Below are 57,258 nucleotides of genomic sequence, written 5' to 3' on the forward strand. Positions count from 1 at the left end.
GTCCATGGGTCGAGTGAAAGAGCATGATGTTCATGAGGCCATGGTGCCAGCCGGGTGTGACAACCCGAGATCACGGCACTACCCATGACGCCGCAGAAGTCACATGTTCATGCACCCCCCGAGCCGGTTAGGTTCGGGGGCATGGAGAACCTGCTACGACCGCTGATCGTGGTCGGTGGCTCGGTCGTGCTCACGCTGGTGATCGGCTGGGCGACCGACTTCCTGCTGCGCAAGGCCGACGAACGGCACCACGAGACCCCCTTGTGGGGTCTGCTCCGCCGTGGCCGCATTCCCTACATGCTCGTGCTGTGCGCGGCCCTGCTGAGAGGGTCGTACGACGAGGCACAACTGCTTCCGAGCCGCGACGAGGGCGTCGGCCGGGTGCTGACCCTGGTGCTGATCGGGTCGGCCGCCTGGCTGGTGATCCGGATCGCGGCGGCGATCGTCGAGACGTCGTACAGCCGGTACGCCAACGCCCGGGCCCACCGCGACCCGGCCAGGGTCCGCCGGGTGCGCACCCAGGTGACGCTGATCATGCGGGTGGTGTCCGCGATCGTCGGGGTGGTGGCCGCGGCGAGCATGCTGCTGACGTTCCCGGCGTTCCGCGCTGCGGGCGCCTCGCTGCTGGCCTCGGCCGGAATCCTCGGCATCGTCGCCGGTGTCGCCGCGCAGTCCACCCTGAGCAACATGTTCGCGGGGTTCCAGATCGCCTTCGGCGACATGGTGCGCATCGGGGACACCGTGGTCGTGGACGGCGAGTGGGGCACCGTCGAGGAGATCACCCTGACGTTCCTGACCGTCCACACCTGGGACGAGCGCCGGATCACCATGCCGGTGTCGTACTTCACGTCCAAGCCGTTCGAGAACTGGTCGCGCGGCACCCCGCAGATGACCGGCATCGTCTTCTGGCACGTCGATCACTCGGCGCCCGTGGAGGCCATGCGCGACAAGCTCCGCGACATCCTGCGCGAGTGCCCGGCCTGGGACGGCCGCGCCTACAACCTGTCCGTCACGGACACCACCCCGAACACCATGCAGGTGCGGGCCCTGGTGACGGCCAAGGACGCGGACGACCTCTGGACGGTGCGGGTCGCGGTCCGCGAGCAGATGATCGGCTGGCTGTCCGACGAGCACCCGTACGCCCTGCCCCGGGTCAACACGGCCGACGCGATCCGCCCGCCGTCCCAAAACGGCAATGGCCACCACCCCTCCTCGGACGGCGTACCGGCCCAGCAGCGCCGCTACCACGGCAACGGCTCGGGCCGGTCAGAGCGCTGACGGCACGGGCCGACGCCCGCACGGACGACAGGAGGGCTGCCCGCGGCGCGGGCAGCCCTCCTGTCGTCTCCCGGGTCAGTGGCCGCGCTCGGCGCCGCCGTTGACCTGGATGATCTGCGAGGTGATGTGCCCGGCGCCCGGGGAGGCCAGCCAGTGCAGGGTCTCGGCGACGTCCCCCGGGGTCCCGGCCCGGCCGTTCGACGTCTCGCCGATGAGCCGCGCCCGCCGCTCCTCGGCCATCGCGTCCCCGAAGAACTCGGTGTCCTCGATGTACCCGGGCGCGACCACGTTCACGGTGATGCCGCGCGGCCCCAGCTCCCGGGCCAGATCATGGGCGTACGGATGCAGCCCCGCCTTGGCCGCCGCGTACGCCCCGCTCCCGGACCCCCGGTAGGCGGCGATGGAGCTGAGGAACAGCACCCGTCCGCCGGGCTCGGCGAGCCGCGGCTTCAGCGCCTCGGTGAGCAGGACGGCGGTCAGGGTGTTGAGCCGGAAGTTCACGCTCCAGGTGTGCGCGACGGCCGCGAGCGGATCGCCACCCGGGGCATCCGGTTCGAGCAGCCCGCTGCCCCCGGCGCTGTGCACGAGCACGTCCACAGCCCCCAACTCCCGCTCCACGAAGGCGGCGACACCGCGCACGTCCTCCGGCTCGGCGAGATCGGCCGCGTACGTCAGCGCGCCGGGCACCTCGGCCTTCTCCAGCACCTCGGCCCGCCGCCCGAGCAGCAACACCCGATCGCCGCCGGCGGCGAACACCCGGGCCGCCGCGAGCCCAATTCCCGTTCCTCCACCACTGATCACTACATTCCGTGCCATACCGACGACCCTACGACGCCCCGGCCGTCCGCCGTCAAACCGGCAGCCGCAGCCACCCGCTCACCGCAGGCTACGGACGTCGAGGTGCCGCAGAACCCGGTCCACCACCTCGGGATCCGCCCCCGGCTCACTGCGCGCCGCCAGCACCTCGTGCCGTGCCGCACTCAGCATCTCCTGGTGGATCCGCCGCACCCGCTTCACCCGCCGGGCCCCCTCCCGGTACGCCTCCCGCCGCTCGTCCTCGGCCAGTTCGGGACTGATCCGCACCCCGATGTCGTAGGCCCGCCGCAGCATCTGCTCGGACAGTTCCTCCGGCAGTTCCTCGTCCCCCTCGAGCTCCCGCAGCCTGCGTTTGGCGGCCTTGGCCGCCCGGATGGCCAGCGCCTTCGCGAACTCCTTCTCCCGGTCCGTGTCGGCCTTGACCCCGAGCCGCCGCACCAGCCACGGCAACGTCAGCCCCTGCAGCACCAGCGTCGCCATGATCACCCCGAACGCGATGAAGATGATCTCGTCCCGGCTGGGGAACGGCGCGCCCGCATCGGTCTCCAGCGGAATCGCCAGCACCAGCGCGACCGAGGCCACCCCGCGCATCCCCGACCACCACATCACCACGGTCTCGCGCCAGCTCACCGGGATGTCCTCGTCGTAGTCCCGCCGCGCGTGCAGCCGTTTGGTCAGCCAGGTCGCCGGCAGCAGCCACAGCAGCCGGGCGAACACGACGACGCCCACCACGACCGCCGCCCACCAGAGCAGTTCGCCCCACCGCCCGGACGCCGTGCGGATCGCGTTGTGCAACTCCAGCCCGACCAGCCCGAATGCGACGCCGGTGACGAGCGTGTCGACGATGTTCCAGAACGTGTGCCCGGCCAGCCGCGTCATGACGTCGTCGGCGTCGGAGCCGTACTCCGCGAGGAACAGCGCGGTGGTGAGCACGGCGAGCACGCCGGAGCCGTGCAGTTCCTCGGCCATGACGTACGAGGCGTACGGCACCAGCAGGGTCAGCCCGATCTGCAGGGTCGCGTCGCCGAGCACTTCCATCAACTTGTTCGCGCCCCAGCCCAGCGCGAGGCCCACGGCCACCGCCACGACGGCCGACAGCACCAGATCGAACCCGGCCTTCCAGGGCGAGAACGTCCCGCTGACGGCGGCGGCGATCGCCACGTGGTAGAGGACGATGGCCGTCACGTCGTTGAACAGCCCCTCGCCCTCCAGGATCGACACCAGCCGGCGCGGCAGGCCCAGCTGACCGGCCACGGCCGTCGCCGCGACCGGGTCCGGCGGCGCCACCAGCGCGCCCAGCGCGAACGCCGCGGCGAGCGGCAGCCCCGGCACGATCGCTTCGGCCACGGTGGCCACGGCGGCCATGGTGACGAACACCAGCGCCACGGCCAGCAGGAAGATCGGTCGCTTGTTCGCCGCGAACTGCCGCCAGGACGTGCGCCGCACGGCGGCGTACAGCAGGGGCGGCAGCAGCAGCGGCAGGATCAGGTCCGGCGGGATCTCGACATTCGGCACGAACGGGAGCAGCGCGAGGACTATCCCCAGGAGCGTCATCAGCACCGGCGCGGGCACCGCGAGCCGGTCGCCCACCGGGACACTGATCACGGCCCCGAGCAGCAGCACGAACAGCAGGGCCAACTGATCCACGGTCAGCGCTCCGGGAGGTCAAATGTTCACACGACTGACCTCAAGCCTGCCACGCAACTCCCGGGACAAACCGTTTCGGCACCCGCCATGAAGGGCTAAAGGGAACGCCGCATCCCCTGGTGCGGAATGCCCGCCTCCAAGTACTCGGGCCCGTACGGCTCATAGCCGAGCCGCTGGTAGAAGCCGAGCGCGTGCGTCTGCGCGTGCAGGTCGACGACCGCGAGCCCGCGCGCCCGTGCCGCGTCCTCGATGACCCGCACCAGGGCGGCACCGACACCGAGCCCGCGCGCGGGACCCGTCACGGCGAGCCGGCCGAGGGAACCCACGGACGGGTCGGCGCCGGTCTGCGCCACGGCCGCCTCCCCGTGCAGCAGCCGCCCGGTCCCGAGCGGCACACCGTCGTCCCGGACCGCCAGCACATGGACCGCGTCGGCGTCGTACGCGTCGTACTCGAGGTCCTCGGGCACGCCCTGCTCGCCGACGAAGACCTCCTTGCGCACCGCGAAGCACGCCTCACGATCGGCCGGGTCCCCGGCGACGCGCACCGCGTACGGGGTGCTCACGCGTACGTCTCCTCGCGGACCTGGTCCAGGGCCTTCTGCAGGTCCTCCGGGTAGTCGCAGGAGAACTCCGCCCACTGCCCGTCCCCGGGGTGCTCGAAGCCGAGCCGCACCGCGTGCAGCCACTGCCGGGTCAGGCCGAGACGCTTGGCGAGCGTCGGGTCGGCGCCATAGGTGAGGTCGCCGACGCAGGGGTGCCGGTGGGCGGCCATGTGGACGCGGATCTGGTGCGTGCGGCCGGTCTCCAGCTTCACGTCGAGCAGCGAGGCCGCGCGGAACGCCTCGATGAGGTCGTAGTGCGTGACGGACGGCTTGCCCTCGGCGGTGACGGCCCACTTGTAGTCGTGCTGCGGGTGCCGGCCGATGGGCGCGTCGATGGTGCCGCTGGTCGGGTCGGGGTGCCCCTGGACGAGGGTGTGGTAGCGCTTGTCGACCGTGCGCTCCTTGAACTGGCGCTTGAGCGAGGTGTAGGCGCGCTCCGACTTGGCGACCACCATCAGTCCCGAGGTGCCGACGTCGAGCCGGTGCACGATGCCCTGGCGCTCGGCGGCACCGGAGGTGGAGATCCGGTACCCGGCGGCGGCCAGGCCCCCGATGACGGTCGGCCCGGTCCAGCCCGGCGACGGGTGCGCGGCCACGCCGACCGGCTTGACGATCACGACCACGTCATCGTCGTCGTGCACGATCTCCATGCCCTCGACCGGCTCGGCCACCACCTGCACGGGCGCGGGCGCCTGCGGCATCTCGACCTCCAGCCAGGCGCCGCCGTGCACGCGCTCCGACTTTCCGACCACCGACCCGTCGACCGTGACCTTCCCCGAGGCGGCGAGCTCGGCCGCCTTGGTCCGGGAGAAGCCGAACATGCGGGAGATGGCGGCGTCGACGCGCTCGCCCTCCAGGCCGTCGGGCACGGGCAGGGTACGGATCTCGGGAATCGTGCTCACCCGTCGAGTATGCCGGACGGCACCGGCGGGGCTTTACGCGCGCTCAGTCCTTGTGGACGGTCCCGTCCGGGTCGAGGCCCCTGAAGGACAGCAGCACGATCAGGATGCCGCCGCACACGATCGCCGAGTCGGCCAGGTTGAAGACGGCGAAATGCTTGGGCGCGATGAAGTCCACGACCGCACCCTCGAAGACGCCCGGCGCCCGGAAGATCCGGTCGGTGAGGTTACCCAGCGCACCGCCGAGCAGCAGGCCGAGCGCGATCGCCCAGGGCAGGCTGTAGAGCTTGCGGGCGAGGCGGACGATCACCACGATCACCGCCGCCGCGATCATGGTGAAGATCACGGTGAAGGCCTCACCGAAGCCGAAGGCCGCGCCCGCGTTGCGGATCGCCTCGAACTTCAGCCAGTCCCCGATGATCTCGATGGGCGGGTGGTGCTCCAGCTTGGCCACCACGAGCATCTTGCTGATCAGGTCGAGGGCGTACGCGATCGAGGCGACGGCGAACAGCACCGCGATCCGGCGCCGGCCGCGGGGCTGCCCAGCGGCGTCCTCCGGCTCGCCGGTACCGGACGCTCCTGCCGCGGCCGCCGGTCCACTGCCGGACTCGCCGGCCGGGGTGCCCTCGGAGTCGGGCCGCTCCTTGCCGCCCCCGGCCGCGTCCGGTGTGTCCGGCGTACCGATGATGCGCTCCGCCTCTGCCACGTGAGTCCCTCAACCTAGGTGCCTGACTGAGGACGAGGGTACGGCACACCCCGTACGTCGCACGTGCTCAGGAGGCATTCGGCGGCCGGTCAGTACCGGCGCTCCTGCTTCTGCTTGCACTCCACGCAGAGCGTCGCCCGGGGGAAGGCCTGCATGCGTGCCTTGCCGATGGGGTTGCCGCAGTTCTCGCACAGGCCGTAGGTGCCCGCGTGCAGGCGTTCCAGGGCGCGCTCGGTCTGGAGGAGCATCTCGCGCGCGTTGGCGGCCAGGGCCAGCTCGTGCTCGCGGGTGATGTTCTTGGTGCCGGTGTCCGCCTGGTCGTCGCCCGCGCCGTCCCCGGAGTCCCGCATCAGACCGGCGAGCGACCGCTCCGACGACGTGATCTCCTCGCGCAGCCGCGTCTCCTCGGACGTCAGCTCGGATCGCGCCTCCTCGACCTCCTCCGCCGTCCAGGGGTCCTCGCCCGGGCGTACCGCGAGCTCATCGGGCTCCGCCGCGGCTACCCGTGCCTTCGGAACGGCTGTCTTCGCCGCCGTGGCCGTGCCAGGAGTCTTCTTCGCAACCACCGTCGTCGCTCCCGTCTGCTGCGCGGCCTCGGCCGCACCCGCCTTTGTGGCCGTGCTGCTCGCGGCCGTGTCCTGTGTGACCGCGCCGGTCCGGGCAGCGCCCTTCCCGGCCGCGCTCTTCGTGGTGGTGCTCTTGCCTCCGGCGACCTTCTCGGCCGGGGCCTTCTTGGCGGCGGTCTTCTTGACGGCCGCCTTCCTGCCCGCCGTCTTCCTGACGGTGGCCCCCGGGACGGTCTTCTTGGCCGCCGTCTTCTTCCCTGCCGCCTCGTCGGCCGGTGCCTTCTCCGCCGATGCCTTCCCCGTCGGCGCCTCGGGCGATGCCTTCCCCGTCGGCGCCTCGGCCGTGGCCTTTCCGGCCGCTGTCGCTCCGGCCGCTGCCGCCTCGGTCGGCGCCTTCCCGGCCACGGATGCCTTGACCTCGGCTTTCTTGACCTCGGCCTTCCTGGTCGCTGCTTCCCTGACCACGGCCTTCTTGGCCGTCGCCTTCTTCTCGGCGGCCTTCGTCCCCTCGGCCGCCGTCCCCCCGCCCTCCTTCGCCGCCCGCCCCGCCGAGCCCCCCTGCGCGGACTTCTTCCCGCCCACGTCCTTGGCCGCACCGCCGGAGGCCTCCGCGGACCTGCCGGACGCCGGCTGCTGTACGGCGGTCTTCTTCGCCACCATGGCCGCGGCCCCTTCACATATTGTGATCTTGCTCGCGAATCGTGCTGGGACGATAAATCGACTTGAGTCCCGCGGCAACGGGGCACACCGCCCGATTCGCCCGCCTCGCGCACGCCGCGCGGCGAACATGCATCCGTTGTGCCCAGCTCCCCGTCCGGTAATCCGCCGAGCCGGACGTCCCAGGATCCGAACACCTATACCGCGCCATTCGGGTCATCAAACCCATTTCGCACCCCACCCGGCACCCCACCCCCGGCAGCCCCGAAATCCGGTCGGCCGCCGTCCGCCCGGCGCCGTACACTGGGCGGAGCGAAAAGCATGGATGGGGACGAGTAGCGGCGTACGCAGCCCAGAGCGACCCGGGGACGGTGGAAGCCCGGGGGCGAGCGCGACGTGAAGATCACCCCGGAGCCGCCGGAAGAAAGCCCAGGAGGGCCGTAGAACCGGCATCGCGACCTCAATGAGGGGGCTCACCGGCGCACACCCCGCACCGGAGGGCCAAGGAGGGTGGTACCGCGGGAGCGCGCCGAAGGCGGCGCAGGCAGACGTAGCTCTCGTCCCTCCGGACGGAAGGCAGCAAGTCCGCCGGAGGAAGCCCGCTGATGACATCGCCGACGTACCGCCAGGTGCCCGCCCAGGTCGACCTGCCCGCCCTCGAGCACGCCGTGCTCGACTTCTGGCGCGAGCAGAAGATCTTCGCCAAGAGCCTGGAGCAGTCCGAGGGCCGCCCCGAGTGGGTGTTCTACGAGGGCCCGCCCACCGCCAACGGCATGCCCGGTGCCCACCACATCGAGGCGCGCGTCTTCAAGGACGTCTTCCCCCGTTTCCGCACCATGCGCGGCTACCACGTGGCCCGCAAGGCCGGCTGGGACTGCCACGGCCTCCCGGTGGAGCTCGCCGTCGAGAAGGAGCTCGGCTTCTCCGGCAAGCAGGACATCGAGGCGTACGGCATCGCGGAGTTCAACGAGAAGTGCCGCGAGTCGGTGACCCGGCACACGGACGCCTTCGAAGAGCTCACGACTCGCATGGGCTACTGGACCGACCTGAACGACCCGTACCGCACGATGGACCCCCAGTACATCGAGTCGGTCTGGTGGTCGCTGAAGGAGATCTTCAACAAGGGCCTGCTGGTCCAGGACCACCGCGTCGCCCCCTGGTGCCCCCGCTGCGGCACGGGCCTGTCGGACCACGAGCTGGCGCAGGGCTACGAGACGGTCGTCGACCCGTCGGTCTTCGTCCGCTTCCCGCTCACCTCCGGCCCGCTGGCCGGCGAGGCCGCGCTCCTGGTGTGGACGACCACCCCTTGGACCCTGGTCTCCAACACGGCGGTCGCCGCGCACCCCGAGGTCAGGTACGTCGTGGCGACGAACGGCGAGGAGAACCTCGTCGTCGCCGAGCCGCTTCTCGCCAAGGCCCTCGGCGAGGGCTGGGAGACCACCGGCCAGACCTTCACGGGCGCCGAGATGGAGCGCTGGACGTACCAGCGCCCCTTCGAGCTGGTGGAGTTCCCGGCCGAGGCACACTTCGTCGTCAACGCCGAGTACGTCACCACCGAGGACGGCACGGGTCTGGTCCACCAGTCCCCCGCCTTCGGTGAGGACGACCTCAAGGTCTGCCGTTCCTACGGCCTGCCGGTCGTGAACCCGGTCCGCCCGGACGGCACCTTCGAGGCGGACGTCCCCCTCGTCGGCGGCATCTTCTTCAAGAAGGCCGACGAGAAGCTCACCGCCGACCTCGACGCCCGCGGCCTGCTCTTCAAGCACATCCCGTACGAGCACAGCTACCCGCACTGCTGGCGCTGCCACACCGCGCTCCTCTACTACGCACAGCCCTCCTGGTACATCCGCACCACGGCGCTCAAGGACCGCCTCCTCGCGGAGAACGAGGGCACCAACTGGTTCCCGGACACGGTCAAGAACGGCCGGTACGGCGACTGGCTGAACAACAACATCGACTGGGCGCTGTCCCGCAACCGCTACTGGGGCACCCCGCTGCCCATCTGGCGCTGCGAGGACGACCACCTCACCTGCGCCGGATCCCTCGCGGAACTGACCGAGCTGACCGGCACGGACCAGTCGGGCCTCGACCCGCACCGCCCGTTCATCGACGAGGTCACCTTCGCCTGCCCGCAGGGCGGCTGCGGGAAGACCGCCACGCGCGTGCCCGAGGTGATCGACGCCTGGTACGACTCGGGTTCGATGCCGTTCGCGCAGTGGGGCTACCCGTACAAGAACAAGGAGCTGTTCGAGGCCCGCTACCCGGCGCAGTTCATCTGCGAGGCCATCGACCAGACCCGCGGCTGGTTCTACACGCTGATGGCCGTCGGCACGCTCGTCTTCGACAAGTCGTCGTACGAGAACGTGGTCTGCCTCGGTCACATCCTCGCCGAGGACGGCCGCAAGATGTCCAAGCACCTGGGCAACACCCTAGAGCCGATCCCGCTCATGGACCGGCACGGTGCCGACGCGGTCCGCTGGTTCATGGCCGCCGGTGGCTCCCCGTGGGCGGCCCGCCGCGTGGGCCACGGCACGATCCAGGAGGTCGTCCGCAAGACGCTCCTGACGTACTGGAACACGGTCGCCTTCCAGGCCCTCTACGCCCGTACGTCGAACTGGGCGCCGTCCGAGGCCGACCCGGCCCCGGCCGACCGCCCGGTCCTGGACCGCTGGCTGCTGTCCGAACTGCACGCGCTCACCGACCAGGTCACCCAGGCCTTGGACGCCTACGACACCCAGCGCGCCGGCAAGCTGCTGTCCGCGTTCGTCGACGACCTGTCCAACTGGTACGTGCGCCGCTCCCGTCGCCGCTTCTGGCAGGGCGACAAGGCGGCCCTGCGCACGCTGCACGAGGTCGTCGAGACGGTCACGCAGCTGATGGCCCCGCTGACCCCGTTCATCACCGAGCGGGTCTGGCAGGACCTGATCGTCCCGGTCACCCCGGGCGCTCCGGAGTCGGTCCATCTGTCGTCCTGGCCGAAGGCGGACCTCACGGCCATCGACCCGGAGCTCTCGAAGCAGATGGTGCTGGTGCGCCGCCTGGTGGAGCTGGGCCGGGCCACGCGCGCGGAGTCGGGCGTCAAGACGCGTCAGCCGCTGTCCCGCGCCCTGATCGCGGCGACGGGCTTCGAGACGCTGGACTCCGAACTGCGCACGCAGATCACGGAGGAGCTGAACGTCGAGTCCCTGGCGACGCTGAGCGAGGTCGGCGGCAGCCTGGTCGACACCACGGCGAAGGCCAACTTCCGAGCGCTGGGCAAGCGGTTCGGCAAGCGCGTCCAGGACGTGGCCAAGGCCGTCGCGAACGCGGACGCCGCCGCCCTGTCCCTGGCCCTGCGCGAGGGCACGGCGTCGGTCGAGGTCGACGGCGAGACCATCACGCTGGCTCCCGACGAGGTCATCATCACGGAGACTCCGCGCGAGGGCTGGTCGGTGGCGTCCGACTCGGGCGCGACGGTCGCCCTGGACCTGGAGATCACGGAGGAGCTCCGCCGAGCGGGCCTGGCCCGTGACGCGATCCGTCTGATCCAGGAGGCCCGCAAGAACAGCGGCCTCGACGTGGCCGACCGCATCGCGCTGCGCTGGACGGCCACGGACGAGGCGACGGTCGCCGCCCTGACCGACCACGCCGGCCTGATCGCCGACGAGGTCCTGGCGACGGACTTCGCGGAGGGTGACGCGGACGACAGCTACGGGAACCCGTTCACGGACGAGGGCCTGACGCTGACGTTCCGCCTGCGCAAGGCGTAACCCTCAGGCCGAAGGCCCGGACCCGCCAAAGATCTTGGTGGGTCCGGGCCTTCGGCGTTGCGTACGCACGAACACGGTTGCGCAGGCACGAACGCGCCAGCAAAAGGGCGAGGCCCCGGGTGGGAACCCGGGGCCTCGCCCTGAACGCTGCCGACGTCTATGCCGTACTACTGGCCATCAGGCCGTCAGTTGTCATCCTCGTCGATCAGGAAGCCCCGCATCGGCGAGGGCGCCTGACCCATCTGGGACGGGCCCTGCGGACGGACCGGCGCCATCGGCTGGGTCATCGCCGGCGACATCTGCTGCTGACCGCCGTAGGACGGACCGGACGGCGAGGGGCCGCCGCCCATCGTCTGGTTGCCACCGCCGTAGGACGGGGCACTCGCGCCGGCCGGAGCCATGGAAGGCGCCGGGGACGGCGGGAGGGACGCGGTCGCCGGAGTGCGCGGCGGGGCCAGCGAGTCGTCGGCCTGGGTCTCCAGCTGACGCAGCTGCGACTCCAGGTACGACTTCAGGCGCGTGCGGTACTCGCGCTCGAAGCCGCGCAGGTCCTCGACCTTGCGCTCCAGCGTGGCGCGGGCGGACTCCAGGGAGCCCATCGCGACGCGGTGCTTCTCCTGCGCGTCCCGCTCCAGGGCGTCGGCCTTGGCACGGGCGTCACGCTCCAGACCCTCGGCACGCGAACGCGCCTCGCCGACGATCTTGTTGGCCTCGGAACGAGCCTCGGCGATCGCCTGGTCGGCGGTCTGCTGGGCCAGCGAGAGGACACGGGCGGCGCTGTCGCCACCGGGGCCTTGCTGACCGGGGCCGCCCATCGGACCGCCCATGGGGCCGGGGCCGCCCATCGGGCCGCCCATCTGCTGCTGCATCGGGGGCTGGCCCATCGGACCCGGACCCTGGCCCATCGGGCCGGGACCCTGAGGTCCACCCTGACCGCCGGGACCGGCGGGCAGCTGCGGGGCACCGCTCGGCAGCTGGGGCGGGCCACCCATGGGGCCACCCATCTGCTGCTGCGGCGGGCCCGATATGCCGGCGGGGACGGGACCACCAGGACCGCGCATGCCCTGCTGCTGCTGTTGCTGCTGATCCTGCTGCGGCTCCGGAGGCTTGCGCATGTTCTGCTGGTTCTGCGCAGCAGCGCGCGTGGCCGCGGCCAGTTTGGCGCGCAGGTCCTCGTTCTCGCGGAGCAGGCGGGTCAGTTCGGCTTCGACCTCATCGAGGAAGGCATCGACCTCGTCCTCGTCATAGCCTTCTCGGAGGCGGACGGTCGTGAACTGCTTGTTCCGCACGTCCTCGGGGGTCAACGGCATCTCTTCACCTCAACGTAGTCGTCGGCATTCGGCAAGACGGTAGGTCACATCGCTCATCACAGCCGGCTCACGATCGAGATCAGGATGTAGACGATGATCATCAGTACGAAGAAGGACAGGTCGAGCGCCACGCCCCCGAGACGCAGCGGCGGAATGACCCGCCGCAGAAGCTTGAGCGGTGGATCAGTGACAGTGTAGGTGGCCTCCAGAACGACCACCATCGCCTTGCCGGGTTGCCATGAGCGGGCGAACTGGAAGACATAGTCCATGACCAACCGGAAGATGAGCACGATGAGGAAGCACATCAGCGCGATGTAGACGACATCCAAGACCACGCTCATGACCTCTTGCTTCCCTCTCCCCTGTGCCTTACTCGGTACTGCTGTTCCGGTGGTGCGTCTCAGCTCTGGTTGAAGAACCCGCCCTCTGCGATGCGGGCCTTGTCCTCCGCCGTGACATCGACGTTAGCAGGCGACAACAGGAACACCTTCTGCGTCACCCGCTCGATACTGCCGTGAAGACCAAACACCAAACCGGCCGCAAAGTCGACAAGTCGCTTCGCATCTGTGTCATCCATCTCAGTCAGATTCATGATCACCGGGGTGCCTTCACGGAAGTGTTCCCCGATGGTACGGGCCTCGTTGTAGGTCCGCGGGTGAAGCGTGGTGATCCGGTAAGGCTCTCGTTCGGACACGACCTTGGGCATGATCACCGGTGCGTTCTTCTCCAGACTTGCGCGTTCTTGTGTGATGGACGCCACGGGCGCGATGCGCGCCGGGCGGCTGGATTCCGCGGGTAGCGAAGCGGAGCGGGGGGCCGGTTCGCGAGGCGCGGGCGGCTGTACGACTCGTACCTCTTCGTCCCTTTGGGGCTGATGTGAGACGTGCGGCTGGTGGGACGGCTCGTGCCGTCGGTGGTCCCGCTCGGGCTCCGGGTCCAGTTCGGGTTCGAAGTCGTCGTCGGGGTCGAATCCGCGGCCGTCGTACCCATCGTCCTCCACGAGGCCGAGGTAGACCGCCATCTTGCGCATCGCGCCGGCCATGCTCTGAGTCCTCCGCTCTGTGGTGGATCGGCTGACGACTGCCAAGTGCCCGCGATCCACGAGGTCCTTGAATCCGCCTATCGGCGGCAATGACCATATTTTCTGCTGTGGTCCGACTTCTTGGCGACGTTACCCGAGCCTGGGGCGGACTCCGAGTACCGCGCTGCCGACGCGCACATGTGTCGCTCCGGCCGTCACGGCCTGTTCGAGGTCCGTACTCATCCCTGCCGAGACCATGGTGGCAGCCGGATGACTGCGGCGCAGGTCAGTCGACAAATCCATCATCCGCTCGAAGGCCGCCCGTTCGCGTCCCGCGTACTCCCCGGTGAGCGGCGCGACGGTCATCAGTCCGTCGAGCCGGAGCCCCGGGGCGCCGGCCACGAGATCGGCCAACTCCCCGATTCCGCCGGGCCCGACACCTCCCCGCTCGCCCCGGCCGCTCTCACCGGCGTCGAGTGCGACCTGCAGAAGGCATCCCAGTTCGCGCCCGGCCCGGACGGCCTCCTTCGACAGAGCGGTGACGAGCTTGGAACGATCGACGGACTGCACGAAGTCCGCGTAACCGACCACCGATCGCACCTTGTTGGTCTGCAGTTGACCCACGAAGTGCCATGTGAGGGGCAGATCCGAGCAGGCCTCGGCCTTGGGGGCCGCGTCCTGGTCGCGGTTCTCGGCGACGTGCCGCACGCCGAGTTCCGCGAGGATCCGCACATCGCTCGCGGGGTAGGTCTTGGTGACCACGATCAGGGTCACCTCCTCGCGTGCCCGCCCCGCGGCCGCGCACGCGTCGGCGATGCGCCGTTCCACTTTCGCCAGATTCGCGGCGAGTTCGTCCTTACGGTCCGTCATGTCCTGTCAGTCCAGCCACACATAACCCGCGAGCCGACCGGTGGTGCGGTCGCGGCGGTACGAGAAGTGATCGCGCGACTCCAGCGTGCACACCGGCGACTGCTCCCGGTCGCGCACCCCGAGCCGTTCCAGCTGAGCGTGCACTCCGGCGCTCACGTCCACCGCCGGTGTGCCCCAACTCGTCTCGGCGTACGCCGCCGGCTCGACGGCGGACACCTCGGCGCGCATCGCCTCGGGCACTTCGTAACACCGGCCGCAGACGGTGGGCCCCGTGCGGGCGATGATCCGCGAGGGCTCGGCGCCCAGTTCCGTCATCGCGCGTAGCGCGGCCGGTACGACTCCGGCGATCATGCCGGGGCGGCCCGCGTGAGCCGCGGCGGCGATCCCGGCGACGGGATCGGCGAGCAGCACCGGCACGCAGTCGGCGGTGAGCACGGCGAGGGCGAGCCCCCGGCGCGTGGTGACGATGGCGTCGACCGACGGGATCTCGGTCGAAGATCCCCACGGCCCGTCGACCACCGCCACGTCGGCCCCGTGCACCTGGTTCATCCACACGACCCGGTCCGGTTCGACGCCCAGGGACTTGGCGGCCAGGTCCCTGTTGTTGCGTACGGCGTCGGGATCGTCACCGACCGCTCCGCCGAGGTTGAGCTCCTCATACGGAGCGGCGCTCACCCCGCCCCACCGGTCGGTGAAGCCGAAGTGCGCGCCGCTCGCGCTTTCGCGCTGTCCTATCACGACTGAAGGATCACTTGAGGAAGTCCGGTACGTCCAGTTCCTCGGCCGCGCTGTCCGAGTAGGTCCGCGGCGCCGGCGGGACCGGCGGGGCGACCGGGATGTCCTTGACCGGCTCCGGCGCGGGCTCCGGGTCCTCCTTCGGCGTCACGCTGCCGAGTGATCCGAAGGACGGGCGGCTCTCGGTCTGCCGTACCGGGGTCGGCTCCTCGCGCTTGGCCGAGGACGAGCCGAGGACGTTGTCCCGCTTGGCGGGCGGCTGGCCGCCGTCGAAGCCGGCCGCGATCACGGTGACCCTGACCTCGTCACCGAGGGCGTCGTCGATCACCGCGCCGAAGATGATGTTGGCCTCGGGGTGGGCGGCCTCGCTCACCAGCTGGGCCGCCTCGTTGATCTCGAACAGACCGAGGTCGGAGCCGCCGGAGATGGAGAGCAGGACACCGCGGGCGCCGTCGATGGACGCCTCCAGCAGTGGCGAGGAGATCGCCATCTCGGCCGCGGCCACCGCGCGGTCGTCGCCGCGGGCCGAGCCGATGCCCATCAGGGCCGAGCCGGCCTCGGACATGACCGACTTGACGTCGGCGAAGTCGAGGTTGATGAGGCCCGGGGTGGTGATGAGGTCGGTGATGCCCTGGACACCGGAGAGCAGGACCTGGTCGGCCGACTTGAAGGCGTCCAGCACCGAGACCTGGCGGTCCGAGATGGACAGCAGCCGGTCGTTCGGGATGACGATGAGGGTGTCGACCTCTTCGCGGAGTTCGGCGATGCCGTCCTCGGCCTGGTTCGCGCGGCGCCGTCCCTCGAAGGTGAACGGGCGCGTGACCACGCCGATGGTGAGGGCACCGAGCGAGCGGGCGATGTTGGCCACGACGGGCGCGCCGCCGGTGCCGGTGCCGCCGCCTTCACCGGCTGTCACGAAGACCATGTCGGCCCCCTTGAGGACCTCCTCGATCTCCTCGCGGTGGTCCTCGGCGGCCTTGCGGCCCACGGCCGGGTTGGCTCCGGCGCCGAGTCCGCGGGTGAGTTCACGGCCGACGTCCAGCTTGACGTCGGCGTCGCTCATCAACAGAGCTTGCGCGTCGGTGTTGATGGCGATGAACTCGACGCCCTTGAGACCGACCTCGATCATCCGGTTGATGGCATTGACACCACCGCCGCCGACACCGATGACTTTGATGACTGCGAGGTAGTTCTGCGGTGCTGCCACGTCGAAGGCCTCTCGCCTCGAGTTACGTGTCGCCGAATCACCGTGACGCCCTGCGCCCCGCGACCCGACGACTGATGCCGAATGGGACGGTCCGTATCGCCGACCCGAACCCTAACCCTGAAGTTTAGGGTTACCAGTGTGTCTGTTCCTTGGAGTCTTCTGAACAGGACACTAAGTCGACAAGTGGCGCACGTTCAACGAACACGCCGAACCTCCCGTTTTTCTTTTCACCCTATGTGATCAGCCGTAGCACTGCCCAACCAGGGTGCTGGCCTGCGCGGATGTGCGTCAACTCCCTGATGACGCGGGCGCGGTGGGGACGCTCACGTCGAAGTACTGCGCACCGGGCGAGGCTTTCATCAGAGCGGTGAGCGTACGGGCCTTCGCGGCACCCTTCTCACTGCTTCCCCAGAGGACGGTGCGACCGTCCGTCAACTCCAGTGAGATGTCGTCGTAGGAACGGACCTTGACGGTCCGTGTCCCGCGCGCGACGGCGGCCGGAACCGCACGGGCGACGCCGACCGCCTCGCGCACCAGCCTGGGCTCGCCGAAGCGACGCAGGCTCGCCGCGGCGGAGCTGGACCGGGAGAGCGTCAATTCCAGTGCGGGGACGCCTTTCGGGGCTTCAGAAACCGTGGCGAAGCGGACACCTTCATCGTCCACTTCGACGAACTTTCCGCCCTTTTGGACAATCAGAACCGGAGTCCGCTCGACCACTTTCAGGTCGATTCCGTGGGGCCAGGAACGGACCACGTCAACCGCGTCAATTCGGGGCAATTTCCGGCGCAGTCGCGTCTCGATCGCATCGGTGTCGACGGAAATCAGTGGCTTCCCGAGCGGAACCTCGGCGGCCGCCTCGACCTGAGCCGGCGTCAGGACCCGGGTGCCGGAGACGGAGACGTGCTCGGCGCGCAGCCAGTCGGAGCCGTAGAACAGCCAGACCGTCGGGATACCGAGGAAGACCACGGCGAGGCCCAGGAGGACGATCGCGCGGAGCCGGGCCCGCCGCGACCGCAGGCGGGGCGGCGGGCCGGACGACTCCTGCTGGCGTTCACCGCGCTCGGCGGTGGTCGATCCGGCCACGCTCCCTGCCTTCCGTCATACAGTCCTATCGGTGTGCACGGCTGGCGGCGATCGCCTCGTACACCATGCCGACGAGCAGCTCGTCGGCGTCCCGGCGGCCGAACTCGGCGGCGCTGCGGGACATCTGGTACAGCCGGTGCGGGTCGGCGAGCACGGGCAGGACGTTCTGCTGGACCCACTCGGGGGTCAGCTCCGCGTCGTCGACCAGCAGTCCGCCGCCGGCCTTGACCACCGGCTGGGCGTTGAGCCGCTGTTCGCCGTTGCCGATGGGCAGCGGGACGTAGGCGGCCGGGAGCCCGACGGCGGAGAGTTCGGCGACGGTCATCGCGCCGGCGCGGCAGAGCATCATGTCGGCAGCGGCATACGCGAGGTCCATCCGGTCCAGGTAACTTACCGGGATGTAGGGGGGCATTCCCGGCATCTGGTGGACCTGCGGCAGTTCGTTCTTCGGGCCGACCGCGTGCAGGATCTGGATTCCGGCCTGCTGGAGCCAGGGCGCGACCTGCTGGACGACCTCGTTCAGCCGGCGGGCGCCCTGGGAGCCGCCGGTGACCAGCAGCGTGGGCAGGTTCGGGTCGAGACCGAACGCGGCCCGGGCCTCGGGGCGTACGGCGGCCCGGTCGAGGGTGGCGATGGAGCGGCGCAGCGGGATGCCGATGTAGCGGGCACCCCGCAGCTTGCTGTCGGGCGTGGAGACGGCGACCTGACTGGCGTACCGCGAGCCGATCTTGTTGGCCAGACCCGGGCGGGCGTTGGCCTCGTGGATCACGATCGGCACGCCCAGGCGCTTGGCCGCGAGGTAGCCGGGCAGGGCGACGTAGCCGCCGAAGCCGACCACGGCGTCCGCCTTGGTGCGCTCCAGGATCTGCTCGGTCGCCTTGATGGTGCCGCGCAGCCGGCCCGGGACGGTGATCAGCTCGGGGGTGGGCTTGCGCGGCAGCGGAACGGCGGGGATCAGCGCGAGTTCGTACCCGCGCTCTGGTACGAGACGGGTCTCGAGGCCGCGCTCCGTGCCCAGGGCCGTGATGCCCACGCTCGGGTCCTGCCTGCGCAGGGCGTCCGCGAGGGCGAGCGCGGGCTCGATGTGGCCCGCGGTTCCTCCGCCGGCGAGTACGACATGCACCGAAATTCACCGCTCTCCGGACGAGCGCGCCGCCGAGGCGCGCCGTCGCATCGTGTTCCATCTCCGGGGGCTCCGGCCGGAACCGGTGCCCCCCGCCCCCCGCTTTCTACCAAAGCGGGGTTGCCGCATCGCAAGCGCCATCCGCGCAGCGGGGTCCTCACGCGCGAAGGCGATCAGCAACCCGATGGCGAACATGGTCGGCAGCAGGGCGGATCCTCCGTAGGAGAACAGCGGGAGGGGGACGCCGGCGATCGGCAGCAGACCGAGCACCGCACCGATGTTGATCACGGCCTGGGCCGTGATCCAGGTGGTCACGCCTCCCGCGGCATACCTCACGAACGGGTCCTCCGTGCGTCCGGCCACGCGGATACCCGCATAGCCTAGAGCCGCGAAGAGGGCGAGTACCGACAGCGTCCCCGCCAGGCCCAGTTCCTCACCGGTGACGGCGAAGATGAAGTCGGTGTGGGCTTCGGGGAGTTGGCCCCATTTCTCCACACTCGCGCCCAGCCCGGAACCAAAGATTCCGCCCGACGCGAGGGCGTAGATCCCGTGCACGGCCTGCCAGCAGTCGACGGGCCCCGACTGGGGTTCGGTGGCGCCCAGGCACTGAAGACGGGCCATGCGGTTGGCGCTGGTCTTGATGAGGATCAGGCCGAGGACGGCGGCGATCGACAGCACTCCGGCGAACAGCCGCGTGGGGGCGCCGGCCAGCCAGAGCAGGCCGAAGAGGATGGCCGTGAGGATGATCGCGGTGCCCATGTCGCCGCCGATCATGATCAGACCGAGCAGCATGAAGGCGGCCGGAACCAGCGGCACCAGCATGTGTTTCCACTGGTTCAGCAGCCTCTTGTCCTGCTTGCGGGTGAGCAGGTCCGCGCCCCACAGCACGAGGGCGAGCTTGCCGAACTCGCTGGGCTGGATCTGGAAGGAGCCGCCGACGGCGATCCAGTTCTGGTTGCCGTTGACCGACACTCCTATCCCGGGGACCTGCACCAGGGCCATGAGGAAGACGGCGCCCGCGAGGATGGGGTAGGCGAGCGCCCGGTGCAGTTTCACCGGCATCCGCGAGGCCGCGAGCAGCAGACCGGTGCCGATGCCCGCCGCGAGCAACTGCTTGCGGAAGAAGTACGAACCCGGCAGCGACATCTGCAGCGCGGTGATCTGGGAGGCCGAGTAGACCATCACCAGGCCCAGCACGGTGATCAGCAGACTGCCGCCGAGGATCAGGTAGTAGGCGGTCAGCGGCCGGTCCCAGCCCCTGCGCGCGCGGGTGTAGAGGCCCAGGACGCCGTTCTCACGCGCGAGCCGGGGCGCGACGGGGCGCTTGGGGGCGCGTGGGGTCGGAGGCCGTCCGGTGCGGCTGGTGGGCATCGCCGCTCACCCTGCCGTGCCGGAGGGCAGCGCTGCGCGGTGAACGCCCCCAGGCCGCTCTGGCACCAGCCACATCCGTGTCACGCGTCCCTCCCAGGTACGCCCGGCACCCCCGCCGGGCGAGGCGGACCCGGGTCAGCCGTCGACGGAGCCGAGCTCGCGAACGGCGTCCGCGAAAGCGTCCCCGCGCTTGTTGTAGTTGGCGAACATGTCCATGGAGGCACAGGCCGGGGCCAGCAGCACCGTGTCGCCGGGCTGTGCGAGCCGACGCGCCTCCTGGACCGCCGCGCGCATCGCCCCAGTGTCGGTCCGGTCGAGGTCGACGACCGGTACCTGCGGGGCGTGTCGCGCGAGGGCTTCCCGGATGAGCGCGCGGTCCGCGCCGATCAGCACGGCACCCCGCAGCCGCTTCGCCGACTTGGCGACCAGTTCGTCGAAGGTCGCGCCCTTGGCGAGCCCGCCCGCGATCCACACGATCGGCTCGTACGCCGCCAACGAGGCTTCCGCCGCATGCGTGTTGGTGGCCTTGGAGTCGTCGACCCAGGCGACCCCGTCCACGTCCGCCACGTGCGCGATGCGGTGCGCGTCCGGGGTGAACGCCCGCAGGCCGTCGCGTACGGCCTTGGCGGGCACACCGTAGGCCCGGGCGAGGGCCGCCGCCGCCAGGGCGTTGGCGATGTTGTGCGGGGCCGGCGGGTTGACGTCGGCGACCTCGGCGAGCTCCTGGGCGTTCTTCTCCCGGTTCTCGACGAAGGCGCGGTCGACCAGGATGCCCTCCACGACGCCGAGTTGGGACGGCGCCGGGGTGCCCAGCGTGAAGCCGACGGCCCGGCAGCCCTCCTCGACGTCGGCCGCGCGGACCAGGTCCTCGGTGGCCTTGTCGGCGGCGTTGTAGACGCAGGCGACGCGATTGCCCTCGTAGATGCGGCCCTTGTCGGCGGCGTACGCCTCCATGGAGCCGTGCCAGTCGAGGTGGTCGGGGGCGAGGTTCAGCACGGTGGCCGAGTGGGCGCGCAGGGACGGCGCCCAGTGCAGCTGGTAGCTGGAGAGCTCCACGGCCAGGACGTCGTACTGCTCTTCGCCGAGCACCGCGTCCAGCAGGGAGACTCCGATGTTGCCCACGGCGGCCGTGCGCAGGCCGGCCGCCTTCAGGATCGAAGCGAGCATCTGGACGGTGGTGGTCTTGCCGTTGGTGCCGGTGACGGCGAGCCAGGGGGCGGCGTCGGGGCCGCGCAGGCGCCAGGCCAGTTCGACATCGCCCCAGACCGGAACGCCCGCCTGTGCCGCCGCCGCGAACAGCGGCTTGTCCGGCTTCCAGCCGGGCGCGGTGACGATCAGCTCGGTGCCCTCCGGCAGGGTGTCGCCGTCCCCGAGGCGCACGGTGACGCCGAGCGCCTCCAGGTCGGCCGCCTGCGCCCGCGCGCGCTCGTCGGCGCCGTCGTTGACGACCGTGACGATCGCGCCGAGTCCGTGCAGCACCTTGGCCGCCGGGACGCCGGAGACGCCGAGCCCGGCGACGGTGACGTGCTTGCCCTGGAAGTCGAAGGGCTCCGGGGAGGTCACTTGTCCGCTGCCCATCCTGCGTAGAAGAGGCCAAGTCCGACGATCACACAGATGCCCTGGATGATCCAGAAGCGGACCACCACGAGCACTTCGGACCAGCCCTTGAGTTCGAAGTGGTGCTGGAGTGGCGCCATCCGGAAGACGCGCTTGCCCGTGAGCTTGAAGGAGCCGACCTGGATGACCACCGACATGGTGATCAGGACGAACAGGCCGCCGAGGAGGGCGATCAGCAGCTCGGTGCGGGAGCAGATCGCGAGGCCGGCGAGCACACCGCCGAGCGCGAGCGAACCGGTGTCACCCATGAAGATCTTGGCCGGCGAGGTGTTCCACCACAGGAAGCCGAGGCAGGCACCCATCAGCGCGGAGGCCACCACCGCGAGGTCGAGGGGGTCCCGCACCTCGAAGCAGGCGCCCGGGTTGGTCAGCGTCTGCGCGTTGGCGCAGGACTCCTGGAACTGCCAGACGCCGATGAAGGTGTAGGCGCCGAAGACGAGCACCGAGGCGCCGGTGGCCAGACCGTCCAGACCGTCGGTCAGGTTCACGCCGTTCGACATGGCCAGAATCATGAACAGCGCCCAGACCACGAACAGCACGGGGCCGATCGTCCAGCCGAAGTCCGTGATGAACGACAGCTTCGTGGAGGCCGGGGTGTTGCCGCGGTTGTCCGCGAACTGCAGTGACAGCACCGCGAAGCCGATGCCGACGATCAGCTGGCCGGCCATCTTCGCCTTGGCGCGCAGGCCGAGCGAACGCCGCTTGACGATCTTGATGTAGTCGTCGAGAAAGCCGACGAGGCCCATGCCGACCATCAGGCCGAGCACCAGCAGGCCCGAGAAGGTCGGCGCCGCGTCGACGTCCGGGTCCAGATAGCCCGTGATCACCTTGGCCAGGAAGTACGCGGCGACCGTCGCCAGGATGAAGGCGATACCGCCCATGGTCGGCGTACCGCGCTTGCTGGCGTGCTCGCGCGGGCCGTCGTCGCGGATGTACTGGCCGTAGCCCTTGCGCGCGAGGAGCTTGATCAGCAGCGGGGTGCCGATCAGCGTGAGAAAGAGACCAATGACTCCTGCGAACAGGATCTGCTTCATCATCGGGCGGAAACCTCACCCTCGGCACCGGTCTCGATGAGCGCCTGCGCCACGCTCTCGAGGCCGACCGAACGGGACGCCTTCACGAGCACGACGTCCCCCGGGCGCAACTCGCTGCGCAACAGGTCGACCGCCGCCTGTGCGTCGGACACGTGCACCGACTCCTCACCCCACGAACCCTCGTTATATGCGCCCAGTTGCAGCCAGGCGGCTTCCCTGCCACCGACCGCGACGAGCTTGCTGACGTTGAGCCGGACGGCGAGCCGTCCGACCGCGTCGTGCTCGGCGAGAGCCTCGTCCCCGAGCTCGGCCATCTTGCCGAGCACCGCCCACGTACGACGCCCCTTGCCCATCGCCGCGAGCGCGCGCAGAGCGGCTCGCATGGACTCGGGGTTCGCGTTGTAGGCGTCGTTGACGACCGTCACGCCGTCCGGGCGCTCGGTGACCTCCATCCGCCAGCGGGAGAGGGAGCCCGCCTCGGAGAGCGCGACGGCGATCTCGTCAGCGGACATGCCCAACTCGTGGGCGACGGCGGCCGCGGCGAGCGCGTTCGACACGTGGTGCTCACCGTACAGGCGCATGGTCACATCGCTTGCACCGGAGGGTGTGTGAAGCCTGAACGAGGGCTGTCCGGTGTCCGTGAGTCGCACGTTCTCGGCGCGAACGTCCGCTTCGCCGGACTCTCCGAAAAGAAGCACCTTCGCCTTCGTACGGGAGGCCATGGCCCGTACGTAAGGGTCGTCCGCGTTGAGGATCGCGGTGCCGCCCTCGGCCTCGGACGGCAGGGACTCGACGAGTTCGCCCTTGGCCTGCGCGATCTGCTCGCGGCCGCCGAACTCGCCGATGTGGGCGCTGCCGACATTGAGGACGAGACCGACCTTCGGGGGCGTCAGGCCGGCGAGGTAGCGGATGTGCCCGATGCCGCGGGCGCCCATCTCCAGGACGAGGAACCTGGTTTCCTCGGTGGCGCTGAGCGCGGTCAGCGGCAGCCCGATCTCGTTGTTGAGCGAGCCGGGCGTGAACACCGTGGGGGCCTTGCGCCGGAGCACCTGCGCGATGAGGTCCTTGGTGCTGGTCTTGCCCGCCGAGCCGGTGAGGGCGACGAGGGTGGCACCGAGACGCCGTACGACGTGGCGGGCGAGGGCGCCGAGGGCGGTCTGGACGTCGTCCACGACGATCGCGGGCACGCCGACGGGGCGGGTGCCGAGCACGGCCACCGCTCCCGCCTCGACGACCGCCGCGGCGAAGTCGTGGCCGTCCACGCGCTCCCCGGCGAAGGCCACGAACAGGCTGCCCGGCCCCGCCTCCCTGGAGTCCCGGACGACCGGGCCGGTGACCTGGACGGACGGATCCGGTATGTCGTGCGTCTGCCCGCCGACGACTTCTGCGATCTCGGCGAGGGAGAGGGCGATCACAAGTTCATCCCCTGGGTCTTCTGGATTTTCATCCCTGGGTCTTCTGGATGGCTTCGCGGAGCACCTGGCGGTCGTCGAAGGGACGGACCACCCCGGCGATGTCCTGGCCCTGCTCGTGGCCCTTGCCCGCGACCAGCACGGTGTCGCCGGGTTCGGCGCGGGCGACGGCGGCGGCGATCGCGGCGGCCCGGTCCTCGAAGACCTGCACCTCGCCGCGCTCGTGCGCGGGCACGGACGCCGCGCCCTGGAGCATCGTGGCGAGGATCGCGAGGGGGTCCTCGCCGCGGGGGTTGTCGGAGGTCAGTGTGGCGGTGTCGGCGAGCCGGGCCGCCGCGGCACCCATGGGCTCGCGCTTGGTCTTGTCCCGGTCGCCGCCGCAGCCGAGGACGATGTGCACCTTGCCCTCGGTGACCTTGCGCAGGGCGCGCAGCACGGACTCGACGGCGTCGGTCTTGTGGGCGTAGTCGACGACCGCGAGGTAGGGCTGCCCGGCGTCCACGCGCTCCAGGCGGCCCGGGACGCCCGGGACGGCGGCCACGCCGTCGGCGGCGGCCTGCGGGTCGAGGCCGGCGACGGCGAGGGCGACGATGGCGGCCAGGGTGTTGGCCACGTTGAAGGGCCCGGGCAGCGGCGACTTCGCGCTGATCCGCTCGCCCTTGGGGCCGACGACGGTGAACGTCGAGTCCAGCCGGCCGACCTGGACGTCCTCGGCACGCCAGTCGGCGTCGGGGTGGCCCTCGGCGGAGTAGGTGACGACCGGGACGGTGGCTTCCTTCGCCAGCCTGCGGCCGTACTCGTCGTCGACGTTGACCACGCCGAGTTTGCCGCGTTTCGGCGTGAACAGCTGCGCCTTGGCCCGGAAGTAGTCCTCCATGTCGGAGTGGAACTCCATGTGTTCCGGGCTGAGGTTGGTGAAGACGCCGATGTCGAAGACACAGCCGTCGACCCGGCCGAGGACCAGGGCGTGGCTGGAGACCTCCATGGCGACCGCGTCGACGCCGCGTTCGCGCATGACGGCGAACAGGGCCTGGAGGTCGGTGGCTTCGGGGGTGGTGCGCTCGGACTTGATGCGCTCGTCGCCGATGCGCATCTCGACCGTGCCGATCAGGCCGGTGGACCTGACCGTCTTGAGGCCGCCCTCGACGAGGTAGGCGGTGGTGGTCTTGCCGGAGGTGCCGGTGATGCCGATCTGGAGCAGGTCCCGGCCGGGGTGGCCGTAGATCGTGGCGGCCAGCTCGCCCATCCGCCCGCGCGGGTCGTCGACGACCAGGACCGGCAGCCCGGACGCGGCGGCGCGCTCGGCGCCGGTCGGGTCGGTCAGCACGGCGGCGGCGCCGAGGCCCGCGGCCTGGTTGACGAAGTCGGCACCGTGCAGCCGGGCCCCCGGCAGGGCGGCGTACAGGTCGCCGGGGCGTACGGCGCGCGAGTCGTGGGTGATGCCCGTGACCCCGGCGGCGCTCTCCGGCGCGGAAGCACCCAGCTGATCGGCGAGTTCCGCGAGGGGTGTGGCGGGGACCTGCACCGGCCTGGGCGGCCCGGGGTATGTCACGGGATGGCCCTTCTGGGTGGTTTGGGACTGATCAGCGTGTGGCACGGCGGTGAGCGTACCGGGCGTACCCGCCTCCGGGCGAAGCGAGGGGCTGGAGCTGCTCTGATTCCCGGGGTCGGGGGTGATCGTTGTCACGGAGGCGGTCCTGGTGGCTCGGTGGGGCTGAGTGCTGATCAGGGCGTGTCGGCCCTGATCACTGCTTGAAGGAGACGGGCAGCTTCGCGGGCTTGGCGCCGGTCGGCGGGACCTGGAGGGACTTCAGTGCGAACTCCATGACCTTCTTGTAGACGGGCCCGCAGATCTGACCGCCGAAGTAGCTGCCCTGGGTGGCGTTCTGGATGGCGCAGTAGACGGTGATGCGGGGCTTGTCGGCGGGCGCGAACCCGGCGAACGACGAGGTGTAGCCGTGGTACTTGCCGGTGGCCGGATCCACGCGGTTGGCGGTACCCGTCTTGCCCGCGACGCGGTAGCCGGGGATGCGCGCCTTGGTGCCGGTGCCCTCCTCGTCGTCCACGACGGACTCCAGCATCTGGGCGAGGGTCTTCGCCGTCTTGGCACTGACGACCCGGTTCTTGGCGGGCTTCGGGGCGGGTGTGAAGCGCCCGTCGGGCCCCTTGGTGCCCCGCACGAGGGTGGGTTCGACACGGACGCCGCCGTTGGCGATGGTCGAGTACACGGAGGCCGCCTGCATGGCGTTGATGGAGACGCCCTGGCCGAAAGGGATCGTGTACTGCTGCGAGGTCGACCACTTGTCGGGCGGGGCGAGGATGCCCTTGGTCTCGCCGGGGAAGCCGAGCCCGGTGTAGCTGCCGAGGCCGAACTCGCGCAGGTAGTCGTAGAGGACCTTGTTGGCCTGGGCCTGGGTCCTGCCGAGCTGCCCGGTGGCGAGGATGGTGCCGATGTTGCTGGACTTGGCGAGGACGCCGTTGAGCGTCAGGTACCAGGTCGGGTGGTCGATGTCGTCCTTGAAGAGCCGGTCGCCGCGGTGCAGGCGGTTGGGCACGACCACGTGGGTCCCCGGTGTGGCCGCGTTCTCCTGGAGGACTGCGGCCATCGACATGACCTTGGCGGTGGAGCCGGGCTCGAAGGCGTCCTGGAGGGCGGCGTTCCCCAGGGCGGCCGGGTCGGCGTCCGACAGGTCGTTCGGATCGAAGCCGGGCGAGTTCGCCATGGCCAGGATCTGCCCGGTGCGGGTGTCCTGGACGATGACGTAGCCGCGGTCGGCCGCGGACTCCTTCACCTGCTCGCTGATGGCGTTCTGGGCGGCCCACTGGATGTCGCGGTCGATGGTGAGCTCGACGTCGCTGCCGGGGACGGCAGGTGTCTCGGTGGAGCCCGCGGTGGGCACGAGACGGCCGCCGGACTGGGCGTAGCGGATCTTGCCGTCCTTGCCGGCGAGCTGCTTGTTCAGCTGCAGCTCGATGCCGCCGCCGGGCTTGCCCTCGCCGTTGACCCAGCCCAGTATCCCGGCGGCGAGGTCGCCGCCCGGGTACACGCGCTTGCTGGTGGCCACGGAGAAGACGCCCGAGAGGACGTTGTGCGTGGACTTGTCCGTCTCCGCCTTCTCGGCGAGCGCCGACTTGAGGTCCTTGATCTGCTTCCAGACCTGCGGGGTCTGGCGGGAGGCCAGTTTGACGTAGCGCAGGGCCGTGTTCTTCGGCCGCAGCTTCTCGACGAGGGTTTCCTGCTCCTGGCCGAGGATCGGCGCGAGGAGAGCCGCCGCCTGCTCGGGCCCGTCAGCGATCTTCAGCTGGTCGGGAGCGAACATCGTGGGGTCGGCGGTGATGTCGTAGGCGTCCTCGCTGGTCGCGAGGGCCACCCCGGACCGGTCGGTGATCTCGCCCCGGTCCGCGGCCAGCACCTGGCCGACGTACCGGTTCTGTTCGGCCTTGGCGGCGTACGTGCTCGCGTCCACGGCCTGCACCTGGAAGAGCCGCACCACGAACGCGGCCAGGACCAGGGTCAGCGCGAGCCCGACCAGGCGCAGGCGGGGGCGGGGGCTGCCGAGCCTCAGCTGTTTGGGTGCCGCGGGACGGCCCTGCCCCGGCCTCCGGGCCGGACGGGCACCGGGGCCGGGACGGCGCCGGGCGTCGGGGCGGGCGGGCCTGGCGGGGCCGGGCACGCGGCGACGTGGCGGTTGCCGGTCGGACACTTCCGTCACCTGCCGGGGGTCGGGGTGGGGCCGTTGGGCATGGCCTCGGGGGCCAGGACCAGGGGGGTGTACGCGGAGGACTGCCGGACACCTGGGGCCGCGCTGGGGACGCCCTTGACGGTGCCGTCGGGATCGAGGAAGGCGGGGTCGCCGCCGGGCACCATGCCGAGCTCGCGGGCGCGGCGCTGCAGGGCGTCGGGAGCGGAGTAGGCGTCGATGTCCCGCTGGAGGGCCTGCTCCTCGTCAGTGAGGTTCTTGGTTCCGCGCTGGAGGTCGTCGAGTCTGAACGCGCCTTCACTGAGGGCCGAGTTCAGCACCAGGAGGGCGATGAGACCGCCGCCGAGGAGGAGGACGACCAGCAGGACGAAAGGTGTGCGGGCCGCCTGCCCGGGGCCGGTCGGGAGGAGCCGCGCGAGTCGGGCCGCCCTCCCCTTCAGTTCGGGTTTGCCGCTCACGCACGCTCCCTAGGTCCGGCCTGCACACGCCTCACTCGACGTCCTCCCTGATGCGCTGGGCGCCGCGCAGCCGCGCCGGTGCCGCTCGCCGGTTCTCGGCGATCTCCTCTTCGGTGGGGAGTTCGGCACCGCGCGTGAGGAGCTTGAGCCGCGGCTGGTAGCGCTCGGGGACGACGGGCAGTCCGGGCGGCGCGGTGGTGGCGGCGCCCGCCGCGAAGACCTGCTTGACCAGCCGGTCCTCCAGCGAGTGGTACGACAGCACGGCGATCCGCCCGCCCACGTCGAGCCGCTTCACCGCGGCCGGGATCGCCCGCTCCAGGACGGAGAGCTCGCCGTTGACCTCGATGCGCAGGGCCTGGAAGGTGCGCTTGGCCGGGTTGCCGCCGGTGCGCTTGGCGGCCTGCGGCAGGGCGTCGCGGATCAGCTCGACCAGCCGCGCGCTGTTGGTGAACGGCTCCTTCTCCCGCTCGCGCACGATCGCGCTCACGATCCGCTTGGCCTGCTTCTCCTCGCCGTAGGCCCGCAGGATGCGCACGAGTTCGCCCGGCGGGTAGGTGTTGAGGACCTCGGCGGCGCTGACGCCGGTCGTCTGGTCCATGCGCATGTCGAGCGGGGCGTCCTGGGCGTAGGCGAAGCCGCGGTCGGCCTCGTCGAGCTGCATGGAGGAGACGCCCAGGTCGAACAGGACGCCCTGCACGCGCGCGATGCCGAGCCGGCGCAGCACCTCGGGGAGCTCGTCGTAGACGGCGTGGACGAGGGTGGCGCGCTCACCGTAGGGCGCGAGGCGCTCGCCGGACAGGCGCAGGGCCTCCTTGTCGCGGTCGAGGGCGACGAGCCGGGCTTCGGGGAACCTCGCGAGGAGGGCCTCGCTGTGGCCGCCGAGGCCGAGGGTGCAGTCGACGACCACGGCGTCCGGGCCCTCCAGGGCGGGTGCCAGCAGATCCAGGCACCGCTGGAGCATCACCGGGACGTGTCGACTCTCGCTCAAGGGGCCCTCTCAGATCCGGCGCGGCCGCACGCACCGCCGGGTCCCCGCCCGCTCGTGAAGGGGAGGCCTGCCGGCGCCGGAAGCGTCAGCCGACCGGGAGCGGGAGGAGGCCGAGCCGTACGTACGCGCCGCGCACGTGGGGAGATCTCCGGTCGTCGCCGGGGTCTCCGAAGAAAATCAGTCCAGCGGGGAGAGTCTCGCCTCCCGCTTCGCGTCACTTTAGTCCACCGTGTCGCCCGGTCAATCAACCGGCCTGCGCGTCGCCGCCGTTCGCACGGGGACCCGGGCGCCACTCCTGTGGGTTACCTCACAACCGCCCCTCGGCGGCATTCTTTGTCCACTCTCACAGGAGGCTTGGACGGGGTGTGACCAGTAACGTCATACCTATGACGACTTCTGCATCGGTTCCCACAGGTTCGGAGAGCGCCATCGCGGCCGGCGGCACGGTCACGGACCGCCTCGTCGAGGCCAACACCCGGTACGCCGACGCCTTCACCGACCCGGGGATGGACGCCCGGCCCGTGCTGCACGTCGCCGTCGTGGCCTGCATGGACGCCCGCCTCGACCTGCACGCGGCGCTCGGCCTGGAGCTCGGCGACTGCCACACGATCCGCAACGCCGGCGGCGTCGTCACGGACGACGTGATCCGCTCCCTCACCATCAGCCAGCGCAAGCTCGGCACCCGCAGCGTGGTGCTCATCCACCACACCGGCTGCGGCCTGGAGAGCCTCACCGAGGACTTCCGCAACGAGCTGGAGGCCGAGGTCGGCCAGCGCCCCGCGTGGGCCGTGGAGTCCTTCCGGGACGTCGACCAGGACGTGCGGCAGTCGATGCAGCGCGTGCGCACCTCGCCGTTCGTTCCGCACACCGACGACGTGCGCGGATTCGTGTTCGACGTGAAGACCGGCCTACTGCGGGAGATCGACCCGGCCTCCTGACCCGGCCTGCCGGCCTGGGCGCCGCGGGCCGCCCACCCCGGAAGGCCACCTGCTGTAGCTGTCGAAAGCCTGTCAGTCACGCGTTCGAATGGTCGCAAGACCGACATATCGCGGCCAGTTGTCCACAGTCGAGTGACACGAAACGGTAACGGCAGCAAGAATGCGGGAGTGGCGTCGCGCGGAACTTTTCACGCGTGGTGTCCGTGGTTCGGGGTGGGCCGGTCTGCGTCATGCGGCGTCGGCCCGGGAAAATGGGGTATCCCGCGCTTCCAGGGAGCAAGGGAAAGGCCGAGGAGGGCCGGGTGACGACCTATGACGATCGAGCGAGCCTCACTGATCTGACCGCCGTCGTGGAGCGCGTGCGGGAGTCGGTGGAAGGCGTGATCGAGGGCAAGCCCGAGGTCGTACGGCTCTCGCTGACCGTACTGCTCGCCGAGGGACATCTGTTGATCGAGGACGTCCCGGGAGTCGGCAAGACGATGCTGGCCAAGGCGCTGGCGCGGTCCATCGACTGCTCGGTGCGGCGCATCCAGTTCACGCCCGACCTGCTGCCGTCGGACATCACCGGTGTGTCCATCTGGGACCAGCAGCGCCGCGACTTCGAGTTCAAGCCGGGCGCGATCTTCGCGCAGGTGGTGATCGGCGACGAGATCAACCGCGCCTCGCCCAAGACGCAGTCCGCGCTCCTGGAGTCGATGGAGGAGCGCCAGGTCACCATCGACGGCAAGACCTACGAGCTGCCCAGCCCCTTCATGGTGGTGGCGACGCAGAACCCGGTCGAGATGGAGGGCACCTACCCGCTGCCGGAGGCCCAGCGCGACCGCTTCATGGCCCGGGTGTCGGTCGGCTACCCGAGCCCGGAGGCCGAGCTGCAGATGCTGGACGTGCACGGCGGCGTCTCGCCGTTGGAGGACCTCCAGCCCGTGGCCCACGCGCACGAGATCCTCAAGCTGATCGAGGCGGTGCGCGGCGTGCACGTGGCCGAGCCGGTCCGGCGCTACGCGGTGGACCTGGTCGGCGCCACGCGCACGCACCCCGACCTGAGACTCGGCGCCTCTCCGCGCGCGACGCTGCACCTGCTGCGCGCGGCGAAGGCGACCGCGGCCCTCAGCGGCCGGGAGTACGCGCTGCCGGACGACGTGCAGGCCCTCGCCGTCGCCGTCCTGGCCCACCGACTGCTGCCCACCGCCCAGGCCCAGCTCAACCGGCGTACCGCCGAGCAGGTCGTCGAGGAGATCCTGCAGCGCACCCCGGTGCCGGCGGCGCCGCAGCAGCAGAGCGGCTTCGGCGGCCTCGGCCGTCCGGCGCCGGCGTATCCCCAGCAGCCGCCGCGGAGGCTGTGATGACCACCGCGGGGGCGGGGCACGCGGAAGCCGACCGGGGCGAGAAGGGCGGCATCCGCACCGCCCTGGCCGGTCTGACCACCCGCGGACGCTCCTTCCTGGCCGCCGGCGTCGCGGCCGCGATCTGCAGTTACGTGCTCGGGCAGAGCGACCTGCTGCGCGTGGGTCTGCTGCTGGCGGTGCTGCCGCTGGTGTGCGCGGCGGTGCTGTACCGCACGCGCTACCGGGTCGCCGGCAGCCGCCGGCTCTCCCCCGCTCGCGTGCCCGCCGGCAGCGAGGCCCGTGTCCACCTGCGGATGGACAACGTCTCGCGGCTGCCCACGGGCCTGCTGATGCTCCAGGACCGGGTGCCGTACGTGCTCGGCCCCCGGCCCCGCTTCGTGCTCGACCGGGTGGAGGCGGGCGGCCGGCGCGAGGTGTCCTACCGGGTGCGCTCCGACCTGCGCGGCCGCTACCCGCTGGGCCCGCTCCAGCTGCGCCTGACCGACCCGTTCGGCATGTGCGAGCTGACCCGGTCCTTCTCGACGTACGACACCCTCACGGTCATCCCGCGCGTGGAGCCGCTGGCGCCGGTGCGCCTCAGCGGCGAGGCGAAGGGCCACGGCGACGGACGGCAGCGTTCGCTCGCCCTGGCCGGCGAGGACGACGTCATCCCGCGCGGGTACCGCTACGGCGACGACCTGCGCCGCGTGCACTGGCGCTCCACCGCCCGCTACGGCGAGCTGATGGTGCGCCGCGAGGAGCAGCCGCAGCGCGCCCGCTGCACGGTGCTGCTGGACACCCGGGGCATCGCCTACCAGGGCGCGGGACCGGACTCGGCCTTCGAGTGGGCCGTGTCGGGCGCCGCGTCCGTCCTGGTGCACATGCTCGAACGGGGCTATTCGGTGCGGCTGCTGACGGACACCGGCGACGCGGTGCCCGGCGAGGGCGGTGACGGCTTCGCGGGCGCGAGCGGGGAGTCGGCGGACGCGGCCGGGCTGATGATGGACACCCTCGCGGTGATCGACCACTCCGACGGCGCGGGCCTGTCCCGGGCCTACGACGTACTGCGCGGCGGGAACGAGGGACTGCTGGTGGCCTTCCTCGGCGACCTGGACGAGGACCAGGCCGCCGTGCTGGGCCGGATGCGGCAGCGCAGCCCGGGCGCGGTCGCCTTCGTACTGGACAGCGACACCTGGGTGCGGGAACCGGGCGACGTGCCCGGCCCGTTGGACAGGAGCGGAGAGCGGCTGCGCATGCTGCGCGAGGCGGGGTGGACGGCCCTGCGCGTGCCGCGGGGCTCCTCCGTGGACGAGCTGTGGCGGCAGGCCGACCGGGAGCGCAGGGGCGTGGCCGCCGCGAGCGGCGGGGAGGGACCGTGATGAGCGGGCGGGTTCGACTGACGCTGAGCGCCTGGGCGGCCACGCTGATGGCCGCGTGCGCGCTGCTGCCCCTCGTCAAGCCGGCCACGTGGATCGTGCAGGCGGCTTTCCTGCTGGCCCTGCAGTCGGGCGTGGGGGCCGCCGCCCGCAGGGTGCCGCTGGCCCGGCCGCTGACGGTGGCGGCGCAGGCCGTGGTCACCGTCATGATGCTGACCTTCGTCTTCGCCCGTGAGCAGGCCCTGGCCGGGCTGATCCCCGGGCCGCGGGCCTTCGACCGCTTCGCGCTCCTGCTCCAGCAGGGCGGGGACGACATCGCGCGGTACGCGATCCCGGCGCCTCTGGAGTCCGACGGCATCCGGCTGATGCTCATAGGCGGGGTCCTGATCATCGGACTGCTGGTGGACGCCCTCGCGGTGACCTTCCGCAGTGCCGCCCCGGCCGGGCTGCCCCTGCTCGCGCTGTACTCCGTGGCCGCGGGGCTGTCCGACGGGGGCATGGACTGGCTGTGGTTCCTGGTGGCGGCGGCCGGCTATCTGATGCTGCTCCTGGCCGAGGGGCGGGACCGGCTCTCGCAGTGGGGGCGGGTCTTCGGCGGTGCCCCGCGCACGGCCGGCGGGGAGCCGAGCGGCGCGCTCGCCCCGGTCCGCACCGGCCGGCGCATCGGTGTGGTCGCGCTGGGCATCGCCCTGGTGGTGCCGCTGGGCCTGCCCGCGATGAACGGCGGCCTGCTGGACTCCGTCGGAGCGGGCGCGGGCGCCGGTTCGGGCGGTGGGGGCACGATCTCCGCCGTGAACCCGCTGGTGTCGCTGCGGGACAGCCTGAACGCGGACGAGGACCAGCAGGTGCTGTCCGTGCGCACCAAGATGGAAGACGTCTCGGACCTGTATCTGCGGATCGTGTCCCTGGACGACTTCGACGGCACCACGTGGAAGCCGTCCCGCCGGTCCATCACCGCCGTCCCCGACGGCACCTTCCCGGACCCGGTCGGCCTCAGCCCGGACGTCAAGCGCACGAAGGTCGACACCACGATCACGGCGGCCGACTGGTACGCCCAGGACTGGCTGCCCATGCCGTACCCGCCGAGCGACGTGCGCATCAGCGGCAACTGGCGGTACGAGCCGCTGGGCATGACGCTGGTCGGCGACCACGGGCAGAACACCCGAGGCCTGACGTACCAGGTCACGAGCCTGGACGTGCGTCCGACGGCGGAGCAGCTCGCCTCGGCGGGGCCGGCGCCCGCGGACGTCGAGCGCGACTTCACCGAGCTGCCCGACTCGCTGCCGTCGGTGGTGGCCCGCACCGCCCGCAAGGTCACCGCGGGTGCCGCCGACCCGTACGACCAGGCGGTCAAGCTCCAGGACTGGTTCGCCGTGACCGGCGGTTTCGAGTACGACACGCAGGTGCAGGTCGGCAGCGGCTCGCAGGCGATCGCCCGCTTCCTGAAGGACAAGCAGGGCTTCTGCGTGCACTTCTCCTTCGCGATGGCGGCGATGGCCCGCTCCCTGGGCATACCGGCGCGGGTCGCGGTGGGCTTCGCGCCCGGTTCCCCGCAGGCGGACGGCTCGGTGTCGGTGGGGCTGCGGGACGCGCACGCCTGGCCCGAGCTGTACTTCGAGGGCGTGGGCTGGACGCGCTTCGAGCCCACTCCCAACCGCGGCTCGATTCCGTCGTACACCCTGCCGGACAGTCCCGACAGCTCGGTGCCGGACCCGGCGCGTCCGTCCCAGTCGACGTCCACCGCGCCCTCCGCGACGCCCTCGGCGAGCGAGACCTGCACGCCGGAGCAGAAGAAGCTGGACGGCGGCTGTGCGAGCGAGTCGCCGCAGGCGGCGCTGCCCACGGACGACGACGGCCCGAAGAGGTACGCGTTCCTGGTGTGGGCCCTCGCCGGGCTCGCCGTCCTCGCCCTCCCCCTGGCCCCGATGCTGTGGCGGCAGCGGACGCGCAGGGTACGGCTGGGGGCGCACGGCCGCAGCGAGGCGGATACGGCGCTGCACACGCTGGCCGTCTGGCAGGAGCTGACGGACACGGCATGGGACTTCGGCATCACGCCGGACGAGTCACAGACACCGCGCACGGCGGCCGCCCGTATCGTCCGCCTCGGCGACCTGGACACGACGGCCGCGGCCTCGGTGCACCGGGTGGCGAGCGCGGTGGAGCAGGTCCTGTACGCACCGCACCCCCGCCCGGCCGCGGGCCTCACGGACGACGTCCGCCGCGCGGCGGCGGGCCTCGGCGCGGCGGTCAACCGTCCGGCCAGGCTTCGCGCGCTGCTGGCCCCCCGTTCCACCGTGCGTGTGGTGTGGGCGGCGTCGGACTGGTGGACCAGGGTCCGGGAACGCGCCGTGGCGCTACGGCCGACGTGGCGGAAGGCGTCGGGGCAGCAGGGCTGAGGGTAGGGACGGCTGAGGCCGACCGGTGCGGGTGCACCGGTCGGCCGCGCCGTGTCCAGGGTTGGCCGGGCCTGTGCGCCCGGGGCCCACGAGGCCGTGCTGCGCCCAGGCCACGAGGTCGTGCTGCGTCTGCGGCCACGGGCCGTGCTGCGTCTGCGTCAGGCCGGCGTCACGAGGGCTCCGGCTGCCACCAGCTTGCGGGGACTCCCCACGGCCTGTCTGACGGTCGGCGCACGCATGCGTCAGGGGGTGACCACCAGATCGGTGGTCACCCCCTGACGTACGTGTTCACGTAGTCCTGGAGAGGCTGCGCGGAGGGCTAATGGCCGCCCTGCTCGTCGCGGCGCTTCTGCCAGCGCTGCTCGATGCGGTCCATCACGGAGCGGCGCTGCCGACCCTGTCGGCGGGCTTGGGGCCCGGCGGCACCGGCCGCCTGTTCGCCCGGCTTGGGAGCCTTGCGCCAGCCGGTCACGGCGAGCACCGCACAGCCCAGCATGACGAGGAAGCCCACGACGCTGAGCCAGACCTGCTTGGCGACCATTCCAGCCATGAGGAGCGCGATACCTACGAGGAAGCCCGCGACCGCCTGGTAGACCCGTCGCCGGGTGTACGTGCGCAGCCCGCTTCCCTCGAGCGCTGTCGCGAACTTGGGATCTTCGGCGTACAGCGCTCGCTCCATCTGCTCGAGCATGCGCTGCTCGTGCTCCGAGAGCGGCACGGAGTCCTCCTCATCGTGCAGTCGCCGGGGCGACCCGGGGGGTCCCTTCAGGATAGGCAGGGAATCGCCCCCGTGAAACCCGCCCCTCTGCGCCAATTGACCAACCGGAACCCGCCATGGGCGTCCCGGCTCGCTGAGGCTTCCATTCCCCGGCGGCCGACCCGTCATGCCGGAACGGTCTCCCTCGATCATACGGCGCGGCGCACCCATTCGGGGGGCCTGTGGCGCACTCCATGCGCAGCCAAGGCGCTGATCAGTGGCGGTACCTCACGAAGCGGCTCAGGCCTCGGCCGCCCCATCGGCCTCGCCGGCCCCGCCCGTCTCACCGGTCCCACCGGTCCCACCGGTCTCACCCAGCACGTGCAGCTGCGTGGCCACCGAGCGGAAGGCGGGGAGCTCGGCCGCGGCCTCCTCCAGCTTCAGCAGCGCTTCCAGGGCTCCGGGCTCGGTGTCCACGAGGACGCCGGGCACGAGGTCGGCGAAGACCCGCACGCCGTGCACGGCACCGACGCGCAGCCCCGCACCCTCGACCAGTCCGGTGAGCTGCTCGGCGGTGAAGCGGCGCGGTACGGGGTCACCCGTGCCCCATCGGCCGTTCGGGTCGTCGAGCGCCTGCAGGGCCTCCTTGAAGTGCCCGGCGAGGGCGCGGGCCAGCACGGCACCGCCGAGGCCGGCCGCGAGCAGGCTGAGGACGCCCTCCGCGCGCAGGGCCGCCACCGCGTTGCGGACGCCCTCGGCCGGGTCGTCCACGTACTCCAGGACGCCGTGGCACAGCACCACGTCGTAGCCACCGCGCTCGGCCACGTCGAAGAGGCCGTGGGCGTCACCCTGGACGCCCTTGACCCGGTCGGCGACACCGGCTTCGGCGGCGCGGCGCTCCAGGGCGAACAGCGCGTTGGGGCTGGGGTCGACGACGGTGACCCGGTGGCCGAGGCGGGCGACGGGCACCGCGAAGTTGCCGCTGCCGCCTCCGGTGTCGAGGACGTCCAGCGACTCCCGACCCGTGGCCTTGACCCGGCGGTCAAGGGCGTCCTGGAGGACCTCCCAGACCACGGCGGTACGGAGTGAGGCGCGGGGGCGCATCGGGTCCGACACGGCAGTTGACTCCTCGGCGCGGCACCGCCTCTTGCACGGCGGCGCGAACGGGGTGTCTTCCCCGGCCCCGGCCACGGGGAGGGAAGACTTCAGGCGTCCCCCACCCTATTGCCTCGGCCGCGGCGTCCGGATGACCCGGTCCCGAGATGCCTCACGGGTCAGGTCGGCCCGTGCCCCCGAACGGACCCGGCCCGCCGGTGCCGGAGCTGCCCGTCACCCGCACCGGCCCTGCCTGGTCAGCCTGCGTCCGGCATGTCCCTCCTTGCGCCGGGGCCCTCCGGCCGGTCCTGGTCCGGGCGGGGCTGCGGGAGGACCGGCTGGAGGACCAGCATCCGCTCGACGAGGCGCAGGAACATCGCCACGTCCCGTATCAGGTCGTCGGCGTCCCGGCCGGTGGCCGCGCCCTGGATGCCGGCCTCGGCCCGGGCGCGACGCCGGGCACCGGCGGCGAACAGCGCGCTCCACTCGCTCAGTTCGGGCGCGATCTCGGGGAGCACTTCCCAGGCGCTCCGGATCTTGGCCCGGGCCCGGGGCGAGGTCTCCGGGCGCCCCCGGGCGGCGAGCACCGCGGCGGCGGTGCGCAGGGCGGCGAGGTGGGCTGTCGCGTAGCGCTCGTTCGCGGTTTCCAGGGCGGTGGCCTCGTCGAGGCTCGCGCGGGCCTGGGCGAGCAGGTCGAGGGCGGCGGGCGGGGCCGTGGCCCGGCGCAGCACGGGGTGAACGTCGCTCGCCGGGCCGGTCAGTGAGGGGGCAGGGCCGGTGGCGCGGCGCCGACGGGCGGCTGCTGCGTGGTAGTTGGCCATGACGAACCTCCTGTCGTCAGTGTGACGGCGCGTCCGTTACGGAGTGCCGTATGTGACCCATCGTGAGGTATGGCACTGACAATCCGATCTGACCTGCTGTTTTGCCTCGCTCGTAGGTTCGGAGTAGTTTTTGCACTGACCAGTCAGTTCAAATTCAGGGGAGACTCGTGGGGGAACAGGCGGGAGGGGTGCGGATCGCCGCCGACGGCCTCGGGATCAAGGGGCCACGGGGGTGGGCGGTCCGCGGGATCTCCGTCGACGCCGAGCCGGGGGCGCTCATCGCGGTCGAGGGCCCGTCCGGGTCCGGCCGTACGTGCCTGCTGCTGGCGCTGACGGGGCGGATGAAGGTCTCGGAGGGCACGGTCGCCGTGGGCGACGCGCGGCTGCCGAAGCAGATGACGGCGGTCCGCGGCATCAGCGCGCTGGCGCATGTCCCGGGGGTCACCGACCTCGACCCGGCGCTGACCGTGGGCGAGCACCTGCGGGAACGGGCGCTGCTCCAGCGGCGGTTCGGCGCATCGCTGCGCGGCCTCCTGCGGCCCCGCGGCGAGCGGGCGGCCGAGGCCCGGCAGCGCGTCGACGCCGCGCTCGAAGCCGCCGGTCTCGACCTTGAGGCACTGCCCAAGGGGCCGCGCACGGCCGTTCGGGATCTGGAGCGTCTGGAGGAGCTGCGGCTGTCGGTGGCGCTCGCCCTGACCGGCGAGCCGCGGCTGCTCGGCATCGACGACACCGACCTCAAGCTCTCGGACGGTGAGCGGGGAGAGGTCTGGGCGCTGCTCAGGTCCCTGGCCGACGCCGGGACGACGGTCGTGGCGGTGTGCAGCGAGGCTCCCGAGGGGGCCGTCAAGGTCTCCACCGCGAAGAGCCCCGAAGAGCCGGCCGTCGAGGACGCTCGGGCCGACGAAGCCGACCAGGCCGACCAGGCCGACCAGGGAGAGGAGAAGGCCGATGCGCTCGCCGAGACTGGCCGCGCTTGAGCTGCGCCGCTTCGGGCGGGGGAAGCTGCCGCGCGCCGCGCTCGTCGCGCTGCTGGTGCTGCCGCTGCTGTACGGGGCGCTGTACCTGTGGTCGTTCTGGGACCCCTACGGTCGTCTGGGCAAGATCCCCGTGGCGCTCGTGAACGCCGACAAGGGGGCGACCGCCGACGGGAAGAAGATCACGGCGGGCGACGACATCACGAAGGGCCTGCACGACAGCAAGACCTTCGACTGGCAGGAGGTGAGCGCCGCCGAGGCCCGCAGGGGCGTCGAGGACGGCAGCTACTACCTGTCGCTCACCCTGCCCGCCGACTTCAGCGAGCGGATCGCCTCCAGCTCCGGGAACACCCCGGAGACCGGCGCCCTCCAGGTGCGCACGAACGACGCGAACAACTACATCGTCGGGCAGATCTCCCGGACGGTCTTCAGCGAGGTGCGGCAGGCGGCGTCCACGAAGACGTCCCGGTCCTTCCTGGACAAGATCTTCGTGTCGTTCTCCGACATCCACGGCAAGACCGTGAAGGCGGCGAAGGGCGCCGACCGGCTGAACGGCGGGATCGGCAAGGCCGAGAAGGGCTCCAAGGACCTCGCCGACGGCCTGAAGGACGCCAAGGACGGCAGCGGCAAGCTCTCCACGGGCCTGAAGAAGCTCCACACCGGCGCGGGCGACCTTGAGGACGGCTCGAAGCAGGTTGCCGAGGGCACGCAGAAGCTCGCCGACCGGGTCAACGGCACCGCCGACAAGGTCGGTCCCTTCCTCAAGGGCAACGAGAAGACCATCGGTGACACCGCCCAGCTGGTCGCCGACTCCTCGGGGGTGATCCGCAAGCACCTGGACACCCTGGTGAAGACGGCCCCGACCGCCGCCAAGGGCGCCCGCGCGGCGTCCGGCACGCTGAACGACGTCTACGCCCGGCGCTGCGACGACCCCGTCCTGCCCGACGCTGCCTGCTCCGACCTGAAGAAGGCCAAGGACGCCGCCGCCGACGTCACCACCATCGCGGACGACCTCAACACCCTGGTCGCGGACCAGGACGGCGACCTGGACAAGCTCGACAAGAACCTCGCCACCCTCCAGAAGCAGTCCCAGGCCCTGGCGAACCGCGCACCGCACCTCTCCGAGGACCTCGCCGACGCCGTCAAGAAGATCAACAAGCTGAACGACGGGGCGGCCCGGGTCGCCGCCGGCGCGAAGAAGCTGCACAAGGGGATCGGCACGGCCAAGACCGGCGCCGTCGACCTGGACAAGGGCGTCGGCAAGCTGAAGACGGGCGCGGACGACCTCAACGGCGGCATCTTCAAGCTCGTCGACGGCTCCGGGAAGCTCGCCGGCGGCCTGCACGACGGGGCGGAGAAGATCCCCGACTACGACGAGCAGGACCGCGACCGGCGCACCGAGGTCATGGCCGACCCCGTGCGGCTCGCCTCCCATGACCTGCACAAAGCGCCCAACTACGGCACCGGGTTCGCCCCGTACTTCATCCCGCTGTCCCTGTGGGTGGGCGCGATGGTGGCGTACATGCTGATCGCGCCCATGAACCGGCGGGCGCTCGCCGCGGGCGCCTCGGCGTGGCGGATCGCGCTGGCGGGCTGGCTGCCGGTGGCGGCGATCGGAGTGCTGCAGACGGTGGCTCTGATGTCGGTGCTGCACTGGGCGGTCGGCCTGGAGATGGTGCGGGCGGCCGGGACGGTGGGCTTCCTGTTCCTGGTGACGGCGTGCTTCGCGGCGATCGTGCAGTGGCTGAACGCGCGCTTCGGGGCGGCGGGCCGGATCCTCGTCCTCGCGTTGCTGATGCTCCAGCTGACCTCGGCGGGCGGCACGTACCCCGTACAGACCAGCCCCGGGTTCTTCAACGCGCTCCACCCGTTCCTGCCGATGAGCTACGTCGTCGAGGCCCTCCGGCGGCTCATCACCGGCGGTGGACTCGATCCGGTGTGGCACGCGTGCGTGGTGCTGACGGCGTTCACCGCGGGCGCCCTCGCGCTGACCGCCGTGGCGGCCCGCCGGCGCCAGGTGTGGACGCTGGACCGGCTGCACCCGGAGCTGAGCCTGTGAGCCCCACCGGCACGTCCCCCGGAAAGGTTCCTGTGACAATCAGGGCCATGGAAAGCAGCAGTGCCGCGTCGGGCGGCAGCACGCGCCGCGAGGCCACCCGGCAGAAGCTCTACGAGGCGGCCGTCACGCTCATCGCCGAGCAGGGGTTCTCCGCCACGACCGTGGACGAGATCGCCGAGCGTGCCGGAGTCGCGAAGGGCACGGTCTATTACAACTTCGCGAGCAAGTCCGTCCTCTTCGAGGAGTTGCTGCGGCACGGAGTGGGGCTGCTGGCCGCCTCCCTGCGGGAAGCGGCCGAACGGACCGCACGGGAGGGCGGCAGCAAGGTCGATGCCCTGGACGCGATGATCCGGGCGGGGCTGGTCTTCATCGACCGCTACCCGGCCTTCACCCAGCTGTACGTGGCCGAGCTGTGGCGCACCAACCGGGCCTGGCAGTCCACGCTGATGGTGGTCCGGCAGCAGGTCGTCGCGGTCGTGGAGGACGTCCTGCGCGACGGCGTGGCGGGGTGTGAGTTCAGCGAGGAGATCGACGTCTCGCTGACGGCGTCCGCCCTGGTCGGCATGGTCCTGGTGGCGGCCCTCGACTGGAAGTCCTTCCAGCCGGAACGCTCACTGGACGACGTCCACGCGGCACTGTCCCGCCTGCTCCAGGGGCGGGTGAGCGGCTGCCGCTGACGGCGGGCGGGGGCAGCGGGCGGCGGGCGGCGGGCGGCGGGCGGCGGGCGGCGGGCGGCGGGCGGCGGGCGGGTGAGCATCTGCCGCAGACCGCGCGCGGCGGGCAGCTGAGCGGCTGTCCCCGGCCGCCTGCGGCGCACGGGGTGAGCCCCTGCCCCTCGCCGCCGGTCGCCTGGGGGGCGGCTGTCCCCGACCGGACGCGAAAGCGCCGGTCCGATGTGGCCGCGTCCCCCGCGGGCCACCTCGAACCGGCGCCTTCCTTGCTCCCCCGTGCGTCCCCCCGCAGGACCCCCCGTTCGGTCGTCCCCCGGTACTCCCCCGTGCCTCGCTCCCGCCGACACCGCCGGCGGAAGGAGCGGATCGCGGGCCGGCTCCGTTCCGGCGCCCCGTGTCGCCGGTGCCGGAGCCGTGCCCCTCTCCGTGTCTCCACTCTCTCGTCCGCGCAGGTCGTCCCCCATCCGCGCGCGTACTCAACTCCTCGGCTAGGTACGGATACTCAGCCCTGCGCACCGGGCCCCAGGACGCTCCGTCGCCGCCTGGTCACGACCGCCTCCGCGCCCGTACTCGGGAGGCCGTCGGTGGGGGCTGACGGTGGGGGCCGATAAAGTCCCTGGCATGGCACGGATTGCGGTGATCGGCGCCGGGATGGGCGCGCTGACGGCTGCCGCCCGGCTGGCCGTCGCGGGCCACCGGGTGGCGGTGTACGAGCGGACGGACACCTACGGCGGAGCGCTGCGCCGCTTCGAGCGCGACGGGTTCTCCTTCGACACGGGCCCCGCCCTGCTGCCGCTGCCCGCCGTCTACCGCGACCTGTTCGTCAAGACCGGCAAGGAGCCGCTGGAGTCCTGCGTCGAGCTGGTCCAGGTCGACCCGTCGTCCCGGCACGTGTTCGCGGACGGCACCGAGGTGTCGCTGCCGAACGCCTCGCGCGCGGGTGTCGTCGCCGCCCTGGACGAGGGGCTCGGCGCGGGCGCCGGGAAGCGCTGGGGCGACTTCCTGGTCCGGGCCCGCGAGGCCTGGGACCGGACCCGCCGGCCACTCCTGGAGGAGCCGCTGTGGCCGAACTGGCAGGTGCTGGCCGAGCGTGAGCCCTACCCGTCGGTGCCCCACAAGCGGCTGCTGCGCACCCGCCGGGCCGGCACGCTCGCCGAGATCGGCGCCTGGGAGCTGCGCGACCCCCGGCTCACGGCGCTCCTGGAGAGCCATGCCCTCGGCCACGGCCTGGATCCCCGGGTCGCCCCGGCGAGCGCGGCCGTACTGCCGTACATGGAGCACGCCTTCGGCACCTGGTACGTGCGCGGCGGCCTGCGCGAGCTGGCGCGGGCGGTGTACGAGCGGTGCCTGGCCCGGAAAGTCGAGTTCCATTTCGGTGCCGACGTCACCGGTCTGCTGGAGAAGGACGGCCGGGCATCGGGGGTGGAACTGGCCGACGGGTCCCTCGTGGAGGCGGACTTCGTGGTCGCCGGCGTCGCGCCCGGCACACTGGCCCGGCTGACGGCGGGCACCGTCGTACGAGGTGACGGCGAGGTACCGCCCCAGCCCGCGGCGGCCGCCCGGCTGACCCTCCTGCTGGCCCTGCGCGGCGCCCGCCCCGAGGGCACGGCACACCGCACGGTGGTGCACACCCGGGACCGAGAGGCCGAGTTGGACGCCCTGTTCGGCACGGCGGCGGGCAATCCCCGTCCCACGGTCACGGTGCTACGGCCCGACGACCCGCGCCTTGCCCCGGCGGACCACGAGGCGGTCACCCTCACGACGGTGGTGCCCGCGCGGCTCGACCAGCCTCACGACACCCTGGTCGACGACATGATCTCCGTCGCCGAACGCGCCGTACCCGGCCTGCGCGACCGCCTCCTCTGGCACGAGGTGCGCACCCCGGCCGACATCGCGGACGCGACGGGCGCGGAGGGCGGGGCGGTGCCCGTGCCGGCCCTGGCGGCGGCCGGCGGACGAATGCTGCATCCGTCCAACAGCACGCGGGTGCCGGGCCTGTTCACCGTGGGCGGCTGGACCCACCCCGGCGGCGGACTGCCGCACGCGGGCATGTCGGGCGCGCTGGTCGCGGGACTGATCGTGGAGGGACCGGAGTTCCGCGGCTCGCAGTGAGCACGCCACCCCGGCAGGGCTCAGGCTTCAGAAACGGTACTGCTCGTCGAAGCCGTTCCCCTGCGGCTGCTGCCCGCCGCCCTGGTACGGGTACGGCTGCTCCGGCGGCAGCTCCTGCCCGTACTCGTCGGTGTTGCGCTGCTGCGGAACCCACACCCCGCCGGGCGGGGCCTCGCCGCCGTAGGTGCCGTCGTTGCCGGCGTACTGGTCCTGGCCGTAGCCCTGCTGGCCGTAGTACTGCTGGTCGCCGTACGTGCCGTCGTACGAGGCCTGGCCGTAGTTCGACGAGCCGATGTACGGGTCGGAGTAGGCGGCGTACTGCTGCTGACCGGTGGCGTCGTAGCCCTGCTGCTGGCCGTAGCCGGAGTAGTCGTAGGAGTAGGACTGGTCGGCGGCCTGGGCGGCGTACTGGTCCTGGGCCTGCTGTCCCTCGGCCTGGTACCCGTTGCCGTAGACGCCGTAGGAGCCGGTGTCATCGGGCATGGGCTGCGGCTCGTAGACGGACGTGGTCTCGGCGGACGTCGGCTGGTGGACGGGGCGGGCCGGGGTGAAGACGTCGTCGCGGTCGTAGTCGTCGTCCTGGCCGAATGCGGCGGGGTCGCGGCGGTAGGCGCCGGCCTCGTCGTCGTGGCCGCCCTCGGCCTCCAGGCCGGAGACCTCCAGGGTCGGCTCCTGGCGACCGCGCTCACCGCGGCGGCGCTTGCTGCCGCCCAGCACGGGCGCGTTCATCGCCCAGCCGGACGCGAAGCCGCTGCGGAACGACAGGGTGACGTAGGTCTGCCCGACCGCGAAGGCGGCCGCACCCAGTCCGATCACCACGACCGACGGGATCAGGACACCGACGACGACACCGAGGAACCCGACGAAGGCCAGAAGCCGCCAGCGCAGCCGCGCCTTGTACTGCAGCAGCACCTCGCCCAGCAGCCACAGCGCGACGATGCCGAACGCGATGTAGAGGACCGTCCAGCCCATGTACGCCCCTCTCCCAGTGGCCGCTACGCAGTGTGTCGTATACCGGTGCGAACGGTCTAGGCCTGCGGTGAGTGGTGCAGGCCCAGGTTCTCGTAGATTTCCAGTGTCGCGGTGGAGTTGTTGAGCGTGATGAAGTGCAAGCCGGGCACACCCTCGGCGAGCAGTTGCGCACAGAACTCCGTGGCGAATTCGATCCCAATGGAGCGTACAGCGGCCGGATCGTCTTTTGCTGTGAGGATCCGCTCTTTCAGGACAGGCGGGAACGCGGCGTTGGTGAGGGACCCGATCCGCTCCAGGGTCTTCACGCTCGCGATCGGCATGACCTCGGGAATGATCGGGGTGTCGCAGCCGGCGGCCGAGACCCGGTCGCGCAGCCGGAGGTAGTCCTCCGGCTGGAAGAACATCTGCGTGATGGCGTAGTCCGCGCCCGCCCGGCACTTGTCGACGAAGTGGCGGACGTCGGTGTCCCAGTCGGCGGAGCGCGGGTGCATCGCCGGGAAGGCGGCGACGCCCACACAGAAGTCGCCGGACGCCTTGATCAGCTCGACGAGTTCGGCGGCGTAGGCGAGGCCCCGGGGATGCGGCACCCAGTCGCCCATCGGGTCGCCGGGCGGGTCGCCGCGCAGGGCGAGCATGTTGCGGATCCCGGCGTCGGCGTACTGGCCGATGATGTTGCGCAGGTCGGCCACCGAGTGGTCGACCGCGGTGAGGTGGGCGATCGGGGTGAGGGTGGTGTCGGAGGCGATCGCCTCGGTCGCCTTGACCGTGCCCGCGCGGGTGGAACCGCCCGCGCCGTAGGTGACGGAGACGAAGTCCGGCGCCACGGCCTCGACCCGGCGCAGCGCGTTCCACAGGTTCCGCTCGCCCTTCGGGGTCTTGGGGGCGTAGAACTCGAACGAGTACGTCGTCTTGCCGTCCGCGAGCATGTCGCGGACGGTGCGAGCGTGGTCCGACCTGATGGATGCGGTGCCGAGGGCCATACGGGCAGGTTAGCCAGGGGCGGTCGGTCCCCCAACCGGGGCCCGACATTTGCCCGAATTGTCCACCTGTTGTCCATCCCTTGGACAACCCGTCGTCACTACGCCTCCCGCAGCCGCTTCGCGAATTCGGCCGCCGCGGCCCCCGGGTCGTCGGCCTCGGTGATCGCCCGTACGACGACGACGCGCCGGGCGCCCGCTTCCCGGACCTGGTCGAGGTTGCCCAGGTCGATGCCGCCGATGGCGAACCAGGGCCGGTCGGTGCCGAGGGCGGCGGTGTACCGGACGAGGTCCAGGCCGGGGGCATGGCGGCCGGGCTTGGTGGGGGTCGGCCAGCACGGGCCGGTGCAGAAGTAGTCCACGCCCTGCTGGACGGCGGCCGCGGCGGCCTCGGACTCGGCGTGGGTGGAGCGGCCGATGAGGACGTCGTCGCCGAGGAGCGCGCGGGCCGCGGGGACCGGGAGGTCGCCCTGGCCCAGGTGCAGGACGTCGGAGCCGGCGGCGTGGGCGACGTCCGCCCGGTCGTTGACCGCGAGCAGCTTGCCGTGCCGGGCACAGGCGTCGGCGAAGACGGCCAGGTGCTCCAGCTCCTCACCGGCCTCCATGCCCTTGTCCCGCAACTGCACGATGTCGACCCCGCCGCTCAGCACGGCGTCGAGGAACTCCCCGAGGTCGCCCTGCCGCTTGCGCGCGTCGGTGCAGAGGTAGACCCGGGCGTCGGCGAGCTGGGCCCGTGCGGTGGCGGCTGCGGTGCCGGTCATGCGTGTCCCCCTGGGTGTCGTGGCGTGCGGCGGCGCCTCTGTCCCGCTCCGAGCGCCTCGGGCACCTTACGCCTGCCCCTGGAGTCCGCCACGGCCCACGGGACGCCACCGGGCTCTCCAGGGGACGCCCGCGGCCCCGGACGGGCGCGAGCGGCCGCCGGACCGTGACCCCTCGGGTCACGGCCTCCACATCGGGCGGTTGTCAGGTCCGGCCCCGGTCACACGGCACCGGACGGTTGTCACGTCGGGGCCGGGTCAGACCGCGAGCGCCTGGGCGCGGCGCTTCACCTCCGTGCCGCGATTCTCGCTGAGCGCCTGCGCGGGGGTGCCGGGCAGGCTGTCGTCCGGGGTGAAGAGCCACTCCAGCATCTCTTCGTCCGTGAAGCCGTCGTCCCGCAGGAGCGTCAAGGTCCCGGACAGGCCCTTGACGACCTTGTCCCCGTCGATGAAGGCGGCAGGGACGTGCAGCGCGCGGTTCTCACCTCGGCGTACGGCGATGAGCTGGCCGTCCTTGACCAGCTGCCGCACACGCGTCACCTCGACGCCGAACTGTTCGGCGATGTCGGGGAGGGTGAGCCAGGCGGGGACGAGAGCATCGATCTTTGCGTCAATCTCGGTCACGGAACCAGCCTGCCATTAGCCACTGACAGTCGGAAGTCGGCCCGGCCCACCCGGGCGCACGCGCCGGGCCCGGCGCCTATGCCGCCGCGGCCTTCATGGGCCTGGCCGGATCCGCCAGCAGCACCGGATTCATCGGTGTGCCCGACTCGATCAGGCGACGGCCCTGCGCCAGGTCCCGGGGCCTGCCCACCGCCAGCAGCGCGACCAGCCGCTCGTCGCGCAGCCAGCACACCGTCCAGGCCGGTCCGGAGGGGTCGCCCCGCCACAGGGTCGTGTCCGCGGCCGCGTGGTGCCCGGCGTACTGGACGAACCGACCGAACTGCTCGGACCAGAAGTAGGGCACCGGGTCGTACACCGCCGGCGTCTGACCGGTGGCCCGGCCGGCGATGTTCACGGCGACCGTGCGCGGTCCCTGGAGGGCGTTGTCCCAGTGGTGGACCAGCAGGCGCTCGCCGTAGCGCCCGGAGGGGAAGGAGGCGCAGTCGCCGACCGCGTACACGTCCGGCGCCGACGTGCGCAGATGCTCGTCGGCGACGATCTCGCCGTGGACGCCGAGCTCGATCCCGGAGCCGGCCAGCCAGGCCGTCGCGGGGCGGGCGCCGATGCCGACGACGACCGCGCCCGCGGGCAGCCGCGTGCCGTCGTCGAGGAGCACGGCGTCCGGCTCGACGCGCTCCACGCGCGCGTGCGTCCGCAGTACCGCGCCCGCGGCGGCGTACCAGCCGGTCATCGGGGCGGCGACCTCGGCGGGCAGTGCCCCGGCGAGCGGCCGTTCGGCGGCCTCGACGACGGTCACCGCGCAGCCCGCCTCGCGCGCGGCCGTGGCGAACTCCGCGCCGATCCAGCCCGCACCGACGACCACGATGTCCTGCTGGCGGGCGAGCACGGGCCGCAGCCGCTCGGCGTCGTCCAGGGTGCGCAGCAGATGCACGCCGGGCACGCCCTCCGCACCGGGCAGCCGGACCGGTTCGGCGCCGGTCGCGACGACCAGGACGTCGTACGGCACGGCCCCGGCCTCGGTGTCCAGCTCGTGGTCGGCGGGGCGCAGGCCCAGCACCTCGCAGCCGAGCCGCAGTTCGATGCCGAGGGCTTCGAAGTCGACGTCGAAGGCGGAGCCCTCGGACTTGCCGAGCAGGACGGCCTTGGACAACGGGGGCCGGTCGTAGGGCTGGTGGGGCTCGGCGCCGATCAGGATCACGTCACCGGTGAAGCCCTGCTCGCGCAGGGCCACGGCGGTCTGCACCCCGGCCATGCCCGCACCCGCCACGACGACGCGCCGCGGCGCGGACGAACCTGGTTCCTGCGTCTGCTCGCTCACCTGATCACCATAGACACCTGACGAATTGTCAGTCAGTGCTCATGCGCCGTGACCTGCTCCACAACGCTCGTGCCGTTGCCCCGCTGGGACTCCCACTCCCAGGTCTCCTCCAGCCGCACCCGCCCGTCGGGCAGCTCCACCACCGCCGAGACGCAGTGCCCCGAGGCCGTGGTCCCGTCCCGCTTGAGCTGGACGTACCGGAAGTCCAGCCGGTCACCTTCCCGGGTACCCACGAGATGCCCGCGTACGACGTCGCCGCCCGTGTACTCGGCCCAGATCTCGCCCTCCCGCTCGTGGTACGTGAACCGGGTGCGGGTGCCCACCTGGCCCGGTGCCTGGTCGGCGACCGGGGCGAGGACGAGACCGTCGAGGGATCGGGCCATGGACGGAGGCTCCCTTACTGCGGCATACGGCATCGGGCTAGGGTGGCCAACGTAAAGCACTCGCGGGAGCCCGGACGCACCGGGCTGAGAGGGAGGCTGGCGGCCTCCGACCGTACGAACCTGATCCGGGTCATGCCGGCGAAGGGAGGGGCTGGACGCCCATGTCGCCTACGTCCACCACGTCAGACGTCCTTGTCATCGGGGGCGGGATCATCGGCCTGGTCACGGCCTGGCGGGCCGCGCAACGCGGGTTCGCCACGGCCGTCGTGGACCCCGAGCCGGGCGGCGGAGCCGCACAGGTGGCGGCCGGCATGCTGGCCGCCGTCACGGAACTGCACTACGGAGAGCAGACCCTGCTCGGCCTGAACCTCGCCTCCGCCCGGCGCTACCCGGACTTCGCCGCCGAGCTCACCGAGCTGACCGGCCAGGACCTCGGCTACCGCCGCTGCGGCACGCTCGCCGTGGCCCTGGACGCGGACGACCGGGCCCACTTGCGCGAACTGCACGCCCTGCAGCAGCAGTCGGGCCTGGAGTCGCAGTGGCTGTCGGGGCGCGAGTGCCGGCGCCTGGAGCCGATGCTCGCGCCGGGCGTGCGCGGCGGGCTGCGGGTCGACGGCGACCACCAGATCGACCCGCGGCGGCTGGCCGGGGCCCTGGTCGCGGCGTGCGAGCGGGCGGGCGTGGTCTTCCACCGGGCGTGGGCGGAGCGGCTGACTGTCGTACGGGACCGGGCCGCGGGTGTCGTCCTGGCCGACGGGACGGAGGCGGCCGCCGGGCAGGTGGTGCTCGCCGGGGGCAGTCTCAGCGGCCGGCTCGCGGGCGTCCCGGAGGACGTGCTGCCTCCCGTGCGGCCGGTGAAGGGGCAGGTCCTGAGGCTGACCATGCCGCAGCGGCACGGGCCGTTCCTGAGCCGGACGGTGCGCGCGGTCGTGCGCGGCAGCCACGTCTACCTGGTGCCCCGCGCGAGCGGTGAACTCGTCATCGGGGCGACCAGCGAGGAGCTGGGCTGGGACACCACCGTGACCGCGGGCGGCGTGTACGAGCTGCTGCGGGACGCGCACGAGCTGGTGCCGGGCATCACCGAACTGCCGCTCACCGAGACCCGGGCCGGGCTGCGCCCCGGCTCCCCCGACAACGCGCCGCTGCTCGGCCCGACCGGTCTCGACGGGCTGCTGCTGGCCACCGGGCACTACCGCAACGGCGTCCTGCTCACCCCGGTGACCGGCGACGCCATGGCGCACGTCCTGGCCACGGGTGAACTCCCCGAGGAGGCCCGCCCCTTCTCCCCCAAACGCTTCTCTCCCGCCACCGCACTCACGGAGCAGCCCGCATGAACATCTCCGTCAACGGGGAGCCCCGGGACGTCCGGCCCGGCACGGCTCTCGACACCGTCGTGAGGTCGCTCACCGCCTCCGCCTCGGGCGTGGCCGCCGCCCTCAACGAAACCGTCGTCCCGCGCACGCAGTGGCCCTCCACGCCCCTTTGCGAGGGAGACCGCGTGGAAGTCCTCACCGCCGTCCAAGGAGGCTGACCATGGCCGACGATCCGTTTGTCCTCGGTGGTACGTCCTTCACGTCCCGTCTGATCATGGGCACGGGCGGGGCGCCCAGCCTCGACGTGCTGGAGCGGTCGCTGGTCGCGTCCGGGACGGAGCTGACGACGGTCGCGATGCGCCGGGTGAACGCCTCGGTGCACGGCTCGGTGCTGTCCGTCCTCGACAAGCTCGGCATCCGGGTGCTGCCCAACACGGCGGGCTGCTTCACGGCTGGCGAGGCCGTCCTCACGGCCCGTCTCGCACGCGAGGCCCTCGGCACCGACCTGATCAAGCTGGAGGTCATCGCCGACGAGCGCACGCTGCTGCCGGACCCGATCGAGACGCTGGAAGCGGCCGAGACGCTCGTCGACGACGGGTTCACGGTGCTGCCGTACACCAACGACGACCCCGTGCTGGCGCGGAAGCTGGAGGACGCGGGCTGCGCGGCGATCATGCCGCTCGGCTCGCCGATCGGCTCCGGGCTCGGGATCCGCAACCCGCACAACTTCCAGCTGATCGTCGAGCACGCGCGCGTGCCGGTGATCCTGGACGCGGGCGCCGGTACCGCCTCGGACGCGGCCCTGGCGATGGAGCTGGGGTGTGCGGGTGTGATGCTCGCCTCGGCGGTGACGCGGGCGCAGGAACCCGTGCTGATGGCCGACGCCATGCGGCATGCCGTGGAGGCGGGTCGGCTGGCCTACCGGGCGGGGCGGATTCCCCGGCGGCACTTCGCGGAGGCGTCGTCCCCGACGGACGGCATGGCCGCGCTGGACCCGGAGCGGCCCGCTTTCCGGTAGGGGGCGGAACACACGTCACAGGTCGGCTGCAGTCCCGCGCCGAAAACAGCCGGGGGGACAGGGCTGTCGGTCGTGGCTCGTACACTCGCCTGCGTGGACACGACCCTTCAAGACCCCTTGGTCGGGCAGGTGCTCGACGGCCGATACCGCATCGACGCGCGGATCGCTGTCGGCGGGATGGCCACGGTCTACCGGGCCGTGGACACCCGGCTCGACCGGGTCCTCGCCCTCAAGGTGATGCACCCCTCGCTCGCGGTCGACGCCTCGTTCGTCGAGCGGTTCATCCGCGAGGCGAAGTCCGTGGCCCGGCTGGCCCACCCGAACGTGGTGCAGGTCTTCGACCAGGGCACGGACGGCTCGTACGTGTACCTGGCGATGGAGTACGTCGCGGGTTGCACCCTGCGGGACGTGCTGCGCGAGCGCGGGGCCCTGCAGCCGCGTGCCGCCCTGGACATCCTGGAGCCGGTGCTGGCCGCGCTGGGCGCCGCGCACCGCGCCGGGTTCGTGCACCGCGACATGAAGCCCGAGAACGTCCTGATAGGGGACGACGGCCGGGTCAAGGTCGCCGACTTCGGCCTCGTCCGGGCCGTGGACACGGTGACGAACACCACCGGCACCGTCCTCGGCACGGTCTCGTACCTCGCCCCCGAGCAGATAGAGAACGGCACCGCCGACCCCCGCGTCGACGTGTACGCGTGCGGCGTGATGCTGTACGAGATGCTGACCGGCGACAGGCCGCACGACGGGGACTCCCCCGCCGTGATCCTCTACAAGCACCTGCACGAGGACGTCCCGCCGCCCTCGGCCGCCGTGCCCGGCCTGGCGTACGAGCTGGACGCGATGGTGGCCTCGGCGACGGCCCGCACTCCGGCCGTCCGCCCGCACGACGCGGTGGCGCTGCTCGCGCAGGTCCGCGACGGACGCGGCCGGCTGAGCGAGGACGAGCTGGACGCGGTGCCGCCGCAGGCGCTCACGGTGGACCACGACAACGGCGACGACCGGACGACCGTGATCCCGCGCGCCCTGGCCACGCCGCGTCCGCTGCCGGTCAACGAGGACGACGAGGCCTCCGGGGCCGCCCTCAACCGCACCAGCCGCCTGGCGTCCCCGCCGCCGCCCCCGCCGTCCCGGCGCCGCTCGGGATCCCGGCGCGGCCCGGTGGCGATCGTCGTCGCCGTCCTGCTCGCGCTCGGCCTCGGCGCCGGTGTCTGGTACATCAACTCCGGCCAGTTCACCGAGGTCCCGCCGCTGCTGGCGAAGACCCAGGAGCAGGCCGAGGACCGGCTGCAGGACGCCGGCCTGGAGCTCGGCAATGTGAAGCACGCCTACAGCGACACCGTGAAGCGCGGCCAGATCATCAGCACCGACCCGAAGGCCGGGACGCGCATCCGCGGCAACGACTCGGTGGGCATCACCGTCTCCGACGGCCCCGAGACCGTGCGCGTGCCCGACCTGGCCGGCCAGAAGCTCGCCGAGGCGCGGGGCCAGCTGAAGGAGAGCGGGCTGGAGCCGGGCATGGTCACCCGGGAGTTCAGCGACAACGTGCCGCGCGGCTCGGTGATCTCCGCGCGCCCGGCCGACGGCACGAAGGTGCGCGCGGGCACGGCCGTCGCGCTGGTCGTCAGCAAGGGCAGCCCCATCGACATCCCCGACGTCACCGGCTCGGACGAGGCGGACGCGAAGGCCGAGCTGATCGAGGCCGGCCTCAAGGTGAAGATCGCCACCGAGCGGGTCAACTCCTCCGAGTACGACAAGGGCCAGGTCGTCCGGCAGACGCCGAAGCCCGGCGGCCGGGCGGCCGAGGGCGACACGGTGACGCTGACGCTGTCCAAGGGCCCCGAGATGATCGAGGTCCCGGACGTGGTCGGCGACAGCGTCGACGCCGCCAGGCAGGCGCTGGAGGGCGCCGGTTTCGAGGTCGACGAGGACCGCGGGCTGCTCGGCCTGTTCGGCGACGAGGTCAAGAGCCAGTCCGTCGAGGGCGGCCAGCGGGCGCCCAAGGGCTCGACGATCACCATCAAGATCAGGTGACGACGGCGGGCGGGGAGCCCGCGGACGGGGCAGGGCCGGACGCATGACACCCTGAACGGGTGAACAGTCAGCTGTCCGGCCCCTCCCGCAACCCGGTGGGCGGCCACGTCCCCGTGGCCGGTGGGCTCCATTCCGTAGGCCTGTCGTACGCCCGTGACCTGAAGGCGGAGACCGTCCAGGTCTTCGTCGCCAACCCGCGCGGCTGGGCCACGCCGACCGGAAACCCGAAGCAGGACGAGGCGTTCCGCGCGGCGTGCGCGGCCGAGTCGATCCCCGCCTACGTGCACGCCCCCTACCTGATCAACTTCGGCTCGCACACCGAGGCGACCGTGGAGCGGTCGGTGGAGTCGCTGCGGCACTCGCTGCGGCGCGGGCGGGAGATCGGGGCGCTGGGCGTGGTCGTGCACACGGGCAGCGCGACCGGCGGCCGGGAGCGGTCGGTGGCGCTGAAACAGGTGCGGGAGCATCTGCTGCCGCTGCTGGACGAGTTGACCCACGAGGACGACCCGTTCCTGCTGCTGGAGTCGACGGCCGGCCAGGGCGCCTCCCTGTGTTCACGGACGTGGGACTTCGGCCCGTACTTCGAGGCGCTGGACGCCCACCCGATGCTCGGCGTGTGCCTGGACACCTGCCACATCTACGCCGCAGGGCACGACCTGACGGGCCCCAGCGGCATGCACCAGACGCTGGACCTGCTGGTGGACACGGTCGGCGGGGGCCGGCTGAAGCTGATCCACGCCAACGACTCCAAGGACGTGGTGGGCGCGCACAAGGACCGGCACGAGAACATCGGCGTCGGCCACATCGGCGAGGACCCGTTCCGGGCCCTGATGACCCACCCCGCGACCGAGGGCGTGCCGCTGATCATCGAGACGCCGGGCGGCAAGCAGGGGCACGCGGCGGACGTGGAGCGGCTGAAGAAGCTGCGCGACGGCTGAGCCCGTCAGAGGTCGGGGCCGTCCCCGGGCTCCTCCTGGTACGAGTAGCGCTGCTCCTGCCAGGGGTCGCCGATGTTGTGGTAGCCGCGCTCCTCCCAGAAGCCCCGCCGGTCGGCGGTCATGTACTCCACGCCGCGCACCCACTTGGGGCCCTTCCAGGCGTAGAGGTGGGGCACGATCAGGCGCAGCGGGAAGCCGTGCTCGGCGGTGAGCAGTTCGCCGTCCTTGTGGGTGGCGAAGAGGACCTGTTCGTCGGCGAAGTCGGACAGCCGGAGGTTGGAGCTGAAGCCGTACTCTGCCCACACCATCACATGGGTGACGTCGTCCGCGGGCGGGGCGAGGTCGAGGAGCGTGCGCGCGGGGATGCCGCCCCACTCGGCGCCCAGCATGCTGAACTTCGTGACGCAGTGCAGATCGGCCACGACGGTGGTGTGGGGCAGGGCCGTGAACTCCTCGTGGGTCCAGCAGTGCTTGCCGCCGCCGGCGGTGGCGCCGAAGACCCGGAACTCCCAGCGCTCGGGCCGGAACTTGGGGACGGGGCCGTAGTGCGTGACCGGCCAGCCGCGTTGCAACCGCTGCCCCGGGGGCAGCTCGGGCTGCGTCGCTCCTGCTGGATCGCGCCCTTCTCCCGATTCGTGTTCCAGCGGCTGACCCATGACTCCATCCTGACAGACCCCGGGTGATGCCCCTGACCGGCCCCGCTTCGAAACGGGACAAAGTAAACTAAGCATGCCCTTACTTACTAAGTGCAGACTTACTGGACGATCTTCTTCACCAGTGGAATCATGCGGCGCAACCTGCCAGTTCCCCCGCGCGGAAGGAGCCTCTGCGATGCAGGGCGACCCCGAGGTCCTCGAATTCCTCAACGAGCAGTTGACCGGCGAGCTGACGGCGATCAACCAGTACTGGCTGCACTACCGGATCCAGGACAACAACGGCTGGACCAAGCTCGCCAAGTACACGCGTGAAGAGTCCATCGATGAGATGAAGCACGCGGACAAGATCACCGAGCGCATCCTCATGCTGGACGGCCTACCCAACTACCAGCGACTCTTCCATGTACGGGTCGGCCAGTCGGTCACCGAGATGTTCCAGGCGGACCGGCAGGTCGAGGTCGAGGCGATCGACCGGCTCAAGCGCGGCATCGAGGTGATGCGCAGCAAGGGCGACATCACGTCCGCGAACCTCTTCGAGTCGATCCTCGAGGACGAGGAGCACCACATCGACTATCTGGACACGCAGCTGGAGCTGATCGACAAGCTCGGCGAGGCGCTGTACATCGCGCAGCAGATCGAGCAGCCGAGCTAGGGCCTGCCGTCAGGCGGCGTCTTCCAGTTCCGCGAGCACCGGCTCGCCCCGGTCCGCCAGATCACGCCGAGGGCAGGACCCCCTGCCCAGAATCGCCTGGATGCGGCGCACACAGGACCCGCAGTCCGTGCCCGCCTTGCAGGCGGAGGCTATCTGACGGGGGGTGCAGGCGCCGCCGTCCGCGTGCTGCTTGACCTGCTGCTCGGTGATCCCGAAACAACTGCAGACGTACACGCGGTTCACCTCCGGACGGGTCGTTCTCTGATGCGCCGTCCCCGTTGATCGGTGAGGCTAACCTAACCTTACCCGTCGGGTCCGGAGCACAAAAGTGGAGAGGGGCGCGGATCGTGTGATCCGCGCCCCAGTCCATGCCCCGGTAACAGGCGGACCCGTCACTGGTCCCTGTACATCACTGATCCCTGTACATCTCGGCCACGAGGAACGCCAGGTCGAGCGACTGGCTGCGGTTGAGCCGCGGGTCGCAGGCGGTCTCGTAGCGCTGGTGCAGATCGTCGACGAAGATCTCGTCGCCGCCGCCCACGCACTCGGTGACGTCGTCGCCGGTGAGCTCCACGTGGATGCCGCCCGGGTGGGTGCCGAGGGCCTTGTGGACCTCGAAGAAGCCCTTGACCTCGTCGAGCACGTCGTCGAAGCGGCGGGTCTTGTGCCCGGAGGCCGCCTCGAAGGTGTTGCCGTGCATCGGGTCGGTCACCCAGGCCACGGTCGCGCCCGAGGCGGTGACCTTCTCGACCAGCTCGGGGAGCTTGTCGCGGACCTTGTCGGCGCCCATGCGGACGATGAACGTCAGCCGGCCCGGCTCGCGCTCGGGGTCGAGGCGCTCGATGTACTGCAGCGCGTCCTCGGCCGTCGTCGTCGGACCCAGCTTGATGCCGATCGGGTTGCGGATCTTCGAGGCGAACTCGATGTGCGCGTGGTCCAGCTGCCGGGTGCGCTCACCGATCCACACCATGTGCGCGGAGACGTCGTACAGCTGCCCGGTGCGCGAGTCGACCCTGGTCAGCGCGGACTCGTAGTCGAGCAGCAGCGCCTCGTGCGAGGCGTAGAACTCGACCGTCTTGAACTCCTCCGGGTCGGCCCCGCAGGCGTGCATGAAGTTCAGCGCCTGGTCGATCTCGCGCGCCAGCTGCTCGTAGCGCTGGCCCGACGGGGACGACTTCACGAAGTCCTGGTTCCAGGCGTGCACCTGGCGCAGGTCTGCGTAGCCGCCGGTGGTGAAGGCGCGCACCAGGTTCAGCGTGGAGGCGGACGCGTGGTACATCCGCTTCAGGCGCTCGGGGTCCGGGACGCGGGCGGCCTCGTTGAAGTCGAAGCCGTTGACCGAGTCGCCGCGGTAGGTCGGCAGGGTCACGCCGTCGCGGGTCTCGGTGCCCTTGGAGCGCGGCTTGGAGTACTGGCCGGCGATCCGGCCGACCTTCACGACCGGCACGGACGCGGCGTACGTGAGCACGGCGCCCATCTGGAGCAGGGTCTTCAGCTTGTTGCGGATGTGGTCGGCGGACACCGCGTCGAAGGCCTCGGCGCAGTCGCCGCCCTGGAGGAGGAACGCCTCTCCCTTGGCGACGGCCGCCATCCGGGCGCGCAGCTGGTCGCACTCGCCCGCGAAGACGAGCGGCGGATACGACTCGAGGTCCGCAACGACTGCGCGCAGAGCCTCGGTGTCGGGGTACTCGGGCTGCTGCGCCGCGGGCAGGTCTCGCCAGGTGTTGCCAGCGGAGGCGCTGGTCTTAGCGTTCACGGTCACGACCTCAACATTACGGGGTCGTGTCGGACGTCCTGACCCATGCCCAGCAATTGAGACACCCCGTACGCCCCTCGGACGTGGGGTAGGGTGCGTCGCATGTTCGCGCACTCGACCCAGACCTGGTGGTGGACCGCTCATCCGGCGGCCCGCTGACTGCGCGTACTCAAGACTTCGCGAAGGCCGCCCGAGGGGCGGCCTTCGGTGTTTCCCGGGGTCCGTTCCTCTCTCACCGAGATGGAGCACGGACCCATGAACCTGCTCGGCTTGCTGGACGACCCCCGTCCGTTCGCCCTGCTGCGCCGCCGCACCCCGGGCCACGACCACGATCTGGTCGAGGTCCTGATCGGCCCGGTCGCCCCGCACGACCGCCTCGCCGACCTGCCCGACCGGAGCCTCGCGCTGGTGCCCTTCCGGCAGATCCGCGAGCGCGGCTTCGACGTCCGCGACGACGGCACACCCCTGCTGGCACTCACGCCCCAGGAGTCGTACGGCGTTCCGCTGGCCGAAGCCCTGGAGCAGCTCCCGGCGCACGACGTGCGGGT

52 protein-coding genes, 1 pseudogene and 1 riboswitch (2 of these 54 running past the window's edge) are annotated in these 57,258 nt (G+C 71.5%); of the genes and pseudogenes, 18 read left to right on the forward strand and 35 right to left on the reverse strand.

Annotated elements, in window-relative coordinates; genetic code table 11:
• A pseudogene (locus AB0G20_RS30310) lies at window positions 1–43 on the reverse strand (dienelactone hydrolase family protein); its annotated part reaches 536 nt to the left of the window's first position; the annotation flags it as partial.
• A gap of 98 nt (window positions 44–141) precedes the next feature.
• Between AB0G20_RS30310 and AB0G20_RS30315 the strand changes: the two are divergent.
• Entirely contained in the window at window positions 142–1,278 is a 1,137-nt protein-coding gene (locus AB0G20_RS30315; protein ID WP_361307836.1) for a mechanosensitive ion channel domain-containing protein, read from the forward strand.
• 75 nt (window positions 1,279–1,353) lie between these two features.
• On the opposite strand, the gene AB0G20_RS30320 is transcribed toward AB0G20_RS30315, so the two are convergent.
• The 6 genes from AB0G20_RS30320 to AB0G20_RS30345 form a co-directional block, all read right to left on the reverse strand.
• Entirely contained in the window at window positions 1,354–2,094 is a 741-nt protein-coding gene (locus tag AB0G20_RS30320) for an SDR family oxidoreductase (RefSeq protein WP_361307838.1), read from the reverse strand.
• Window positions 2,095–2,154: 60 nt separating this feature from the next.
• Window positions 2,155–3,741, reverse strand: coding sequence for a Na+/H+ antiporter (locus AB0G20_RS30325; protein WP_361307840.1), 1,587 nt, complete (start codon window positions 3,739–3,741; stop codon window positions 2,155–2,157).
• A 95-nt stretch (window positions 3,742–3,836) separates the two neighbouring features.
• Complete coding sequence (locus tag AB0G20_RS30330) at window positions 3,837–4,304, reverse strand: GNAT family N-acetyltransferase (protein ID WP_361307842.1); 468 nt, start codon at window positions 4,302–4,304, stop codon at window positions 3,837–3,839.
• Complete coding sequence (locus AB0G20_RS30335; protein ID WP_361307844.1) at window positions 4,301–5,245, reverse strand: RluA family pseudouridine synthase; 945 nt, start codon at window positions 5,243–5,245, stop codon at window positions 4,301–4,303. Before AB0G20_RS30335 ends, AB0G20_RS30330 begins: the two co-directional genes overlap by 4 nt.
• Before the next feature lie 43 nt (window positions 5,246–5,288).
• Window positions 5,289–5,948 (reverse strand): signal peptidase II, encoded by a 660-nt coding sequence (lspA, locus tag AB0G20_RS30340; protein ID WP_361307846.1) that lies wholly within the window; start codon window positions 5,946–5,948, stop codon window positions 5,289–5,291.
• A gap of 89 nt (window positions 5,949–6,037) precedes the next feature.
• On the reverse strand, window positions 6,038–7,174 hold the full coding sequence (locus AB0G20_RS30345; protein WP_361307848.1) for a TraR/DksA family transcriptional regulator: 1,137 nt from the start codon (window positions 7,172–7,174) through the stop codon (window positions 6,038–6,040).
• Window positions 7,175–7,776: 602 nt separating this feature from the next.
• Here AB0G20_RS30345 and ileS point away from each other — a divergent pair.
• Entirely contained in the window at window positions 7,777–10,920 is a 3,144-nt protein-coding gene (gene ileS, locus AB0G20_RS30350) for an isoleucine--tRNA ligase (RefSeq protein ID WP_361307850.1), read from the forward strand.
• 185 nt (window positions 10,921–11,105) lie between these two features.
• Here the strand turns inward: ileS and AB0G20_RS30355 are convergent, their stop codons facing one another.
• From AB0G20_RS30355 to rsmH, 16 genes are all read right to left on the reverse strand, one after another.
• Window positions 11,106–12,230 (reverse strand): DivIVA domain-containing protein, encoded by a 1,125-nt coding sequence (locus AB0G20_RS30355; RefSeq protein WP_361307852.1) that lies wholly within the window; start codon window positions 12,228–12,230, stop codon window positions 11,106–11,108.
• Window positions 12,231–12,286: 56 nt separating this feature from the next.
• Window positions 12,287–12,571 (reverse strand): YggT family protein, encoded by a 285-nt coding sequence (locus tag AB0G20_RS30360; protein ID WP_030248691.1) that lies wholly within the window; start codon window positions 12,569–12,571, stop codon window positions 12,287–12,289.
• 59 nt (window positions 12,572–12,630) lie between these two features.
• Window positions 12,631–13,272 carry a cell division protein SepF gene (sepF, locus tag AB0G20_RS30365; protein WP_094052512.1) on the reverse strand — a complete coding sequence of 214 codons (642 nt, stop codon included), beginning with the start codon at window positions 13,270–13,272 and terminating at the stop codon, window positions 12,631–12,633.
• Window positions 13,273–13,401: 129 nt separating this feature from the next.
• Complete coding sequence (locus AB0G20_RS30370) at window positions 13,402–14,121, reverse strand: YggS family pyridoxal phosphate-dependent enzyme (protein ID WP_361307855.1); 720 nt, start codon at window positions 14,119–14,121, stop codon at window positions 13,402–13,404.
• A 6-nt stretch (window positions 14,122–14,127) separates the two neighbouring features.
• On the reverse strand, window positions 14,128–14,859 hold the full coding sequence (pgeF, locus tag AB0G20_RS30375; protein WP_361307857.1) for a peptidoglycan editing factor PgeF: 732 nt from the start codon (window positions 14,857–14,859) through the stop codon (window positions 14,128–14,130).
• 10 nt (window positions 14,860–14,869) lie between these two features.
• Window positions 14,870–16,063: a cell division protein FtsZ gene (gene ftsZ / locus AB0G20_RS30380; protein WP_185010191.1), complete on the reverse strand. Its 1,194-nt coding sequence runs from the start codon at window positions 16,061–16,063 to the stop codon at window positions 14,870–14,872.
• A 288-nt stretch (window positions 16,064–16,351) separates the two neighbouring features.
• Window positions 16,352–17,146: an FtsQ-type POTRA domain-containing protein gene (locus AB0G20_RS30385; RefSeq protein WP_361307859.1), complete on the reverse strand. Its 795-nt coding sequence runs from the start codon at window positions 17,144–17,146 to the stop codon at window positions 16,352–16,354.
• A gap of 25 nt (window positions 17,147–17,171) precedes the next feature.
• Entirely contained in the window at window positions 17,172–18,269 is a 1,098-nt protein-coding gene (murG, locus tag AB0G20_RS30390) for an undecaprenyldiphospho-muramoylpentapeptide beta-N-acetylglucosaminyltransferase (protein ID WP_361307861.1), read from the reverse strand.
• 6 nt (window positions 18,270–18,275) lie between these two features.
• On the reverse strand, window positions 18,276–19,640 hold the full coding sequence (gene ftsW, locus AB0G20_RS30395) for a putative lipid II flippase FtsW (protein WP_361307863.1): 1,365 nt from the start codon (window positions 19,638–19,640) through the stop codon (window positions 18,276–18,278).
• Between the two features lie 135 nt (window positions 19,641–19,775).
• Entirely contained in the window at window positions 19,776–21,218 is a 1,443-nt protein-coding gene (gene murD / locus AB0G20_RS30400; protein ID WP_361307865.1) for a UDP-N-acetylmuramoyl-L-alanine--D-glutamate ligase, read from the reverse strand.
• Complete coding sequence (gene mraY / locus AB0G20_RS30405) at window positions 21,200–22,291, reverse strand: phospho-N-acetylmuramoyl-pentapeptide-transferase (RefSeq protein ID WP_361308001.1); 1,092 nt, start codon at window positions 22,289–22,291, stop codon at window positions 21,200–21,202. The genes murD and mraY overlap by 19 nt, the downstream gene beginning before the upstream one ends.
• Window positions 22,291–23,706, reverse strand: a complete 1,416-nt coding sequence (gene murF, locus AB0G20_RS30410; RefSeq protein WP_361307867.1) for a UDP-N-acetylmuramoyl-tripeptide--D-alanyl-D-alanine ligase — start codon at window positions 23,704–23,706, stop codon at window positions 22,291–22,293. The genes mraY and murF overlap by 1 nt, the downstream gene beginning before the upstream one ends.
• A 28-nt stretch (window positions 23,707–23,734) precedes the next feature.
• Window positions 23,735–25,255, reverse strand: coding sequence for a UDP-N-acetylmuramoyl-L-alanyl-D-glutamate--2,6-diaminopimelate ligase (locus tag AB0G20_RS30415; RefSeq protein ID WP_361307869.1), 1,521 nt, complete (start codon window positions 25,253–25,255; stop codon window positions 23,735–23,737).
• 193 nt (window positions 25,256–25,448) lie between these two features.
• Window positions 25,449–27,416 carry a penicillin-binding protein 2 gene (locus tag AB0G20_RS30420; protein WP_361307871.1) on the reverse strand — a complete coding sequence of 656 codons (1,968 nt, stop codon included), beginning with the start codon at window positions 27,414–27,416 and terminating at the stop codon, window positions 25,449–25,451.
• A complete protein-coding gene (locus tag AB0G20_RS30425; RefSeq protein WP_361307873.1) occupies window positions 27,413–27,862 on the reverse strand; it encodes a hypothetical protein in 450 nt (149 codons plus the stop codon). Before AB0G20_RS30425 ends, AB0G20_RS30420 begins: the two co-directional genes overlap by 4 nt.
• Window positions 27,863–27,893: 31 nt before the next feature.
• Window positions 27,894–28,850 (reverse strand): 16S rRNA (cytosine(1402)-N(4))-methyltransferase RsmH, encoded by a 957-nt coding sequence (gene rsmH, locus AB0G20_RS30430; protein WP_361307875.1) that lies wholly within the window; start codon window positions 28,848–28,850, stop codon window positions 27,894–27,896.
• A gap of 386 nt (window positions 28,851–29,236) precedes the next feature.
• Here rsmH and AB0G20_RS30435 point away from each other — a divergent pair, with 386 nt between their 5' ends.
• The 4 genes from AB0G20_RS30435 (at window position 29,237) to AB0G20_RS30450 (ending at window position 34,885) form a co-directional block, all read left to right on the forward strand.
• Window positions 29,237–29,788 (forward strand): carbonic anhydrase, encoded by a 552-nt coding sequence (locus AB0G20_RS30435; protein ID WP_361307877.1) that lies wholly within the window; start codon window positions 29,237–29,239, stop codon window positions 29,786–29,788.
• Between the two features lie 302 nt (window positions 29,789–30,090).
• The gene (locus tag AB0G20_RS30440) at window positions 30,091–31,131 is read left to right on the forward strand and encodes a MoxR family ATPase (protein ID WP_361307879.1); all 1,041 of its coding nucleotides are present in this window, start codon (window positions 30,091–30,093) and stop codon (window positions 31,129–31,131) included.
• The gene (locus tag AB0G20_RS30445; RefSeq protein WP_361307881.1) at window positions 31,131–32,492 is read left to right on the forward strand and encodes a DUF58 domain-containing protein; all 1,362 of its coding nucleotides are present in this window, start codon (window positions 31,131–31,133) and stop codon (window positions 32,490–32,492) included. Before AB0G20_RS30440 ends, AB0G20_RS30445 begins: the two co-directional genes overlap by 1 nt.
• Window positions 32,492–34,885, forward strand: coding sequence for a DUF3488 and transglutaminase-like domain-containing protein (locus AB0G20_RS30450; RefSeq protein ID WP_361307883.1), 2,394 nt, complete (start codon window positions 32,492–32,494; stop codon window positions 34,883–34,885). The genes AB0G20_RS30445 and AB0G20_RS30450 overlap by 1 nt, the downstream gene beginning before the upstream one ends.
• A gap of 319 nt (window positions 34,886–35,204) precedes the next feature.
• On the opposite strand, the gene AB0G20_RS30455 is transcribed toward AB0G20_RS30450, so the two are convergent.
• The 3 genes from AB0G20_RS30455 to AB0G20_RS30465 form a co-directional block, all read right to left on the reverse strand.
• Window positions 35,205–35,603: a DUF3040 domain-containing protein gene (locus AB0G20_RS30455; RefSeq protein ID WP_102912203.1), complete on the reverse strand. Its 399-nt coding sequence runs from the start codon at window positions 35,601–35,603 to the stop codon at window positions 35,205–35,207.
• Between the two features lie 279 nt (window positions 35,604–35,882).
• Window positions 35,883–36,698: a methyltransferase gene (locus AB0G20_RS30460; protein WP_361307885.1), complete on the reverse strand. Its 816-nt coding sequence runs from the start codon at window positions 36,696–36,698 to the stop codon at window positions 35,883–35,885.
• 236 nt (window positions 36,699–36,934) lie between these two features.
• On the reverse strand, window positions 36,935–37,498 hold the full coding sequence (locus tag AB0G20_RS30465; protein WP_361307887.1) for an SAV_6107 family HEPN domain-containing protein: 564 nt from the start codon (window positions 37,496–37,498) through the stop codon (window positions 36,935–36,937).
• Between the two features lie 167 nt (window positions 37,499–37,665).
• Between AB0G20_RS30465 and AB0G20_RS30470 the strand changes: the two genes are divergently transcribed.
• The 4 genes from AB0G20_RS30470 to AB0G20_RS30485 all read left to right on the forward strand — a co-directional run bounded on the left by AB0G20_RS30470 (window position 37,666) and on the right by AB0G20_RS30485 (window position 43,314).
• A complete protein-coding gene (locus AB0G20_RS30470) occupies window positions 37,666–38,475 on the forward strand; it encodes an ATP-binding cassette domain-containing protein (RefSeq protein ID WP_361307889.1) in 810 nt (269 codons plus the stop codon).
• Window positions 38,447–40,531 carry a YhgE/Pip domain-containing protein gene (locus tag AB0G20_RS30475; RefSeq protein WP_361307891.1) on the forward strand — a complete coding sequence of 695 codons (2,085 nt, stop codon included), beginning with the start codon at window positions 38,447–38,449 and terminating at the stop codon, window positions 40,529–40,531. The genes AB0G20_RS30470 and AB0G20_RS30475 overlap by 29 nt, the downstream gene beginning before the upstream one ends.
• Window positions 40,532–40,578: 47 nt before the next feature.
• On the forward strand, window positions 40,579–41,208 hold the full coding sequence (locus tag AB0G20_RS30480; RefSeq protein WP_361307893.1) for a helix-turn-helix domain-containing protein: 630 nt from the start codon (window positions 40,579–40,581) through the stop codon (window positions 41,206–41,208).
• Between the two features lie 615 nt (window positions 41,209–41,823).
• A complete protein-coding gene (locus AB0G20_RS30485; RefSeq protein ID WP_361307895.1) occupies window positions 41,824–43,314 on the forward strand; it encodes an NAD(P)/FAD-dependent oxidoreductase in 1,491 nt (496 codons plus the stop codon).
• A 27-nt stretch (window positions 43,315–43,341) separates the two neighbouring features.
• On the opposite strand, the gene AB0G20_RS30490 is transcribed toward AB0G20_RS30485, so the two are convergent.
• The 6 genes from AB0G20_RS30490 to AB0G20_RS30515 form a co-directional block, all read right to left on the reverse strand.
• Complete coding sequence (locus tag AB0G20_RS30490) at window positions 43,342–44,286, reverse strand: hypothetical protein (protein ID WP_361307897.1); 945 nt, start codon at window positions 44,284–44,286, stop codon at window positions 43,342–43,344.
• Window positions 44,287–44,342: 56 nt separating this feature from the next.
• Window positions 44,343–45,266 carry a methylenetetrahydrofolate reductase [NAD(P)H] gene (gene metF / locus AB0G20_RS30495; RefSeq protein WP_361307899.1) on the reverse strand — a complete coding sequence of 308 codons (924 nt, stop codon included), beginning with the start codon at window positions 45,264–45,266 and terminating at the stop codon, window positions 44,343–44,345.
• Between the two features lie 98 nt (window positions 45,267–45,364).
• The gene (gene thiE / locus AB0G20_RS30500) at window positions 45,365–46,024 is read right to left on the reverse strand and encodes a thiamine phosphate synthase (protein ID WP_361307901.1); all 660 of its coding nucleotides are present in this window, start codon (window positions 46,022–46,024) and stop codon (window positions 45,365–45,367) included.
• Between the two features lie 255 nt (window positions 46,025–46,279).
• Entirely contained in the window at window positions 46,280–46,645 is a 366-nt protein-coding gene (locus AB0G20_RS30505; protein ID WP_030848153.1) for an Rv2175c family DNA-binding protein, read from the reverse strand.
• A gap of 76 nt (window positions 46,646–46,721) precedes the next feature.
• Window positions 46,722–47,963: an FAD-dependent oxidoreductase gene (locus AB0G20_RS30510; RefSeq protein ID WP_361307903.1), complete on the reverse strand. Its 1,242-nt coding sequence runs from the start codon at window positions 47,961–47,963 to the stop codon at window positions 46,722–46,724.
• A gap of 32 nt (window positions 47,964–47,995) precedes the next feature.
• Window positions 47,996–48,346 carry a hypothetical protein gene (locus AB0G20_RS30515; protein WP_361307905.1) on the reverse strand — a complete coding sequence of 117 codons (351 nt, stop codon included), beginning with the start codon at window positions 48,344–48,346 and terminating at the stop codon, window positions 47,996–47,998.
• Between the two features lie 52 nt (window positions 48,347–48,398).
• Window positions 48,399–48,510, forward strand: a riboswitch (TPP riboswitch).
• Between AB0G20_RS30515 and thiO the strand changes: the two genes are divergently transcribed.
• From thiO to AB0G20_RS30540, 5 genes are all read left to right on the forward strand, one after another.
• Window positions 48,508–49,680 carry a glycine oxidase ThiO gene (gene thiO / locus AB0G20_RS30520; RefSeq protein WP_361307907.1) on the forward strand — a complete coding sequence of 391 codons (1,173 nt, stop codon included), beginning with the start codon at window positions 48,508–48,510 and terminating at the stop codon, window positions 49,678–49,680. It overlaps the preceding riboswitch by 3 nt.
• Complete coding sequence (gene thiS, locus AB0G20_RS30525; protein WP_361307909.1) at window positions 49,677–49,877, forward strand: sulfur carrier protein ThiS; 201 nt, start codon at window positions 49,677–49,679, stop codon at window positions 49,875–49,877. Before thiO ends, thiS begins: the two co-directional genes overlap by 4 nt.
• Window positions 49,878–49,879: 2 nt before the next feature.
• Window positions 49,880–50,677: a thiazole synthase gene (locus AB0G20_RS30530; RefSeq protein ID WP_361307911.1), complete on the forward strand. Its 798-nt coding sequence runs from the start codon at window positions 49,880–49,882 to the stop codon at window positions 50,675–50,677.
• A gap of 93 nt (window positions 50,678–50,770) precedes the next feature.
• Window positions 50,771–52,708, forward strand: a complete 1,938-nt coding sequence (gene pknB, locus AB0G20_RS30535; RefSeq protein ID WP_361307913.1) for a Stk1 family PASTA domain-containing Ser/Thr kinase — start codon at window positions 50,771–50,773, stop codon at window positions 52,706–52,708.
• Between the two features lie 59 nt (window positions 52,709–52,767).
• The gene (locus tag AB0G20_RS30540) at window positions 52,768–53,646 is read left to right on the forward strand and encodes a deoxyribonuclease IV (protein WP_361307914.1); all 879 of its coding nucleotides are present in this window, start codon (window positions 52,768–52,770) and stop codon (window positions 53,644–53,646) included.
• A 5-nt stretch (window positions 53,647–53,651) separates the two neighbouring features.
• Here the strand turns inward: AB0G20_RS30540 and AB0G20_RS30545 are convergent, their stop codons facing one another.
• Window positions 53,652–54,302: a sulfite oxidase-like oxidoreductase gene (locus tag AB0G20_RS30545; protein WP_355837423.1), complete on the reverse strand. Its 651-nt coding sequence runs from the start codon at window positions 54,300–54,302 to the stop codon at window positions 53,652–53,654.
• 175 nt (window positions 54,303–54,477) lie between these two features.
• Here AB0G20_RS30545 and bfr point away from each other — a divergent pair, with 175 nt between their 5' ends.
• A complete protein-coding gene (gene bfr / locus AB0G20_RS30550) occupies window positions 54,478–54,954 on the forward strand; it encodes a bacterioferritin (protein ID WP_361307916.1) in 477 nt (158 codons plus the stop codon).
• 9 nt (window positions 54,955–54,963) lie between these two features.
• Here the strand turns inward: bfr and AB0G20_RS30555 are convergent, their stop codons facing one another.
• The gene (locus tag AB0G20_RS30555) at window positions 54,964–55,197 is read right to left on the reverse strand and encodes a (2Fe-2S)-binding protein (protein WP_361307918.1); all 234 of its coding nucleotides are present in this window, start codon (window positions 55,195–55,197) and stop codon (window positions 54,964–54,966) included.
• A gap of 166 nt (window positions 55,198–55,363) precedes the next feature.
• The gene (locus AB0G20_RS30560) at window positions 55,364–56,716 is read right to left on the reverse strand and encodes a class II 3-deoxy-7-phosphoheptulonate synthase (RefSeq protein WP_361307920.1); all 1,353 of its coding nucleotides are present in this window, start codon (window positions 56,714–56,716) and stop codon (window positions 55,364–55,366) included.
• A gap of 96 nt (window positions 56,717–56,812) precedes the next feature.
• Here AB0G20_RS30560 and AB0G20_RS30565 point away from each other — a divergent pair, with 96 nt between their 5' ends.
• A complete protein-coding gene (locus tag AB0G20_RS30565; RefSeq protein WP_078625594.1) occupies window positions 56,813–56,869 on the forward strand; it encodes a trp operon leader peptide in 57 nt (18 codons plus the stop codon).
• A 96-nt stretch (window positions 56,870–56,965) separates the two neighbouring features.
• On the forward strand, window positions 56,966–57,258 hold the 5' portion of the coding sequence (locus AB0G20_RS30570) for an anthranilate synthase family protein (protein ID WP_361307922.1). The gene runs 1,564 nt beyond the window's last position; only the first 293 of its 1,857 coding nucleotides appear in the window; the start codon lies at window positions 56,966–56,968; its stop codon lies off the right edge, out of view.

Origin of the sequence: Streptomyces sp. NPDC024017 (genome assembly GCF_040638895.1) — a bacterium.
GTDB lineage: Bacteria > Actinomycetota > Actinomycetes > Streptomycetales > Streptomycetaceae > Streptomyces.

What these genes read in the sequence shown, in the direction of transcription:
- AB0G20_RS30315 (WP_361307836.1), top strand. Translation starts at nt 142, where the DNA reads ATGGAGAACCTGCTACGACCGCTGATCGTGGTCGGTGGCTCGGTCGTG.
- AB0G20_RS30320 (WP_361307838.1), bottom strand. Translation starts at nt 2,094, where the DNA reads ATGGCACGGAATGTAGTGATCAGTGGTGGAGGAACGGGAATTGGGCTC.
- AB0G20_RS30345 (WP_361307848.1), bottom strand. Translation starts at nt 7,174, where the DNA reads ATGGTGGCGAAGAAGACCGCCGTACAGCAGCCGGCGTCCGGCAGGTCC.
- ileS (WP_361307850.1), top strand. Translation starts at nt 7,777, where the DNA reads ATGACATCGCCGACGTACCGCCAGGTGCCCGCCCAGGTCGACCTGCCC.
- AB0G20_RS30355 (WP_361307852.1), bottom strand. Translation starts at nt 12,230, where the DNA reads ATGCCGTTGACCCCCGAGGACGTGCGGAACAAGCAGTTCACGACCGTC.
- AB0G20_RS30360 (WP_030248691.1), bottom strand. Translation starts at nt 12,571, where the DNA reads ATGAGCGTGGTCTTGGATGTCGTCTACATCGCGCTGATGTGCTTCCTC.
- sepF (WP_094052512.1), bottom strand. Translation starts at nt 13,272, where the DNA reads ATGGCCGGCGCGATGCGCAAGATGGCGGTCTACCTCGGCCTCGTGGAG.
- AB0G20_RS30370 (WP_361307855.1), bottom strand. Translation starts at nt 14,121, where the DNA reads ATGACGGACCGTAAGGACGAACTCGCCGCGAATCTGGCGAAAGTGGAA.
- ftsW (WP_361307863.1), bottom strand. Translation starts at nt 19,640, where the DNA reads ATGCCCACCAGCCGCACCGGACGGCCTCCGACCCCACGCGCCCCCAAG.
- murD (WP_361307865.1), bottom strand. Translation starts at nt 21,218, where the DNA reads ATGGGCAGCGGACAAGTGACCTCCCCGGAGCCCTTCGACTTCCAGGGC.
- mraY (WP_361308001.1), bottom strand. Translation starts at nt 22,291, where the DNA reads ATGAAGCAGATCCTGTTCGCAGGAGTCATTGGTCTCTTTCTCACGCTG.
- AB0G20_RS30435 (WP_361307877.1), top strand. Translation starts at nt 29,237, where the DNA reads ATGACGACTTCTGCATCGGTTCCCACAGGTTCGGAGAGCGCCATCGCG.
- AB0G20_RS30445 (WP_361307881.1), top strand. Translation starts at nt 31,131, where the DNA reads ATGACCACCGCGGGGGCGGGGCACGCGGAAGCCGACCGGGGCGAGAAG.
- AB0G20_RS30450 (WP_361307883.1), top strand. Translation starts at nt 32,492, where the DNA reads ATGAGCGGGCGGGTTCGACTGACGCTGAGCGCCTGGGCGGCCACGCTG.
- AB0G20_RS30465 (WP_361307887.1), bottom strand. Translation starts at nt 37,498, where the DNA reads ATGGCCAACTACCACGCAGCAGCCGCCCGTCGGCGCCGCGCCACCGGC.
- AB0G20_RS30475 (WP_361307891.1), top strand. Translation starts at nt 38,447, where the DNA reads ATGCGCTCGCCGAGACTGGCCGCGCTTGAGCTGCGCCGCTTCGGGCGG.
- AB0G20_RS30480 (WP_361307893.1), top strand. Translation starts at nt 40,579, where the DNA reads ATGGAAAGCAGCAGTGCCGCGTCGGGCGGCAGCACGCGCCGCGAGGCC.
- AB0G20_RS30485 (WP_361307895.1), top strand. Translation starts at nt 41,824, where the DNA reads ATGGCACGGATTGCGGTGATCGGCGCCGGGATGGGCGCGCTGACGGCT.
- AB0G20_RS30490 (WP_361307897.1), bottom strand. Translation starts at nt 44,286, where the DNA reads ATGGGCTGGACGGTCCTCTACATCGCGTTCGGCATCGTCGCGCTGTGG.
- metF (WP_361307899.1), bottom strand. Translation starts at nt 45,266, where the DNA reads ATGGCCCTCGGCACCGCATCCATCAGGTCGGACCACGCTCGCACCGTC.
- thiE (WP_361307901.1), bottom strand. Translation starts at nt 46,024, where the DNA reads ATGACCGGCACCGCAGCCGCCACCGCACGGGCCCAGCTCGCCGACGCC.
- AB0G20_RS30515 (WP_361307905.1), bottom strand. Translation starts at nt 48,346, where the DNA reads ATGGCCCGATCCCTCGACGGTCTCGTCCTCGCCCCGGTCGCCGACCAG.
- thiO (WP_361307907.1), top strand. Translation starts at nt 48,508, where the DNA reads ATGTCGCCTACGTCCACCACGTCAGACGTCCTTGTCATCGGGGGCGGG.
- thiS (WP_361307909.1), top strand. Translation starts at nt 49,677, where the DNA reads ATGAACATCTCCGTCAACGGGGAGCCCCGGGACGTCCGGCCCGGCACG.
- AB0G20_RS30530 (WP_361307911.1), top strand. Translation starts at nt 49,880, where the DNA reads ATGGCCGACGATCCGTTTGTCCTCGGTGGTACGTCCTTCACGTCCCGT.
- AB0G20_RS30545 (WP_355837423.1), bottom strand. Translation starts at nt 54,302, where the DNA reads ATGGGTCAGCCGCTGGAACACGAATCGGGAGAAGGGCGCGATCCAGCA.
- bfr (WP_361307916.1), top strand. Translation starts at nt 54,478, where the DNA reads ATGCAGGGCGACCCCGAGGTCCTCGAATTCCTCAACGAGCAGTTGACC.